At 67.7% G+C, this 42,020-nt stretch carries 40 protein-coding genes; 19 read left to right on the top strand and 21 right to left on the bottom strand.

Features of this window, described 5'->3' with window-relative positions:
• Positions 1–208: 208 nt before the first annotated feature.
• From flhC to AC1DXV_RS05600, 4 genes are all read right to left on the bottom strand, one after another.
• On the bottom strand, positions 209–748 hold the full coding sequence (flhC, locus tag AC1DXV_RS05615; protein ID WP_047510166.1) for a flagellar transcriptional regulator FlhC: 540 nt from the start codon (positions 746–748) through the stop codon (positions 209–211).
• Positions 749–799: 51 nt separating this feature from the next.
• Positions 800–1,123 (bottom strand): flagellar transcriptional regulator FlhD, encoded by a 324-nt coding sequence (gene flhD / locus AC1DXV_RS05610; protein ID WP_047510164.1) that lies wholly within the window; start codon positions 1,121–1,123, stop codon positions 800–802.
• A gap of 257 nt (positions 1,124–1,380) precedes the next feature.
• Positions 1,381–2,889, bottom strand: a complete 1,509-nt coding sequence (locus AC1DXV_RS05605) for a class I SAM-dependent methyltransferase (protein WP_477932803.1) — start codon at positions 2,887–2,889, stop codon at positions 1,381–1,383.
• Positions 2,886–4,862, bottom strand: a complete 1,977-nt coding sequence (locus AC1DXV_RS05600; protein WP_477932801.1) for an O-linked N-acetylglucosamine transferase, SPINDLY family protein — start codon at positions 4,860–4,862, stop codon at positions 2,886–2,888. Before AC1DXV_RS05600 ends, AC1DXV_RS05605 begins: the two co-directional genes overlap by 4 nt.
• 444 nt (positions 4,863–5,306) lie before the next feature.
• Between AC1DXV_RS05600 and AC1DXV_RS05595 the strand changes: the two genes are divergently transcribed.
• From AC1DXV_RS05595 to AC1DXV_RS05555, 9 genes are all read left to right on the top strand, one after another.
• Complete coding sequence (locus tag AC1DXV_RS05595; RefSeq protein ID WP_477872741.1) at positions 5,307–6,146, top strand: flagellin domain-containing protein; 840 nt, start codon at positions 5,307–5,309, stop codon at positions 6,144–6,146.
• Positions 6,147–6,467: 321 nt separating this feature from the next.
• Positions 6,468–7,313: a flagellin N-terminal helical domain-containing protein gene (locus AC1DXV_RS05590; RefSeq protein WP_477932799.1), complete on the top strand. Its 846-nt coding sequence runs from the start codon at positions 6,468–6,470 to the stop codon at positions 7,311–7,313.
• Between the two features lie 176 nt (positions 7,314–7,489).
• Positions 7,490–8,905, top strand: coding sequence for a flagellar filament capping protein FliD (gene fliD, locus AC1DXV_RS05585; RefSeq protein ID WP_477932797.1), 1,416 nt, complete (start codon positions 7,490–7,492; stop codon positions 8,903–8,905).
• A 248-nt stretch (positions 8,906–9,153) separates the two neighbouring features.
• The gene (fliS, locus tag AC1DXV_RS05580) at positions 9,154–9,573 is read left to right on the top strand and encodes a flagellar export chaperone FliS (protein WP_477869794.1); all 420 of its coding nucleotides are present in this window, start codon (positions 9,154–9,156) and stop codon (positions 9,571–9,573) included.
• A 65-nt stretch (positions 9,574–9,638) separates the two neighbouring features.
• The gene (locus AC1DXV_RS05575; protein WP_047510193.1) at positions 9,639–9,938 is read left to right on the top strand and encodes a flagellar protein FliT; all 300 of its coding nucleotides are present in this window, start codon (positions 9,639–9,641) and stop codon (positions 9,936–9,938) included.
• Between the two features lie 65 nt (positions 9,939–10,003).
• A complete protein-coding gene (locus tag AC1DXV_RS05570) occupies positions 10,004–10,753 on the top strand; it encodes a flagellar brake protein (protein ID WP_477932805.1) in 750 nt (249 codons plus the stop codon).
• Positions 10,754–10,817: 64 nt separating this feature from the next.
• Positions 10,818–11,672, top strand: coding sequence for an alpha/beta fold hydrolase (locus AC1DXV_RS05565; protein WP_477869796.1), 855 nt, complete (start codon positions 10,818–10,820; stop codon positions 11,670–11,672).
• Between the two features lie 28 nt (positions 11,673–11,700).
• A complete protein-coding gene (locus tag AC1DXV_RS05560; RefSeq protein ID WP_477932795.1) occupies positions 11,701–12,432 on the top strand; it encodes an alanyl-tRNA editing protein in 732 nt (243 codons plus the stop codon).
• Complete coding sequence (locus AC1DXV_RS05555) at positions 12,429–14,435, top strand: hybrid sensor histidine kinase/response regulator (protein WP_477932793.1); 2,007 nt, start codon at positions 12,429–12,431, stop codon at positions 14,433–14,435. Before AC1DXV_RS05560 ends, AC1DXV_RS05555 begins: the two co-directional genes overlap by 4 nt.
• Before the next feature lie 99 nt (positions 14,436–14,534).
• On the opposite strand, the gene AC1DXV_RS05550 is transcribed toward AC1DXV_RS05555, so the two are convergent.
• The 4 genes from AC1DXV_RS05550 to AC1DXV_RS05535 are packed head-to-tail and all read right to left on the bottom strand — an operon-like array spanning position 14,535 to position 15,958.
• The gene (locus AC1DXV_RS05550) at positions 14,535–14,804 is read right to left on the bottom strand and encodes a DUF2277 domain-containing protein (protein WP_477870180.1); all 270 of its coding nucleotides are present in this window, start codon (positions 14,802–14,804) and stop codon (positions 14,535–14,537) included.
• Positions 14,805–14,816: 12 nt separating this feature from the next.
• Positions 14,817–15,083 (bottom strand): hypothetical protein, encoded by a 267-nt coding sequence (locus tag AC1DXV_RS05545; RefSeq protein ID WP_477870178.1) that lies wholly within the window; start codon positions 15,081–15,083, stop codon positions 14,817–14,819.
• 30 nt (positions 15,084–15,113) lie between these two features.
• Positions 15,114–15,548: a GNAT family N-acetyltransferase gene (locus AC1DXV_RS05540; protein WP_477870176.1), complete on the bottom strand. Its 435-nt coding sequence runs from the start codon at positions 15,546–15,548 to the stop codon at positions 15,114–15,116.
• Positions 15,549–15,577: 29 nt separating this feature from the next.
• Complete coding sequence (locus AC1DXV_RS05535; protein ID WP_477870174.1) at positions 15,578–15,958, bottom strand: nuclear transport factor 2 family protein; 381 nt, start codon at positions 15,956–15,958, stop codon at positions 15,578–15,580.
• 150 nt (positions 15,959–16,108) lie between these two features.
• On the opposite strand from AC1DXV_RS05535, the gene AC1DXV_RS05530 reads away from it, so the two are divergent.
• Together AC1DXV_RS05530 and AC1DXV_RS05525 are read left to right on the top strand one after the other, a co-directional pair.
• The gene (locus tag AC1DXV_RS05530; protein ID WP_477870172.1) at positions 16,109–17,389 is read left to right on the top strand and encodes an ATP citrate lyase citrate-binding domain-containing protein; all 1,281 of its coding nucleotides are present in this window, start codon (positions 16,109–16,111) and stop codon (positions 17,387–17,389) included.
• Between the two features lie 25 nt (positions 17,390–17,414).
• Positions 17,415–20,129: a CoA-binding protein gene (locus AC1DXV_RS05525; RefSeq protein WP_477932791.1), complete on the top strand. Its 2,715-nt coding sequence runs from the start codon at positions 17,415–17,417 to the stop codon at positions 20,127–20,129.
• Positions 20,130–20,148: 19 nt separating this feature from the next.
• On the opposite strand, the gene AC1DXV_RS05520 is transcribed toward AC1DXV_RS05525, so the two are convergent.
• The 5 genes from AC1DXV_RS05520 to AC1DXV_RS05500 are packed head-to-tail and all read right to left on the bottom strand — an operon-like array spanning position 20,149 to position 22,339.
• Entirely contained in the window at positions 20,149–20,520 is a 372-nt protein-coding gene (locus AC1DXV_RS05520) for a VOC family protein (protein ID WP_477873042.1), read from the bottom strand.
• A 13-nt stretch (positions 20,521–20,533) separates the two neighbouring features.
• Positions 20,534–20,977: an SRPBCC family protein gene (locus tag AC1DXV_RS05515; protein WP_477932789.1), complete on the bottom strand. Its 444-nt coding sequence runs from the start codon at positions 20,975–20,977 to the stop codon at positions 20,534–20,536.
• Positions 20,978–21,011: 34 nt separating this feature from the next.
• Positions 21,012–21,650, bottom strand: coding sequence for a pyridoxamine 5'-phosphate oxidase family protein (locus AC1DXV_RS05510; protein ID WP_477932787.1), 639 nt, complete (start codon positions 21,648–21,650; stop codon positions 21,012–21,014).
• Positions 21,647–22,069, bottom strand: coding sequence for a phytanoyl-CoA dioxygenase family protein (locus AC1DXV_RS05505; protein WP_477871556.1), 423 nt, complete (start codon positions 22,067–22,069; stop codon positions 21,647–21,649). Before AC1DXV_RS05505 ends, AC1DXV_RS05510 begins: the two co-directional genes overlap by 4 nt.
• On the bottom strand, positions 22,070–22,339 hold the full coding sequence (locus AC1DXV_RS05500; protein ID WP_477871552.1) for a hypothetical protein: 270 nt from the start codon (positions 22,337–22,339) through the stop codon (positions 22,070–22,072). It lies immediately after the preceding gene.
• 62 nt (positions 22,340–22,401) lie between these two features.
• Between AC1DXV_RS05500 and cynS the strand changes: the two genes are divergently transcribed.
• The 8 genes from cynS to AC1DXV_RS05460 all read left to right on the top strand — a co-directional run bounded on the left by cynS (position 22,402) and on the right by AC1DXV_RS05460 (position 33,479).
• Complete coding sequence (gene cynS, locus AC1DXV_RS05495; protein ID WP_477871550.1) at positions 22,402–22,845, top strand: cyanase; 444 nt, start codon at positions 22,402–22,404, stop codon at positions 22,843–22,845.
• 138 nt (positions 22,846–22,983) lie between these two features.
• A complete protein-coding gene (locus tag AC1DXV_RS05490) occupies positions 22,984–23,418 on the top strand; it encodes a hypothetical protein (RefSeq protein ID WP_477871549.1) in 435 nt (144 codons plus the stop codon).
• 302 nt (positions 23,419–23,720) lie between these two features.
• On the top strand, positions 23,721–23,957 hold the full coding sequence (locus tag AC1DXV_RS05485) for a hypothetical protein (protein ID WP_477871547.1): 237 nt from the start codon (positions 23,721–23,723) through the stop codon (positions 23,955–23,957).
• A 16-nt stretch (positions 23,958–23,973) separates the two neighbouring features.
• Entirely contained in the window at positions 23,974–27,948 is a 3,975-nt protein-coding gene (locus AC1DXV_RS05480; protein WP_477932785.1) for an FG-GAP-like repeat-containing protein, read from the top strand.
• A gap of 8 nt (positions 27,949–27,956) precedes the next feature.
• On the top strand, positions 27,957–32,063 hold the full coding sequence (locus tag AC1DXV_RS05475; RefSeq protein ID WP_477932783.1) for an RHS repeat domain-containing protein: 4,107 nt from the start codon (positions 27,957–27,959) through the stop codon (positions 32,061–32,063).
• Positions 32,060–32,527 (top strand): hypothetical protein, encoded by a 468-nt coding sequence (locus AC1DXV_RS05470; RefSeq protein WP_477865266.1) that lies wholly within the window; start codon positions 32,060–32,062, stop codon positions 32,525–32,527. Before AC1DXV_RS05475 ends, AC1DXV_RS05470 begins: the two co-directional genes overlap by 4 nt.
• Positions 32,528–32,743: 216 nt before the next feature.
• A complete protein-coding gene (locus tag AC1DXV_RS05465; RefSeq protein ID WP_477865265.1) occupies positions 32,744–33,064 on the top strand; it encodes a hypothetical protein in 321 nt (106 codons plus the stop codon).
• Positions 33,065–33,074: 10 nt separating this feature from the next.
• Entirely contained in the window at positions 33,075–33,479 is a 405-nt protein-coding gene (locus tag AC1DXV_RS05460) for a hypothetical protein (protein WP_477865264.1), read from the top strand.
• Between the two features lie 131 nt (positions 33,480–33,610).
• Here the strand turns inward: AC1DXV_RS05460 and AC1DXV_RS05455 are convergent, their stop codons facing one another.
• The 8 genes from AC1DXV_RS05455 to AC1DXV_RS05420 all read right to left on the bottom strand — a co-directional run.
• On the bottom strand, positions 33,611–34,048 hold the full coding sequence (locus AC1DXV_RS05455; RefSeq protein WP_477865263.1) for a hypothetical protein: 438 nt from the start codon (positions 34,046–34,048) through the stop codon (positions 33,611–33,613).
• A 55-nt stretch (positions 34,049–34,103) separates the two neighbouring features.
• A complete protein-coding gene (locus AC1DXV_RS05450; protein ID WP_477865262.1) occupies positions 34,104–36,227 on the bottom strand; it encodes a TonB-dependent receptor family protein in 2,124 nt (707 codons plus the stop codon).
• A gap of 37 nt (positions 36,228–36,264) precedes the next feature.
• On the bottom strand, positions 36,265–37,434 hold the full coding sequence (locus tag AC1DXV_RS05445) for a serine/threonine-protein kinase (protein WP_477932781.1): 1,170 nt from the start codon (positions 37,432–37,434) through the stop codon (positions 36,265–36,267).
• A gap of 6 nt (positions 37,435–37,440) precedes the next feature.
• Complete coding sequence (locus tag AC1DXV_RS05440) at positions 37,441–38,364, bottom strand: PEGA domain-containing protein (RefSeq protein WP_477865260.1); 924 nt, start codon at positions 38,362–38,364, stop codon at positions 37,441–37,443.
• A 129-nt stretch (positions 38,365–38,493) separates the two neighbouring features.
• Complete coding sequence (phnF, locus tag AC1DXV_RS05435; protein WP_477865259.1) at positions 38,494–39,222, bottom strand: phosphonate metabolism transcriptional regulator PhnF; 729 nt, start codon at positions 39,220–39,222, stop codon at positions 38,494–38,496.
• Positions 39,219–40,061, bottom strand: a complete 843-nt coding sequence (gene phnX, locus AC1DXV_RS05430) for a phosphonoacetaldehyde hydrolase (RefSeq protein WP_477932779.1) — start codon at positions 40,059–40,061, stop codon at positions 39,219–39,221. The genes phnF and phnX overlap by 4 nt, the downstream gene beginning before the upstream one ends.
• Positions 40,058–41,158, bottom strand: coding sequence for a 2-aminoethylphosphonate--pyruvate transaminase (locus tag AC1DXV_RS05425; protein ID WP_477932777.1), 1,101 nt, complete (start codon positions 41,156–41,158; stop codon positions 40,058–40,060). The genes phnX and AC1DXV_RS05425 overlap by 4 nt, the downstream gene beginning before the upstream one ends.
• A gap of 29 nt (positions 41,159–41,187) precedes the next feature.
• Positions 41,188–42,020, bottom strand: an 833-nt coding sequence (locus tag AC1DXV_RS05420) for an ABC transporter permease subunit (RefSeq protein ID WP_477932775.1), incomplete at its 5' end; no start/stop codon positions are given.

Below are 42,020 nucleotides of genomic sequence, written 5' to 3'. Positions count from 1 at the left end.
AGCAAGCACAGCGCAGCGTCCGGGGCGAGACCCGGCAGCAGCCTCACGCAGTGAGAAAGAAAAACGGACCCCGAGAGGTCCGTTGAAAGCACTTTTCAGCGCCAGGAGGAGATCAAGAAAACAAAAGTCGCTAACTCACACTACCCAGGGAAGAACAGAAATCGTTGAGAGGTTGTCGGCCATCCCGCGGCCGACTTGAGCGCACGGCTCAATGCATCTGGATGCCACCCGAGGCCTTGCCCTTGCCGGCACGGGCCGGCGGGTTGCACAGGCCGCACACGTAGTGCTTGGAGATCTCGTGCGGGTGGCTGACGAAATGGCCGCCGCACTTCGAGCACTTGGTCATCGTCAACATGCCGTTGTCGACGAACTTCACCAGGCGCCAGGCGCGGGTCACCGAGAGCAGCGCTTCCAGGCCCTGCGCCTGCGTCTGCTCCGAGTACAGCTGGTAAGCCTTGATGACGGTGTCGATCTCGTCCATCTCGGCCACCTTGTTCAGGTATTCGTGGATGTTCAGGAACAGCGAGGCATGGATGTTCGGCTGCCAGGTCATGAACCAGTCGGTGGAGAAGGGCAGCTGGCCCTTGCTCGGCGACTTGCCGGAGACTTCCTTGTACAAGCGCAGCAGGCGCTCGTAGGACAGGTCGGTTTCAGACTCCAGCACCTGCAGGCGCGCACCCAGGTTGATCAACGTCACGGCGCGTTCGATCTGCTTGGCTTCGGTCAGGATGCTCTTGGTGCGGGTCATGTCTCTCTCCGGAATCTTGTGTGGTTGTGGCAGCTGCGGCGGTCGCGAGGCTCAGGCAGCTTCGTGGTGGCGACCGGCCATCAGGATGCTGGCGTGCAGGCGGCTCGTCGTGTCGTTCGAGGCAGCCTTGCCATGGTTGGTCAGCAGGCCCCACACCAGGTCGTCGTCCATGCGGAAGCGGCACAGCAGCGTGTTGCTGGCAGCCACCTTCATCATCTGCGCCGGCGTCAGCAGACCGATCAGGGAAGCGCTCTCGTCGCTGATGCCCAGGCGGTACAGCGCTTGCTCGCGGTCGCTGCGGATCAGGCTCTGGGCCAGCATCAGGTACGACAGGTTGGCTTCACGGATTTCGGTCAGGATTTGGTCGGCGTTCATGTCTCGTTCCTTGGTGTGTGTTGCGGGTTACTTGCTACTTGTCTCAACGTGGAACGAATTGTGAAGACGCAAGATGGACCCAAACATCAGGTCAGTTCTGTCGCTTGAGTCCAGCTTCTTCCATGCCCCCTGTCAGGCAAATTCCTACACGGCTGCCGGGGAAGCTGAAGCGCGAACGCAAGTGCTTGTCGCAGAACGAAAAAAAGACCGCCTGGGCGGTCTTCTCCGGTAGGTAAAGAGGGTTTTTCAGGCAGGTTTCAGGCCGACAAGGCCGCCAGGTCGGCCGCGTAGGCGTCGGACATGTCGTCCGGCAGCGCGAAATCGGCCCGCATCACCCGGGCGGTGGTGCGCTCGCGCAGCGAGGTCTCCATCTTGGCCAGCACGACGCGCATGAAGGCGGCGCGCTCCTTCGGGCATTCGCGCAGCGCGTCGTCGAGGTAGTGGAACTGCGCCAGCTGGAAGCGGTGCTCGAACCAGCCGAGGTACCAGAACCAGTCGGTGTAGTAGAGCCACGATTTCTCGTTCAGCGCGCGCAGGTGGGTCGGGTCCTGCCAGGCGGTCGCCGCGTGCTCGTACGGCACCTCGATGATGAACTGGCCGCCGGTCTTCAGCAGCGCGAGGCAGTTGCCCATCAGCGTCGGCAGGTCGGGCACGTGCTCGAGCACGTTGTTCGCGAAGATCATGTCGACGCTGTCCTCGGCCAGCAGCATGTCGCCGCCGTACGACGAGCTTGCCCGGTGCGGCCACTGCACCGGCTGGCCGAGGTCGAGCACCAGGTCGGGCTGGGCGCGCTCGAGGATGTCGATGTTGAACCAGCCGGGCTTGTAGTCCTTGCCCGAACCGAGGTTGATGCGGGTCGGCCGCCATGGCTCCTGCGGCCGGCGCTCCTGGTGCACGCGGGCATAGCCCACGGCGAACGCCATGATGTCGGCATAGGCCTCGATCGGGTCGCTGGCCTCGAAGCGCTGCAGCTGCGCGCGCGCCTGCTCGAAGAACGCCGGCGTGCCGAGCTGCCGGCCGAACACCTCGTCGAGGCTGGTTTCGTCGAACCAGCTGACGCAATCCTCGAAGGCCTCGTGCGGGCGGGTCTGCGGCCGGCGCTCGGACAGCACCGGCRTGCCCAGCGACAGGCAGTGCGACACGCGCGCCTGCTCGAAGCGGCTGGTCGGGTAGAAGTGCAGGTTCACGACCGCCTTGGCCTGCAGGATCACCTCGTCGCGCTCCGGGCCGTACAGCGGGTGGTCGAACTTCGCGACGCGCCGGCCGGTGGCCTCGATGCGCTGGAGCATCTCGAGCCGGCGCGGGTTCATGCTGCCGATGAACAGCAGGTCGATCGGGCGCGCTTCCAGCGGCACGGACTGCGCCGGCTTCAGGTAGGGCGCGAACAGCAGCGGGAACACCGGCACGTCGGCGGCATGGCTCGTGTACGCGGCGATGTTGTCGGCGTCGTACTCGACGACCGCCGAGCCGGCCAGCAGCTTCAGGTAGTCGTCGCTGACCGGCGCGCCGCCGCGGCCGAGCTGCTCGAGGTTCACGAACACGCAGGTGTGGCGCTCGCGCAGCGCGGCGTCGAAACCGAGGTGGGCGCCGAACACGAAGTTCACCGCGTCATGGCGCAGCCGGTTCTTCGCGAGGCTCACCTCGGCGCCCATGCGGCGGAACTGGTGGCGGAAGTAGCGCGCCTGGTCGAGGAAGCCGAGYGAATGCACGTAGCCCGCGGGCTGGACGATGCACAGGTGGATGGCGGGCAGCTCGATCGTGCTCATGCGCAGGCTCCTTCGGCGTGTTCGGGGGCGAGGACGATGTGGTCGGGCGGCAGGCCCTGCGACCAGCGTCCGGCCATCGCCCACAGCAGGCGGCCGAAGTCGCGCGTCCAGGTGTCGCTGTCGAACAGCGGCGCGGTGTCGCGGGCGACGATCAGATGGTCGCGCAGCGCCTGGCGCGCCGAAGCGTCACCGGCGAGCTCGACGATGCGGGCCTCGTAGTCGGCCAGCGTGTTGCAGGACAGCTGAGGCAGGCCGACGGCATCCAGCAGGCTGGCCGCGACGCGCGATGCGAAGGACTGGCCGGTGTAGGTGACGACCGGCACGCCGGCCCACAGCGCATCGCTGGCCGTGGTGTGGCCGTTGCAGGGCCAGGCGTCGATGTACAGGTCGGCGAGCGGCAGGCGGCTCAGGTGCTCGCGCAGGCCGACCTTCGGGCCGAACACCAGGCGCTCGGTATCGATGCCGCGTGCCTTGGCCTCGGCACGCAGCAGGGCCGGCGCATGCTCGTTCCATTGCAGCAGCCACAGCACCGAGTTCGGGATGCGGTGCAGCAGCCGGCACCAGACGTCGAACACCTCGGGAGACAGCTTGAACGGCTGGTTGAAGCCGCACAGCACCAGCGCGTCTTCCGGCAAACCGACCTGGGCCCGGGTGCAGGGGCCGGGCAGCGGGCGCTGGCGGTCGTTCGGCTGGTAGCAGCCGGGCATCAGCGCGAGCTTCTCGCTGTAGTGCGCGGCATGGTCGAGCGGCGAGACGATGGCGTCGCCGATGAAGTAGTCGATTGCGTCGGACCCGGTGCTGCCCGGAAAGCCGAGGAAGCTCACCTGCACCGGCGCCGGCCGGTGGCCGAAGATCTTCAGCCGGCCGTCGCGGGTGTGGCCCTTCAGGTCGACCAGCACATCGATCTGGTCGCTGCGGATCTGCTGCGCCACTTCCAGCTCGCCGCGCTTGCTCACGTCGTCGAAGCGGTCGGCCGCGCGGCGCAGCCGCTGGCGCATCTCGCTGCCGTCTTCGGGGCCGTGCGAATAGAGCGTGACGTCGAAGCGGCTGCGGTCGAGCTTCTCGAACACCTCGGCCATCAGGAGCGCGGTGGCGTGGTGATGGAAGTCGGCCGAGACGAAGCCGACGCGCAGCCGCGTGGGCAGCGGGCGAGGCGCGACCGGTGCGAACGGCTTGATCCCGCGCATGTGGAAGCGCCAGCACGAGCGGGCGATGCGCAGCTGCACCTGGGGGTCGGCGGTCAGCGTGGTCTGCGCGAACACGGCGGCCCAGCGGTCGGCATCGGCCGGCAGCGCGGCGGCCATGCGCTCCAGCGCCGCCAGGTCCTCGCGGGCATGGTCCCAGCGGCACAGCTCGCGTTCGATGAAGGTCAGCACGCTTTGCGCGGCCAGGTCGCCCGGGCCGAGGCCTAGCACGAGCGAGGTGCGCAGGCATTCGGTGGCTTCGGCCTTCATGCCCAGCGCATTGAAGGCCAGGCCGAGCCGGAAGTGCGACAGCGCGTGGTCGATGTTGCGCGCCAGTGCATCGAACAAGGCGGTGATCGCGGCCTGGTGCTGGTTCGCGTTGAAGAGCGCCATGCCGAGGGTCTGGTGGTACTCGGTGCTGCGCGGCACGTGCGCGGGCTGTTGCTGCAGGCAGGTGGCCGCCTCGGCGTAGCGGTGCTGCGCGTGCAGGCATTCGGCGGCGATGATGCGGGCCACCGGATCGTCCGGTTGCAGCTTGAGGGCGGCCGAGGCCGACTGCAATGCCTTCTCGTGCGCGCCGTTCTTCATCTGTGCGCGTGCCAGGTTCACCAGGTAGAGGTTGTCCTGCGGCTCGCGCTCGGTGGCGCGCAGGAAGGCGCTCTCGGCGCTGCGCCAGTCGCCGGCCTTCGCATGCCCGATGCCTTCCTCCCAATCCTGCTTCGCGCTGCGCAGGTAGGGTGCAATCGTGGCGGCGCGCGGCTTCGAGGGCTTGTGTGGCTTGGTGTGCATCGTGCTGGCGCGCCTGGGCACGCCCCGTGGAAGGGTGCTGAAATTCTAGGAAACCACCCCGTGCCGGTCTCGCGGAGATGCACCGCAGACGCCTGCCAATTCAGCGCTTCCCGGGCTGCGAGAAACATCTCGAAACGTCCGTGCGGACCCTCAAGTTTCCGGCCCAAGTGCAGATAGAAGCCGGGTTCTCCTCCCTCTGTTCAACGGATCCCTCCGAAATTTTCGTGACCGGGTCTCAAGTCCGGAAAGTGGCGGTCCGATAAAGCCTCCAACGGCGACGCAACAACGGCGCCGGGGTCCGGCAGACCAGTGAGGCCGGGCGCAGCAAGCCGCACAGGACGTGCGGTCGTTTAGGCAGAGAGGATCACGGTAGAGACACCAATCTGCCGAGGCAATGCCGGCGCTCATGCCGGGTCTCGTTTCAACCGTTATGGAGTATTTCAAATGAGCATGTCAGTCAACACCAACGTCACGTCGCTGAACGCACAACGCAATCTGTCGACCACCCAGAATGCCCTGTCGACCTCGATGCAGCGCCTGTCTTCCGGCCTGCGCGTCAACAGCGCCAAGGACGACGCCGCCGGCCTGGCGATCTCGGAGCGCATGGGCGCCCAGGTCCGCGGCATGAACGTCGCGATCCGCAATGCCAACGACGGCATCTCGCTGGCGCAGACCGCTGAAGGCGCGCTGGGCAAGGTCGGCGATTCGCTGCAACGCATGCGTGAACTCGCCGTTCAAGCCCGCAACGGCACCAACGGCACCAGCGACAAGGATTCGCTGGACAAGGAATTCCAGCAACTCGGCGCGGAAATCAGCCGCGTGCTCGGTGGCACGACCTTCAACGGCATCAACATCATCGGCTCCGACGCCGGCGCGAAAGAGTTCCAGATCGGTGCCAACACGACCACCAACGACTCGATCACGGTGACCACCACCGACATGTCGCAAGCCGCCAGCATCACCGACGTGACCAGCGAGAAGATCGACAGCACGCAAGACGCGGCTGCCCTGAAGGACGTGATCGACAAGATCGACGGCGCGATCGACTCGATCAACAGCGAGCGCGCCATGTACGGTGCGGTGCAGAACCGCTTCGACTCGGTGATCTCCAACCTGCAGACCTCGGTGGAGAACCAGTCGGCCGCCAAGAGCCGCATCACGGATGCCGACTTCGCGTCTGAAACGTCGAACCTGTCGCGTGCCCAGATCCTGCAGCAGGCCGGCACGGCGATGGTGGCGCAAGCCAACCAACTGCCGCAGCAAGTGCTGTCGCTGCTGAAGTAAGCCGCCAGGCTCGCTTCTACAAGGCCCCGCCCGGGAAACCGGGCGGGGCCTTCTCGTTTGGCGGATGAAAAGACGGGTCGAACCGGCTCATTTCCCGGTTTAACCCCACTCCAGTTCTCGGAACAATCACTTCCACAGGTTCCTCGCCCGGGATCTGCGGTCCGGATCCACTGAAGGATGCTGACGGGGCGGTGTGCAACAGCACACCTTTCATGTCGGTGGCCAACGGTGATTCGCGCCGGGTCTGACGCAGGGCATCACACCCCTGCGGCAAGCGCCGGCGCATTTCGCCGGGAGTCATTGATTCTTGAGGAGTGCTTCATGCCACAAACCATCAACACGAACATCGTTTCGCTGAACGCGCAACGAAACCTGAATTCTTCCCAGTCCGCGCTGGCCGTCTCGATGCAGCGCCTGTCGTCCGGCCTGCGCGTCAATTCCGCGAAGGACGACGCCGCCGGCCTCGCGATCGCCGAACGGATGAACGCGCAAGTGCGCGGCATGAACGTCGCGATCCGCAACGCCAACGACGGCATCTCGATGGCGCAGACCGCTGAAGGTGCGCTGTCCAAGGTGGGCGATGCGCTGCRACGCATGCGCGAACTGTCGGTGCAGGCCCGCAACTCGACCAACAGCAACAGCGACAAGGATTCGCTGAACAAGGAATTCAAGCAGCTGTCGGCCGAAATCGGCCGTGTCCTCAACGGGACCACGTTCAACGGCCAGCCGATCCTCGCGTCGACCGGCACGCAGACCTTCCAGGTCGGCGCCAACACGACCGTCAACGACACCATCGACATCACCACCGTCAACCTGACCGTCGACGCCTCGATCACCGCGGTGACCGACGCGCTGGTCGTGATCGATAGCACGGCCGACGCGACTGCCATCGCGACGGTGATGAATTCCATCGACGGCGCGCTGGACCTGATCAACGACACCCGCGCCACCTACGGTGCCAGCCAGTCCCGCTTCGATTCGGTGATCGCCAACCTGCAGACGGCGGTGGAAAACCAGTCGGCCGCCCGCAGCCGCATCATGGACGCCGACTTCGCGGCTGAAACCGCCGCGCTGAGCCGTGCGCAGATCCTGCAACAGGCCGGCAACGCGATGGTGGCCCAGGCCAACCAGCTGCCGCAGCAGGTGCTGCAGCTGCTGAAGGGCTGATGAACGACGAGCGGGGCGTGGTGCGTGAAAAAAGTCGCACCCGAGGACTCAAGTTGCCGGCTGTGACTCCGATACACGCGATATCGGATTCCCCTTGGGGGGAGCCTTCCTTCTTTTAGGACAGTGGCAGCGAGGCTTCCTCTGCTTGCCGTCCACTCTTCCGAAAGGTCACGGTCATGGCATCAGTTACATCAGCGGGGATCGGCAGCGGCCTCGACGTCGAATCGATCATCACGAAGTTGATGACGGTCGAAAAGCTGCCCGTCACGCAACTGCAGACCGAAGCGTCGAAGATCCAGACCAAGATCTCCGCTTACGGCTCCATTCAATCGTCGGTGTCGGCCTTCCGCGACGCCGCGCTCGCGTTGACCCGCTCCGGCACCTGGGGTGCGACGTCTGCGACCTCGGCCGACACATCGGCCGTTTCCGTGTCCGGCGGCTCCAGCGCCTCGGCCGGCAACTACGCGGTCAGCGTGCAGAGCCTGGCGGCCTCGCAGTCGGTGGCAAGCACCAGCTTCACATCCAGCAGCGCGGTCGTCGGCGAAGGCTCGCTGACCATCGACACCGGCAGCTGGGACATCGGCGAGCCGGGCTTCAAGGCTCGCGCGACCATCAGCTCGATGAACATCGCGATCAGCGCGACCGACACGCTGGCCGACGTGCGCGACAAGATCAATGCGGCGGGTGGCGGCGTCTCGGCCTCCATCGTCACCGACTCGAGCGGTGCGCGGCTGGTGCTGTCGTCGAAGTCCACCGGGGCCGAGAACGGCTTCCGCGTGACGGCCAGCGGCGCCGGCCCGTCGGCCTTCGCGTACGACGCGACCGACGGCAGCGCCGCGATGACGCGCACCCAGACCGCCGTCGATGCGAAGGCGAAGATCAACGGGCTGGACATCACCTCGGCGAGCAACACGCTGAACGACGTGGTGCAGGGCCTGACGATGAACCTGCAGAAGGTCACCACCGGTGACGTGCAGGTCAGCGTCGCGCAGGACAACACCTCGATCAAGAGCGCGATCACGAGCTTCACGGCCGCCTACAACGGCCTCGCATCGCTGCTGAAGACGCAGACCAAGTACGACGATGCGACCAAGACGGCCGGCACGCTGCAGGGCGACAGCACCGCGGTGTCGCTGCAGCGCCAGCTGCGCTCGATGCTGACGGGCACCGGCTCGGCCTCGAGCGCGTTCCCGACACTGTCCTCGATCGGCCTGGAGATCCAGACCGACGGCACGCTGAAGGTCAGCGACACCAAGCTGACCAGCGCCCTGGGCAACCTGAGCGAGATGAAGAAGGCGTTCGCCAACAGCGACACGACCGACTCGGCCAACGACGGCTTCGCGCAGAAGCTGCGCGCGCTGGGCGACCAGGTGCTGGGCACCGACGGCACGCTGGCCGCCCGCACCACCGGGCTGAACAGCACGCTGAAGGACAACCAGGAACGGCAGGACGACATCACCGACCGGATGACGAACACCGAGAAGCGCCTGCGCGCCCAGTACACCGCGCTCGACACGAAGATGGCGGGGCTGAACACGCTCAGCACCTACATCACGCAGCAGATCGCGAACTGGAACAAGTCCACCGGCTAGTTGACGGCCCCCACGTCGCTTCGCTCCTGCCCCCCGAGGGGGCACCTCGCCGCAGGCCCGGCAAAGCCGGTTCCTGGGCGAGTTGCTTGGGGTGCTTCGCTGCGCTCGCGTGAAGCCTTTCTGCCAGCTGCAACTTCTCCTCACACTTGAGGGCGAAATGGACCCTGTTTCACCCCACTTGTGCGGCCTAAAGGCCGCGCGGGGCGGGCCGATAAACAGTGCATCCAGTCACGCACAAGGCCAAGAACATGTTCGGTTCCGACTACTCCGCATCGCCCTTCGGCGGCCGCAGCAATGCCTACCAGGCAGTGCAGGTCGGCACCGGGGTCGACGGCGCATCGCCGCACCAGCTGATCGCCATGCTGTTCGACGGGCTGATCGATTGCATCGCCCAGGCGCGCGGCGCCATCCGCAACAAGAAGATCGAGGAGAAGGGCCGCGCCATCAGCCGCGCGGTGCGCATCGTCGATGAAGGCCTGAAGGCCGGCCTGAACCTGAAGGAGGGTGGCGCGCTCGCCGCCCAGCTGAACGACCTGTACGCCTACATGGCCCTGCGCCTGACGCAAGCCAACCTGCACAGCGACGAGGCCGCCCTCGACGAATGCGTGCAACTGATCGAGCCCCTGCGCAGTGCCTGGGCCGAGATCGACATCAAGACCGCCGCCTGAAGCGCCGAGCCCACACCATGAAGCCCTACCAGATCGACCGGTCGCACGACAACGGAGACCACCCCATGAACAAGGCCCTGCTGAACTACTACGAAGCCATCGAGCGCGCCAGCCAGGACATGCTCGAAGCTGCCCGCGTCGGCAACTGGGACCACGTGGTCAAGCTCGAAGGCGCCTGCGCCGTGCTGATCTCGCAGCTCAAGCACGCCGCCGCGCAGCGCCCGCTGGATTCCGAGGAAGCCCAGTTGAAATCGCGCATCATGCAGCGCATCCTGGTCAATGATGCCGAGATCCGCCACCTGGCCGAGCCGTGGCTGGAAGACCTGGACGCGATCCTCGCCGGCAAGCCGAAGACCGTTCACTGAGCCGTTCACTGACGTTCACTGATCGCGGCGGACCGTCCCGCCGACCGGAGCCGAACTTGGACACGATGCCGATGCCGCTGGACGCGCTGTCCGCCACCCATGGCGGGCTGGACGATTTCCGCCTCTCCGCCGTGCCCGAGGTGCTGGCGATGCTCAAGCGGCTGCAKGACGGCAACGTGATCGTCCACCTGAACGGCAGCGACGGTGCCAACTACACCACCACGCTGTGGTCGATCGACCCGGTGCGCGGCCTGATCAGCTTCAGTGCCGAAGGCGAGAACAACCAGGTGCAGGCGCTGGTCGAGTCGGCGGATGCCGTCGCGGTCGCCTACCTGGACAGCATCAAGCTGCAGTTCGACGCGGTCGGGCTGGTGATGGTGCACAACGGCCGCAACGCGGTGCTGAACTGCGCGATGCCGCGCGAGCTGTTCCGTTTCCAGCGCCGCAGCGGCTTCCGCGTGCGGCCGCTGCTGCGCAGCACGCCGATGGCGCGGGTGCGCCACCCGGCCATCCACGAGATGCCGCTTGCGCTGCGCGTGCTCGACGTGAGCATCGGCGGCTGCGCGCTGTTCCTGCCCGACGACGTGCCGCCGCTGCCGCCCGGCGTGGTGCTCAACGGCGTGCAGATGGACCTCGACGTCGACACGCGCATCCACGTCGCGCTGCGCCTGCAGCACGTGACCTCGATCAACCCCGATTCGCGCGGCGTGCGCCTGGGCTGCGAGATCGTCAACCCGACCAGCGACGTGTCGCGCGCCCTGCAGCGCTACATCGACCAGACCCAGAAACGACAACGCCTGCTGGCCGGAGGCTAGCCTTCCTTCGCCTGGGGCCGGGCATGGCAAGATCGCCCCCTGGTTGAACAACGAAGGCCAGCGCGTGCGCATTCAGATCGAGCCCGGTGTGAGGCTGTTCGTGGACGTCGAAGGCCCCGGCCTCGTCCCCGACGGCAACGGTGTGCGGGAAAAGCCCAACCTCGTGCTGCTGCACGGTGGCCCGGGTTTCGACCACGTCGCCTTCAAGCCCCTGTTCTCCCGCCTGGCCGACCTGGCCCAGATCGTCTACTACGACCACCGCGGCCACGGCATGAGCGACCGCCGCCCGCCGTCGGAGTGGACGCTGGACACCTGGGCCGACGACGTGGTGCGGCTGTGCGATGCGCTCGGCATCGCGCGCCCGATCGTGCTCGGCCAGTCGTTCGGCGGCTTCGTCGCGCAGCGCTACATCGCGCGCCACCCGGGGCATGCGGCCAAGGTGATCCTGTCGAGCACCGCCGGCAGCATGGCGATGCCGCGCAAGCTGGCGATGTTCGAGCAGCTCGGCGGCCGCGAGGCGCGCGACGTGGCCGAGCGCTTCTGGGCCGACCCGAGCGACGAGAACAACGCCGTCTACCAGCGCGTTTGCAAACCGCTGTACAACCCGAGCCTGGTCGGCCGCGTCGAGAGCGCGCCCTGGCGCTTCACCGCCCCCGAGATCCTGCAGGCCTTCATCCGCGGCGAGCAACGTCAGATGAACCTGCTGCCCGGGCTGGCCGCCGCGCAATGCCCGGTGCTGGTGCTGGCCGGCGAACTCGACCCGGTGTGCCCGCTCGAAGACGCGCAGGACATCGCCGCGGCGCTGCCTGCGCGCTGGCGGCAGTTCCATTCGTTCCCCGGCATCGGCCACGGCGCCTGGCGCGAGAAGCCGAACGAGGCCTTCGACGTGCTGCGCCGCTTCATCACCGACCCCGCTTGATGCCACGACCACGGCCAGGATGCATGCGATGACCACCGAAGAACTGTTCCGCGAAGACGCTGCGCTCGACGACTGCGAGGCGCGCATCATCGCGCTCGGCGAGACCGGCGTGCAACTCGACCGCACCGTGTTCTACCCGCTCGGCGGCGGGCAGGCCGGCGACCGCGGCGAGCTGCGGCTGGCCGACGGCCGCGTGCTGCAGATCGCCGACACGCGCAAGGGCGCGGCACCGGGCGAGATCGTCCATGTGCCGGCGCCCGGGCAGGAGGCGCTGCTCGCCACCCTTGCGCCCGGCCAGCCGGTGACGGCCTGCATCGACCGGGCGCGCCGCGAGCGCCACATGCGCTTCCACACGGCCACCCACCTGCTGTGCGCGCTGGTGCCGCACCCGGTCGACGGGTGCTCGATCACCGCCGAGTCGGCCCGGCTCGATTTCCACATGACCGACCCGCTCGACAAGGAGGCGCTGACCGCCGGCCTCGCCCGCCTGGTGGCCGGCGCGCACCCGGTGCGCCACCGCTGGATCAGCGAGGCCGAGCTGGACGCCAACCCCGGCCTGGTGCGCAGCATGAGCGTGCAGCCGCCGCGCGGCCTGGGCCGGGTGCGGGTGCTGGAGATCGAAGGCGTCGACCTGCAGCCCTGCGGCGGCACGCATGTCGCGAACACCGCCGACATCGGGGCGGTGGTGGTCACGAAGATCGAGAAGAAGTCGGCGCAGACGCGGCGCGTGGTCTTGGGATTCGCGGCGCCGGCGGCATGAGCGGGAACGGCGACGTCGGCCACGACCAGCGGGAGCTGCGCTGGTCGACGACGCGCTGGGGGGCGGAGCCGCCTTCGCTGCCGATGCTCGACCCGGTGCTGATGGGCGTGCTGCTGGAGCACATCAACACCCGCGTCGCGGTGGTCGGCCGCGACGGGCGCTACCTGTACGCCAACCTCGAAGCCCTGCGCTTCATGGGCCTGCCGCCCGAGCGCGTGATCGGCCACCACATGTCCGAGGTGCTCGACGACGGCGTCTACCGCAACTTCGTGCCGATCTTCGAGCGGCTGTTCGCCGGCGAGTCGCTGCACCTGCAGGGCTGGGTGCACTACCAGCAGCAGGGCCGCCGCTACCGAGAGCAGGTGCTGGTGCCGTACACGCCCGGCGGCGGGCCGGTGCAGGCGGTGGTGGTCTGCGGGCTCGACCACACCGACCTGCGCCAGGGCGAAGAGGAGCTCGCGCTGCGCCAGGAGCAGCTGCGCGCCAGCGAGGCGCTGAAGTCGGCGATCGTCGACCACGCGCTCGCCGCGCTGATCTCCACCGACGCCGAGGGCCGCATCGTCGAGTTCAACCCGTCGGCCGAGGCGATCTTCGGACGCCGGCGCGCCGACGTGGTCGGGCTGCCGGTCAGCGAGGTGATCGTGCCCGAGCGCCACCGCGCGGCGCACGAGGCGGGCCTGCGCCGCATGCAGGCGGGCGGGCCGCCGCACGTGCTCGGCAAGCGCATGGAGCTGCACGCGCTGCGCGCCGACGGCAGCGAGTTCCCGATCGAGATGGTGCTGTGGCGCAGCGATGTCGGCGGCACCGCGTTCTACACCGCGTCGATCGCCGACGTGTCCGAGCGCCACGACGCCGCGCGCGAGATCGAGCGCCAGCGCGAGGCGCTGCGCCAGGGCGAGCGGCTCACCKCGATGGGCAGCCTGCTGGCCGGCGTCGCGCACGAGCTGAACAACCCGCTCGCGATCGTGATGGGGCGCGCCACGCTGCTCGAGGAGAAATGCGAGGACCGGCCCGACCTGCAGCACGACGTGCAGCGCATCCGCGAGGCCGCCGAGCGCTGCGGGCGCATCGTGCGCACCTTCCTGAACATGGCGCGCAGCCGCCCGTCGCAACGCGGCGTGGTGCTGCTGAACGACCTGGTGCGCGCGTCGGCCGACCTGCTGGGCTACACCTACCGCAGCCACAACGTCGCGCTGCAGCTCGACCTGATGCCGCAGCTGCCGGGCGTGATGGGCGACGGCGACCAGATCTCGCAGATCGTGCTGAACCTGATGGTCAATGCGCAGCAGGCGCTGTCGCTGACGACCGGCGAGCGGCGCATCCACATCAGCACCGGCGTCGAGCAGCGCCGCACCGACCGCGAGCCGCGCGTGTGGCTGCGCGTCGTCGACACCGGCCCGGGCGTGGCGCCCGAGGTGCGCGTGCGGCTGTTCGAGACCTTCTTCACCACCAAGCCGGAGGGGCTGGGCACCGGGCTCGGGCTGTCGGTGTCGCGCTCGGTGGCGCGCGAGCATGGCGGCGACCTGGTGCTCGAGTCGACGGCGCAGGGCGCGTCGTTCCGCCTGAGCCTGCCGCTGAGCGGCGAGGCCGAACCGGTGCCCGAGGAACCGGTGCCGCCGCCCACCGAGGTGCCGGCGCTGGCGCAGGTGCTGGTGGTCGACGACGAGCCCGAGCTGGCCGAGCTGCTGCGCGACATGCTCGAGCGTGCCGGCTATGCGGTGGCGACGGCGCTGTCCGGCGCGGTCGCGCTGGAGCTGCTGGATGCGGCGCGCTTCGATGCGGTGGTGTCCGACCTGCGCATGCCCGACATGGACGGTGCGGCGCTGTGGCGGGCCGCGTCGGCGCGGCAGCCGGAACTGGCGCAGCGCTTCCTGTTCGTCACCGGYGACACGCTGTCGCCCGATGCGAGCGAATTCCTGAAGGCGACGCGCTGCGCGGGGCTGGACAAGCCGTTCTCGAAGCCCGACCTGCTGGCGAAGATGGCGGAGATGCTCCGGTTGTGACCCACCCCCGAGGCGCTGTCGCGCCTCCCCCTCAAGGGGGCGCCGCCGATGGCCCGGCGAAGCCGGATCCATGGCGGCCGCTGGGTCAGGCGCGCCGGATCAATTGCCGAAGCGGGCGGAGTTGCGGGCGCGGGCCTTCGCGGCTTCCACGTCGCGGTCGCGCGGCTCGGCGTTCGTCACCATCGATTCGATCAGCGCGCGCGCCGACGCGGCGACCTCGGCCACCGCGCGCTCGAACGCCGCTTCGTTGGCCTTCGACGGCACCGTGAAGCCGCTGAGCTTGCGCACGAACTGCAGCGAGGCGTCGCGGATCTCCAGCTCGGTGGCCGGCGGCTCGAAGTTGAACAGGGTCTTGATGTTGCGGCACATCGCGAGGACCTCCTAGCGAAGCTTCCAGGCCAGCAGCACGCCGATCGCGGCCGGCACGGCGAAGTTGAGCAGCAGGATCGGCAGCTCCTCGCCGACCGAATATCCCGCACGCGCGACGCCGACCCACATGTTGACGGCGCAGATCAGCAGCCACAGCGCGAGGAAGCCGGCGCCGGCCCAGGTCACCGCGGCCGGGTAGTGGGCGACGAACAGGCGGGCCAGCACCAGCATCGAGCCGAGCAGCAACAGGCCGGCGGTCAGGAACAGGACGGTGCGCATCAGGGCTCCTTGGGTGGGTTGGCGGGAGTCTCATTCGACATCGATGAATCCCTTGCTGAAGGCGGCCACCTCGTCGTCGAAGACGGCCATCGCGGTGCGCATCGGCTTGAAGCCGAACTTGCGGTAGAACGCTTCCTTGCCGGGCACGGCGTAGAGGATGATCTTGCGGTGCCCGGCGCACATCGCCAGCAGCCGCGACATCACCTCGGCACCCACGCCGCGCCCCTGCTGGTCCGGGTGCACGGCAACGTCGCACACATAGGCGCAGTCGGCCCCATCGGACAGCACACGCCCGGCGGCGACCAGCCGGCCATCGGCCTCGCGCGCGAAGCAGCAGAAGCGGCTGTTCGTGAACACCGTCTGCAGCAGCGCGGCCGTCTTCGTGCCCAGCGGTGCGGCGCGGTACAGCGCCTCGAGTTCATCCCAGCCGATGCCGTGCCAGGTGGTGGTCCAGGTCAGTGCCAATCGAATGCTCCGGATTCGTTCACGGCTTCTCAGGGCTGCGCGGGGCGCGGCACGCGTTGCGCCGGATCATAGAAGAAGGTTTCCTCGGCGATGCGCTCGCCCTCCCAGCGCTGCCAGGCGAGCTCTTCCATGTGCGTCGTGCTGCCGTCGAGCCATTCGAAATCGAAGATCCAGCGGATCACGACGTGGTCGCCATTCACCAGCACCGGTCGCACGCACTGCGAGCGCACCGACCGCGCACGCGCCATGACCTTGTGCTCACCCGCCACGTGCGCGTCGCGGCCGATGCGTGGCGGCGACTGGTTCTCCTGCATCGTCGAACGCTCGGTGTAGAACGCCTCGCAGGCCTCGGCGTGCGCATTGCGTTCGACCATCGCGATGAAGCTCTCCAGCGCTTCAGGCAGGGGCATCGTCGTTCTCCAGGGTGGATCGGGAAGGGCGACATTGTGCGTCGAATAGCCCGAATGAACGTCGGATGACAGCGGTTCGACAGGCCGGCTGCGCACCATCGCGGCCACGTTGCGGCACACCCCACAACGACAGCGACAAGGAGACACCCCATGCAGATCACCGGCATGTTCCACGGAGCGCGCCTGTTGCAGTTCGTCGGTTTCCCCGCCACCGAGGTGCTCGGGCCCGGCGCGAGCGAGGAAGAGATCAAGTCGCTGATCGATCGCCATGGGCAGGTGTTCGTGAAACCGATGTTCAAGGGCGGCATCGGCCAGAAGGGCAAGGCCGGGCTGCTCGGGCGGGCGAGCGACCTGCGCGCGGCGCTGGCCGAGAAGGAGCGGCTGTATTTCGCCGAGCATGCGGTGGGAGGGCAGCGCGCCAAGGCCAATGGCGTCACCTTCGAGGCCGGCGTGCCGGCGCGGCACGAGGTCTATTTCTCGATCACCGATTCGACCCGCTTCCGGGCACCGACGATGACGCTGACGCACCGCGGCGGCGTCGACATCGAGGAGGTCGAGCGCCGCGAGATCGCCGTCGTCCCGTTCGACCCGCTGACCGGCCTGAAGGCCTTCGTCGTCGCGAACGCGCTCAGCGAGATCGGCGCGCCGCGCGAGATCATCTCGCCGCTGGTGCAGCAGTTGCCCAAGCTGTGGGACCTGTTCCACGACTTCGGCATGACGACGCTCGAGCTGAACCCGATCCGCCTGCGCGAGGATGCGAAGGGCCGGCTGGTGCCGGTGGCCTGCGATTTCAAGTGCGGCTTCGACCGCGATGATCCGCGCTGGGCGCGGCTCGGCCTGCCGGCGCACCTGTTCACCGCCGACCACTCCGATTTCGAACAAGAGATCAACCAGCTGCGCACGCACCAGGGGCAGAGCGATGTCTACGTCGTCAACGACGGCGGCACCATCCTCGCGCCCACCTTCGGCGGCGGCGCCAATTCGCTGGTGACCGAGATGCTCGGCGACGCGGCCATCATCTCGTCCGACTTCGGCGGCAACCCGCCGTACGAGAAGATGAAAGAGGTCGCGCGCATCTGCTTCCGGCACTGGCTGAAGCAGGCCAACGTGCTGTTCATCATCGGCGGCAAGTCGAACAACACCGACATCCACGAGACGCTGCGCGCGATCGCCGACGCGCTGCGCGAGCACGTCGGGCTGCACGGCGCCACGCCGCTGTACGTCGTGCTCGGACGCGGCGGGCCGAACCTGGTGCGCGGCATGGCGGTGCTGCGCGACACCTGCGACCAGCTCGGGCTGCCGTACCGGATGTTCGGCTTCGATTCCGACATCAGCCAGGTGATCGCCTACGCGAAGCAGGCCGATGCGTGGATGAAGTCCGGCGGGCGCGCGCAGCTCGCGGCCGGGCTGGGCCTGCCGGAGTCGGCATGAGACCCCTCACCAGGAGAGCAACACCATGCAGATGAACCCGCTCCAGAAACAAGGCGTCGGCGATTTCAGGTACTTCGTGGGCACCAGCTCGCTGGCGCAGATCGCGACGCGCGACGACCGCGTCTGCGTGCTCAACATCCTCGGTGCCGAATCGAGCGAGGTGACGCCGATCGGCCATGCCTGGTCGGGCGGCAACGTGGTGTTCGGCACCGCGCCGGGCAAGGGCGGCCAGGCGCTCGCCACCGCGTCCGGCGACATCCCTGTCTACAACAACGTGCGCGACGGCCTGCAGGCCGGGCACCGCTTCAACTGCGGCGTGGTCTACCTGCCGCCGGCGGCCGCGCGCGACGGCGTGGCCGAGCTGATCCGCGTGAACCCGCAGCTGAAGAAGATCTTCATCGTCACCGAGAAGATCCCGGTGCACGATGCGCGCGAGATCCGCGCGATGGGCCAGCAGGCCGGCGTCGACATCTTCGGCGCCAACGGGCTGGGCGTGGCCGACGCCTGGAACCGGGTGCGCATCGGCGGTGCGCTGGGCGGCGATGCGCCGGGCGACACGCTGCGGCCGGGCTCGATCGCGATCTTCTCGAACTCCGGTGGTTTTTCCACCACCATCGCGCAGTACCTGCGCATGAGCGGCTGGGGAACGACCACGGTGGTCTCCAGCGGCAAGGACGTCTACATCCACTACGCCGCGCCCGAGTTCGCGTTCGCGCTGGCCAACGACGCACGCAGCAAGGCCGCGGTGCTGTACTGCGAGCCGGGCGGCACCTACGAGCTCGACGCCCGGTTCACGAAGCCGGTGGTGGCCTGCGTGGTCGGCCGCTGGAAGCGCCGGCTGACGCGCGCGGTGGGCCATGCCGGCGCGATGGCCGGCTGCGAGGACGACGCGCTGGCGAAGGAGCGCTGGTTCCTCGACAAGTTCGGCGTCGACGGCATCTTCACGCCCGAGGAGCCGCGCTTCTCGGCCCGCGGCGCGCTGGTCACCAACATCGCGCACATCCCGGCCGCGCTGCTGGCGGTGATGCGGGCCAACGCGACGCTGCCCGACTTCGAGCCCGAGGGCAGCCTGGTGCTGAAGCCCTGGTTCGCGTCCGACGCCGGRCTGGCGCTGCCGCCGGCGCTCGCGCTGCAGGTGGTGGCGCCGGCCGCGCCGTATGCCGCGCAGGTCGAACAGGTGAACCGGCAGGTGGGCGGCATCGTGCCGCGGCAACCGATGAAGGATGCGTCCGGCGCCTCGCAGATGGATGCGCTTACGCAGCTCAGCAGCCTGCACGGCGTCTCGATGCTGCAGGCGGCGACGCTGGCGTTCGAATCGCTCGTCAAGCTGGCGCTGCTGCACGAGGCCGGCGACGAGAACGACCGGCGGCTCGTCGCGACGGCGATCGCCGCGCACGTCAACCTGCACGGCACGCCGATGCTGGCGGCGGCCCAGGCGGCACGCGAGGCCGGCAACGCGCCGAACGCGGTGCTGGCGGCCGCCGTGGCGATCGTCGGGCCGCGCGGCCAGCAGGGCGCACGCGAGGCCGCCCGGCTGCTGATCGACCGCTTCGCCGCCGCCGGCCTGAAGGATCCGCTGGACGAGCGTTTCGACCTCGGCAAGGTCGACATCCTCGGCTGCGAAGGGCTCGTCACCGGCACGCCGGATGCGCGCGCGCAGGCGCTGCTGGCCGCGCTCGATGCGCGCGGCGCGAAATCCGCGCTGCTGCGCTGGCTGCGTGCGCTGCCGGGCCATCCGACGGCCGATGCCGTGCTCGCGGCTGCGACGACGACGCTCGCCTGGACGCCGCTGATGGCCAAGCGCGTGTCGCGCCTCACGGCCGAGAGCCTGCCGTGGTGGATGGCCTTGTTCGGCACGCTGATCGGCGCCTCGGCGCCGGACACGCGCCACCAGGCCGGGCAGTTCTGCGGCTTCGACGATGCGCAGCTGCTGGGCCGCCGCTCGCTGACCGAGATCGCGTTCGCCGCGTTGATCGGGCTGCCGCCGGTCGACGAGGACCTGTTCGTCTGCCAGACGCTGTTCGGGCTGTTGCTGACGAACGGGCCGGGGGCGATCTCGGCCCAGGGGGCGAAGGGCGCGGTGTCGGCCGACGGGCCGGAGGCCGCTCAGCGCGTGCAGCTGAACAAGGCGCTGATGGGCTTCCTGACGCACACCGGCTACACGCATGGCGGCAACGGCTACGAGGGCATCGCGTTCCTGAACGAGCAGTTCCGCGACACCCGGCTGGCCGACCCGGCCGATCCGGAGCATGGCATCGACCTGGCGGCGCTCGCGTGGCGCACCGCGCAGCGCTATGCGAGCTACAAGGCCGAGCGCCGCAGCATCGGCAGCACCGACATCGCGAAACTGCCGGGCGTGAACCACCCGGTCTTCAAGGACAAACCGGTCAACCACGACCCGCGCGAGGTCTTCATCGCGCAGCTGTTCGAGCAGCGCGGCGAGCACAACGTGTTCCACGCCTACTACCGCGCGCTGGTGCAGGCGCTGTTCGACGCCGGCGTGTCGCGCAACGTCTACTGCGTCAACATCGATGCGGTGATCGCGTCGCTTCTGCTGAAGATGCTGTGGAAGCGGCTGCGGCGCGGCGAGCTGGCCGAGCGCGATCTGGAGACGGCGGCGTTCACGATCTTCCTGATCCCGCGCATGCTGGGCTGCGCCGCCGAGATCGACGACCACCTGAACCGCGGCCGCAACATGGACACGCGCACGCCGGCGTCGAATTGCAGGTTCGTCGCCTGAGCCGCGGCCGCGCGAGGCGCTACGCCTGCGGGCTGTGGCAGACGGCCTCGAAGTTGTGCCCGTCCGGGCCGATCACGAACGCGCCGTAGTAGTTCGGGTGGTAGTGCGGCCGCAGGCCGGGGGCGCCGTTGTCCTTCGCGCCCGCGGCCAGCGCGGCGGCGTGGAAGCGGCGCACCTGTTCGCGGTCCTGCGCCGCGAAGGCGATGTGGATCGGCCCCGGCGGGGCGCCGAACGAGCCGAACCAGAACTGCCCCTTGCCCTCGCGGCCGACCATMGCCCAGCCCTCGGCCTCCTTCGTGATGCCGATGCCCAGCGGTTCCAGTGCGGTGACGAGGAAGCTGCGCATCGCGGTGAAGTCGCTGACGTTGAAGCCGATGTGGTCGAAGGTCATCGTGGTCTTCCTTTCAGGCGGGCGGGTCGTGCAGGGGCGCATTGTGGCCCGCGGCCGCGGCGGATTCCAGCGCCTTCTTCATCGCCTGCAGGCCCTGCCCGATCATCGCGGCGATCGCGGGGGCCATCGCGTCGGGCAGCAGGTCGGCGATCCACACGAGGCGGCAGCGGTCGGCGCCGTCCTCGAACACCTGGACCGAGGCATTGTGGTGCGTGAGCCGGCCGCCGACGGCACTCCACACCAGCCGGCGCGTGCCGTCGTCGAGGGTGACGATCAGCTCGCGCGCCACCGCGCCGTTGGCGAAGGTCACGATGCGGGCGCCGCCCCCGTCCTCGAGCCGGCAGTCGGTGACGAAGCCGGGGACCAGCCGGGTGTGCAGCGCGCCGATGTCGCGCACTGCATCCCACAGCTCGCGGGCCGGGACGTTGATCTGGATTTCATTGCGGATCGAGGCCATGGTGTGCTCCGGTGTGCCGTGCGGATGGACTTCGTCAATACAGGGTCGTGCGCTGCCGCTCGGGCAGGTCGCGGTCGTAGGCTTCGCCGTCGATCGCCGCATCGGTGAGCGCGGCCAGCATCGCGCCGGCTGACGGCACCGCGCTGCGCACGTCCTCCGCGGGTGGCGCCCACAGCTTCGAGCGCTGCAGCGCGCGGGCGCACTGGAACAGCACGGTCTCGATGTGCACGACGATCACGCACTTCGGCGGCGTGCCGTCCATCGCGAGGCGCTGCAGCAGCGCCGGGTCGACGCTGATGCGGGCGCGGCCGTTGACGCGCAATGTCTCGCCGACGCCGGGGATCATGAACAGCAGCGCGACGCGCGGGTCGGCGAGGATGTTGCGCAGGCTGTCGATGCGGTTGTTGCCGCGCCGCTCGGGCAGCAGCAGCGTGTGCTCGTCCTGCACGGTGACGAGCGGGGCCGGGTCGCCGCGCGGCGAGGCGTCGAGGCCGTCCGGGCCGCTGGTGGCGAGCACCGCGAACGGGGCGGTTTCGAGCCAGCGGCGGTAGACCGGGTGCAGCGAGGGCGCCTCCTTGCGGATCGAGGCCTCGCCGACGGCGCCGAACAGGGCTTCGAGCGTGGCGGGGTCGCTGACGGTGAAGGGAGCGGGGGTGGTGGTCGGATCGGTCATGGTTGAACCGCATGTTGCCATCGCAAGCCGTGCGGCGGATCTGCGGGGGCGAACAGGAAGTGCAGCACCCGGCGGCGGCCGGTACCGGTGGCCTTCGACGAGGCGTGCAGCAGCAACGGGCGCATCACGAGCGCATCTCCCTTTGCCGCGCAGAGGGTGACTTCGAGACCCCGGCGGCGCAGCGCGATGGCCTCTTCGTCGTTGATGTGCCCGCGGCGATGGGTGCCGGGGATCACGCGCAGCGGCCCGTCCTGCGCCGTGCAGGGATCGAGGTGCAGGCGCACGGCGATCAGCTGCGCGAGGAAGTCGGCGGGTGGCTGGACGAACAGCGAGCCTTCCTTCTCGGACCAGGCGCGCAGGGCCGGGTGATCGACGCGCTCGGCCACCGGGATGCCGAGATCCTGGTGGGCCGGAACCAGCTAGTTGATGGCCGCGGATTTCTCGAAGAAGGTGCACTGCACGGCGACGCCGCCGGCCGGCATCCATCCGGACAGCACCGGGTGCTGCCGCAGCCGGCGGGCGAGGGCGGCGCACCAGGGCTGAGCGAGCAGGCTGCGCGTGCCTGCGCTGGCGGCGCCCAGGGCCTGGACGAGGTCTGCGATGCGGTCGCAGTCGTCCGGCGCCAGCATGGCGGGGATGAGCGCACTGCCGGTTTCCTCGAAGGACTGTGTCGTGAGCAGCATCGACATGGTGCGCGGCAGGCTAGCACGATCGTTGCTACGAGAGCTGCACCGTCCACAGGAGCAATGCCATGAGCCGCCTCGATGTCACCGAGAAGATCATCGCGACCAAGGTCGCCAAGGGATTGAAGTGGTCCGACGTGGCTGCCAAGGTCGGCCAGAGCAAGGAGTGGACGACGGCTGCCTGCCTCGGCCAGATGACGCTGACGCCGCAGCAGGCCGGCGTGCTCGGCGAGATCTTCGGGTTGAGCGATGCCGAGCAGAAGTGGCTGTGCGTGGTGCCGTACAAGGGGTCGCTGCCGACCGCGGTGCCGACCGATCCGCTGATCTATCGCTTCTACGAATTGGTCAGCGTGTACGGCACGACCTTCAAGGAATTGATCCACGAAGAGTTCGGCGACGGGATCATGAGTGCGATCGATTTCAGGATGGACCTGCAGCGCGAGCCGAACCCGGCGGGGGATCGGGTCAGCATCGTGATGAGCGGGAAGTTCCTGCCGTACAAGACGTACTGAATATTGATGAGAACGCACGTTCTTGCGAGCGGTTGAAGCTTGCACGAGAGCGCGGGCTTCAGTTAACGTACACGCTCCGCGACACAGATCGCACAAAGCAGCCAATGGCGCCGACGAGCGCCGAATCGGGAGGACACCATGAAGATCTTGAACATCGGCGCCTGCAATGCGCCGGCAATGTTGCGTCTGCCGTTGTCCTTGCGACGGATCACGTTGCAGGCCTTGCTTTTGAGCGCCATCTCGTCATGCGCCTTGAATGCCTGTGCCACCGAAGCCTATCTCACCGGTGTCTACCTGCAGTCGGTCGGTGTGATCCAGGCCAATGCGGTCGGCCACCAGGCCGGCAATTTCGAGATTCAGGTTGCAGGCGGCTTCACGGTTCCGGCGGGCATGTCGTGCAGCCCGACCTACATCACCACGCTGCGCAGCGTCGACGCCGACAAGCGCTTGTTCAGCCTGCTGTCGATGGCGGTGCTCGCGCAGAAACCTGTGACTCTGCACATCACGGACAACCCAGCCGTAACGGCGTTCAGCGGGCGCTGCAGTCTGTTCGGGGCCACGCTGGAGCGGTAATCGTATCGAGCCGGCGTCGGGAAGAGCGGGAAGTTCCGGCCGCACGGCACGTCATGAATATTGATGAGGACAGATGCCCTTGGCCGAGGCCGAGCGCTTGCGGGATGCGGGCCGGCTCAGCTAACCTGTGCGCGGCGATCACACGGTCGCACACGACATGAAGATGCGCCCACGAGCGCTCGATGGAGGGATCTCATGAGGATCAGGATCAGCGTCCGTAGGGCGTGGCCCACCCATTTCAATTCGTTCGATCTTGCTGATGCCGACGCGCTGCGTCGCAACCCCTGACCGCCATGAAGACCATGAAGAAACTGCTTGCGTTCCTCACGATGTATGCCCTTGCCTTGCCGGCTTTTGCGGAGGCGGCCTGCGACTGGGAGATCTCGGGTGCGCACATCACCGCCACGGACCAGGCCACGGTGCAAGCCAACAACAAGGCCATCTATGCGCTGCTGCTGGCATCCAAGCTCAGCGACTCGACGGTGCGCATGTTCGGCAGCAATGCCGGATGCCTGGTGAAGTTCATCTATTCGGCCTGAACGACAGAACCAACCCATGAACGTGTCCTTCTTCTCGCGGGCAGATGCCCGGCTGGCCAGGTTTGCAAGTGCCGCGCCGCGCATGCTGGCGATGGTGATGTCCGCAGTGGCGCTGAGCGCATCGGCGCAAGGGCTGGTCGTCAGCGAGAGCGGGCAAGCCGTTTTCAGCTACCCGATCGTCGTGCCGCCCGGTGTAGCGGGGATGGAGCCGAAGCTGAGCCTGGTCTACAACAGCGGCGGCATGAACGGGCCGATGGGAGTCGGCTGGTCGGTGCAGGGCCTGTCGCAGATCACCCGCTGTCCGAAGATCGAGCCGGTGCCGGTCGGCGCGTCGTACAAGCCGCGCATCGTCCCGGTGGCCTATGTTCCGGACGACAACCTGTGCCTCGATGGGCAGCGGCTCGTCAAGGTCGTGAAGGGCAGCGGCTCGTTCGTCGGCGAACCGGCTGCCGACCAGAGCCAACCGTCGCTCGGTGTGGCAACCGGGGCGGTGGAGTACCGGACCGAGAACGACGGTTTCTCGCGCATTCGTGCCAGCGGCTTTGCATCAACCTCCATCGGCGCCTCTGCAGGCCCGGGCACCTTCACGGTTCAGACCAAGGCCGGCCTGACGCAGGTCTATGGCCTGGTCACGGTCGGCACGGCGCCGACGAGCGATGGCGTCGTCAAGGCAGTCGGCGGTGCAAAGGCGGGTGTGGCCACGGCGTGGCTGCTGAAGACGGTGACCGATTCGGCCGGCAATGCCATCGAGTTCCAGTACGACAACACCGTGCGCACCTGGGGAACCGGGCCGAACGGCACGGCGACCGCCGGTGGCGAATGGAACCTGCAGGCGGTCTACTACGGCTGCAACTACGGCGTGAACCAGGCGTGCACGGCACGGCACAAGGTTCAGTTCAACTACATCGAGCGCTCGGACAAGGCAGAAGCCTTCCACCTCGGTGCCAAGGTGGTCAGCACGCGCCTGCTGTCATCGGTGGGCGTGTGGACGGCCAGCGGCACCGCCGTACGCAACTATCAGCTGGTCTACACGACCTCGGACGCATCGGCCCGCCAGTTGGCGACCAGCATCAAGGAGTGCGCCGGCAACGCTCAACTGACCTGCATGCCGGCCACGCGGTTCACGTACAGCCCGCTCAGCGGCTATGCCGCGTCGACGGCGTTCAACCTCGGTGGCTTGCCGCTGTCCAGCGCCGATGGCAGCCGCGGCGCCCTCACCGGCGACTTCAACGGCGACGGCAAGACCGACATCCTGTGGTGGCGCAAGGATGCTGGCGCGCCCGTCATGCAGATGGTCTGCGTGAACGATGTCTGCACCGCCCAGCCCTCCGGCAGCTACTACCTGAACGAACTCTGGCTGGCCGACGCGAAGGTGCCTGGCAAGTTCAACAAGGTGCCGGACATCGGTGAGGTGGGTCGTATCCGGCTGGGAGGCCGGTTCGACGGCAACGCCGAGAACGACACGGTCGACGTGATGGTCACCGACATCAACGGCGATGGCCGCGCCGACCTGGTCCGGCTGTGCAAGTCGGGCAACACCTCGTGGTGTCCGGCCAAGCTGCGCATGTGGCTGTCCGTCTCGGACAACGACCCGACCGTGACAGCCACCTACGGGCAGTTCGTCAACCTGCCCAACCCGGCCGCCGGCGTGCAGGGGCCATTGTTCGCCGCCGCCGGCACGGCCTTTGGCTACGTCTGCCAGGACAAGGCCTCCGGCAACGTGCCCCCCGTGGACGAACCACCCGACATCTGGCACCAGTCGTATGCGAAGGATGCGTACTGGCAGGACTTCGACGGCGACGGCCGGCTCGACCTGATCACGATGGACGTGCTGCAGACGTCGGCCGGGCCCGGCTGGGCTTCCTGCCCGCAGGTGCCGACCTTGACGCCGAGCTTCCAGACCATGCGCTACTACGTGGGGCGCGGCAACGGCCAGTTCGAGCTGAAGCAGACCGTCACGATGGCTACGCCGCACCGCACCGGCACGGTCAAGGGGGTGGGCGGCATGTCGTACGGCGAGGTGCTCGACGTCAACGGCGACGGCAGGCTGGATCTGCTGTTTCTCGGCAGCCGATGGATGCAGGACGGAAGCGGCAACTTCCAGGAGCTGACGGGTACCGTCGGCACAGCGCCGGGGAGTCCGCGCATGCTGATCGTTGATGCGAACGGCGACGGCAAGAGCGATGTCATCCTGATGGACCCGACGGCGTCGCGCACCATCCCGAGCCCGATTCCCGACGGCGTGACGGGCAAGACGGCCGTGAATGTTGCGGCGAACCCCTACGAAGCGCAGCTGTACATCAACCAGGGCGACGGGAATTTCGCGCTCGACAACAGGCCACTGGCCGGCCCGTACGCGATGGGTCGCGTCGACYACTGGACGCAAGGCGATTTGCACACGCCACACAGCGGTGCACCGCGTCACTTCGCCTTTGGCAGCGGCGGCAGCGGCTCGGTGCCGATGGACATCAACGGCGACGGCCAGACCGATTACATGGTCTGGATCGGCGACAACGATCGACACGAGCTTGCTTTCTACACGAGCCTGTCTGGCACCGATGCAGGCAAGACAGACAGCTCGGTCCCGGGCGTGTCCTCGACAAGCCGCGGGGCTGCGAACCTGCCGGAGATGATGACCGGCGGAGCGTTCTTCTACGCTGGAGACTTTCTGGGTCTGGGGTCTACGGGCTTCTTGCGCGTGCAGGACGGCAGCAGCAACACGCTGTGGTACCGGAACGGCATACCGCCCGACATGATGACCTCCGTGGCGAACGTGTCCGGGGTGGGCACGGCCATCACGTACGCCTCGACCGGCGTGGCCAGCGATGGCATCGCGGTGGGTCAGGGGAGCACCAGCGTCGGTGCTGCCGTGTATGCCGACACGCGCCCCGCGTTCGACCTGAGCGGCGTAACGGACCCGCAGGCTGCAGCCGACCTGGTGGGGGCCCATACCTGGCCCACCTTGCACCTTCACCCAGCGCAATGGCTGGTGTCCCGCACGCAGCAAGCCAGCGGCACCCGAGTGCCCGACGCAAGCGGCCTGCAGGTGACCACCGCCTTCGCGTATGTCGGCATGAAGTCCGACCTGTCCGGCGGCGGCAGCCTCGGGCTGGAGGCCGTCACCAAATACTTCCCCTACGCGAGCGGCGGCATGATGGCCAGCACCACCGAGTACCTGCAGCCGCTCAACGGGTCGGCCAACTCGCAGGACGGCACGCAGCGCAAGCAGTTCGTCGGCATGCCGAAGTGCAGTTTCACGCGCTACCTGAGCAGCTGGACGCCGAACGTGCTGAAGCCGATCGACGTGGACGACAGCCGCAACACCCGCCCCGGTTCGCCGCGGCAGCGTCCGTTGTCGGTGGGCTCCGGCACGTCGTCGGGCAGTGGCCCGAACGTCCACAGCGAGTGCTTCGAGGGCGACAGCAAGTCGGGCAGCGCCTGGTCCGCCGACATCATCGGCATGACGAACTACACCTACTGCGATGTGCAGGCGCAGGCCAATGCCGGTGTGGCCACGATGGACCAGCCGTGTGCGAGCACGTCGTTGGTGAAGCGGCCGTACCAGGTTCGTTCTGTCGAACGGAAGTGGGACCTGACGACGCGGTCGCTGCTGATCAGCAAGACCGACACCGTCAACACGGCGATGACGGTCTATGGCGATGTCAGCAACGCAACGATCACGACCACCGGCTACGGCGTGGGAGGTCCGGCCGGGCGGGACCAGATGGTGACGAAGACCACGAAGAACACCTATCTGAGCGTGGACGACGGCACGGAGCGCTTCATCAGCGGCGACAAGTGGTTCCTCGGCCGGCTGCAGTCCAGCAAGGTGACCTCCAGCACGTCGGCCACTCAACCGCCCGTGCAGAGCAACGCCGGCCTGAGCGACATCGCGAAGGCGACGCAGGATCCTGCGTTGAACGGCACGCCGCCGAAGCTGATCCGGCCTGAAGTGCTGATGAGCATCCTGCAGATGTTGTTGGAAGACTGAGCACCGCCATGGCTGATTTCCACAAAGCTCTCCCCCGCCTGCTGGGTACCCTGGCCGCTCTGGTGCTGCTGTGCGCGAATGCGCTGGCGCAGACCTTGCCTGCGCCAGTCTTCGAGGAGGAGCGTTCCAGCGAGTTCAAGTACGACGATGCGACCGGGCTGCTGATCGAGGAGAAGATCGAGCCGAACAAGGCCGCGCTGTGCGTCGTGACCAGCTACCAGCTGGATCCGTACGGCAACCGGAAGCAGACGACGACTTCGAATTGCGCAGACGCATCGTTGCAGCGCGTGGCGAGCGCGTCGTACAGCAATGCCGCTCAGCCGGATGGCACGCTCAACGGCAGCTATGCCACCAGTGTCTGGAACGCTCTGAACCACACCGAGACCAAGCTCGTGGACCCGAGGTTCGGACTAGCGACATCGCAGACCGGCCCGAATGGCCTGACGACGACGTGGGAGCTCGATGCGCTCGGCCGCAAGGTGAAGGAGGCGCGGGCCGACGGCAGCTTCAGCCGGGTGTGGTTCTGCTATGTGTCGCCGGCCATCTTCGACCAGAGCAGCAACTCGCCGGGCTGCCCGGGGTCGGGCGGCACGCAGATGGACAACCCGCCTGCGAAGGATCCGATGCCCGCGAACGCGATGAGCTTCGTGCACACGCAGTCGTACGGCGCCGATGGCACGGTCAGCGGGCCGTGGACCCGTGTCTACCAGGACGTGCGCGGCCGGACGATGCGCAGTGTGACGCAGGCGTTCGATTGCGATCCCGGAAGCGCCGCGGCGACATGCAGGCTGATCGTGGCCGACACGTTCTACAACCAGAACGGTGCGACGGTGCTGACGACGCAGCCGTACTTCCTGGACACGCTGAGCTCGGGCATCAACGGCAGCGGCTACGGTTTCACGTACACGCAGTTCGACGTGATCGGCCGACCGCTGGCGGTGTACACGGCCGACAACGGCGAGGGCAGCGAAGGGATCACCGACGCGGGCGCGATCGCGGAGCTCAATGCCTTCGGTCGCGCGCCGGGTGCGATGCAGTTCATGGTGGTGCGCTACGCCTACGAGGGCGCGAAGACGACGGTGACGCGGCGCGGCCGGCCCATTCAAGGTCGACCCGAAACCGCAGTTCAGACCGACGTCCAGTGGCGCGACGCGCAAGGCCATGTGGTGCTGGCCGAAGATGCGCAGCACGCGCAGACGGCGTTCCTGTACGACGCGCAGGGCAGCCTGGTGACGACGGTGGACCCGCTCGGCAACCGCGTGGAGATACGCTACGACGGGCGAGGCCGCAAGACGGCGATGCTGGACCCGAACAAGGGCTACTGGACATACGGCTACAACGCGCTCGGCGAGCTGACATCGCAGCAGAGCCCGAACCAGCTTGCGGCAGGCACGAGCAGCACGCTGCGCTATGACGTGCTGGGGCGGCTGGTCGAGAAGCTGACGCCGGATTTCAAGACCACCTACTTCTACGACACGGTCAACGGCGCGTCGAACGGCACCGCCTGCCTGTCCGCCGCCGGCGGCGGCGCGAACGCGACCAAGGGCAAGCTGTGCGGCAGCAGCACGACACACGGCGTGGTGCGCTCGGCGGTGTACGACCGCTACCTGCGGCCGGTGAGTGCCACGACGGCGATCAGCCCGGACCCGCGCTACGTGCAGAAGACCTTCTCGCAGAGCCTGGAGTACGACGCGAACTTCGGCCGGCTCGTGAAGCAGAGTTGGCAGACCGGCGTGAGCGTGCAGTACGGCTACACGGCGCTGGGTGCCTTGCAGACGGTGCACAACGGCAGCGGCTACGCGTACTGGACGGCRCAGCGGGTGAACGCCTGGGGCAAGGTGGAAGACGCGCAGCTGGGCCATGGCGTGAACACCCACACGCGCTTCGATCCGATGAGCGGGCGAGTCACTGATGCGGCGGCGGGCACCGGTACCGACATCGGAGATCCGACGCTGACGGAGGTGTTCAAGCACCAGTACGTGTGGGATACGCTGGGCAACCTGATCCGGCGCGTCGACATCAATGGGGCCGGGACCAACCTGAATGTGGGCGAGTGGTTCGACTACGACAGTCTGAACCGGCTGACGCAATACCAGGTGACGAACCCGGGCGGCGTGACCCAGGACGTGACGCTGGCCTACAACGCGATCGGCAACATCCTCTCCAAGAGCGATGTCGGCTCGTACATCTACCCGGCCAGCGGCCAGCGCCTGCCGCATGCGGTGAGCGCGATCCGCCCGCGCGCCGGTGGGCCGACGTACAACGCCGACTACGAGTACGACGCGCAGGGCAACCTGACACGGGCCCTGGGCGACGCGCGGTACCGCAGCGTGCGCTACAACAGCTTCAACCTGCCGCAGGGCGACGGGGTTACGCCGGGCATCGTCGGCGTGGGCAGCGGCGGTGCGGCAGCACCGACCTACGACTGGGTGTACGGCGAGACCGAACAACGCCTGGTCGAGTTGCGCAAGACCAGCCGCGGCACGCGCACGACCTGGACCTTGCACCCCGATGGCGCGAACGGCCTGGGCTACGAGCAGGAGACCGACGAGAACGGGGTGACGACGAACCGGCACTACATCTCGGCGGGCGCGACGACGGTGCTGCTGACGACGACGGCCGCGGYGCCGGCGACGACGAGCAAGCTGGAGTACTGGCACAAGGACCACCTCGGCTCGACGGTGGCGGTGACGGTGGCCGGCGGAGCCGACTGGCGCAGCGTGGTGAAGACGATCCGCTACGCCTATGACCCGTGGGGCAAGCGGCGGTATGCGAGCGGTGCAACCGATCCGGCCAACGCGCTGATCGGTGACTACCACGGCGGCGCACCGGACGCGGCCAGCGGCACGGACCGCGGTTTCACCGGGCACGAGCACCTGGACGACCTGGGCGTGATCCACATGAACGCGCGGCTGTACGACCCGCTGATCGGGCGCTTCATGCAGGCCGACCCGGTGGTGGGCGATCCGTTCGACATCCAGACCTACAACGCGTACAGCTACGTCTACAACCAGCCGTTGAACACGGTGGATGCGAATGGGAAGTGTCCGGTGTGCATCGGGGCCATCGTGGGCGCGATAGCGCTGCATGCCATGGGCATCATCGACCAGCAGCAGATGCGGATGGTGGTGAGCATTGCGGTGGCGGCATGGCTTGGGCCGGGAGCCGGCCCGTCATCGTGGCCCGCCGCGGGACAAGCTGCGGCAGCGGGATTCGTGTCGGGGGCGATTGCGACCGGCGACTTCAACGGAGCAGCGCAGGGTGCGTTCACGTCGCTCGCATTCTATGGAGCGGGCAGCTTGGGGAATAGCCTGAGCAGCACGGCAGCAGCCTCAGGCGAGACAGAGATGGCTGCGTACTGGAGTGAGAAGGGCCTGGGTCGCACGATGCTGCATGCCGGAGTCGGCTGCATCACGAGCGTGACGGGTGGGGGAAGGTGCGGCGCCGGTGCTGCGTCAGCCGGGGCATCGCAGTTCCTGGGGGCCCGGTTGAACGTCGGCGAGCGGGCGGCCGACACCTTCATCCACGCGATGATTGGCGGGACGGCATCGGTGCTGGGTGGTGGGAAGTTTGCGAGTGGGGCGCAGTCAGGGGCATTTGGCTATTTGTTTAACGACTCCGCCCATGACGGGGAGGCGATGGCAAGTAGTAAGGTTTCAAGAGCTCTCTTGAGTTCCGAAATCACACTGCTGCAGTCATATTTTGGAGGGGCGGTAAATTACGGTGCCGTTTCTCTAAATTCGTGCTGTGCGCCACCAACGGCTGGCGCTATTACTTTGGAGAATAGTATAAATTTCTCGCCGGAAAACTATAGATCTGATTTCTCAACGGCCGATTCATATTCGCAGTCCGTACTCATCCATGAGATTACTCATGTGTGRCAATATCAGAATAGGGAGGTCACCGGCTACACTCGCTGGAAGGCGGCTGCTGAAAGTATTGAATACGGCCGGCAAGGAGCGTATGTTTATGAATTGGACTCGTTGAAAACATTCGCTCAGTATAGATTTGAGCAACAGGGGCAAATGATGCAGAATTATTATATTAGAAAAATAGGTGGACAAGACGTGTCCGCATTCGAGTCCGTTATATATTCAAATGGGATAAAGAAATGATTGCGTATCATCTCCTTCGTGTGCTTTTTGTTTCTCTACTCTCTCTCTCGGTATTGCCTGCTTTCTCGTATGAAAACGAGGTGAAAATCTCCATGGAGATGAATGAAAGTGGTGTGGTTGTTTTTGAATTGAAGTCGGAAGTCATGAAAATGGTTCCGGTGAATAGTCTATCGGTGACTCCGGGAGGGGTGAATTCATGGGATCTTGGCAAGCCCTCGTGGCGGTTGGAGTTGAAGCCAGGGAGTTACATTGGGTTGGATCGGGTGGTCTATGGAGAATCCATTCCGGGCTTCGAGTCAACGCTGGCTGAAGCCTTGCAACCAAATATTCATTATCTTGTTGGCGTCAGCGGCGCAGGTTTTGCAAAAGGTTTGGAATTCTATATATCGGAGAGTAAGTTCGGTCAGCGAGTAATGCATGTTTGTGTGGCGCCGAAGAGCTATCCCAACCTTGCTTGTAAATAGCAACTTGGTGACAAATCCAGCAAATGCCGATCCTCAGGCGATTCAATATTCTATGGTGGCAGAGCAGGGTGACCTCTATCCGACGATTTGTGTGAACTCGTGCATGTGAATACCGGAGAAATCTGGAAGTATTGGATGCCAGCGAGTTCGTCAAGAGTTGGTGCGATCCGAGCCATAACCGAATGAAGTATTCATCCCTCAATGGAAGGAATTGCAATGATCTTCATCAAATCGCCAATCACATTTCTGTCCAGCCTGATCGCTGGACTGGCCATGCAGGTCGCACCGTTGAACGCCAATGCGTACATCGAATGCGCCCTGACGCCGACGAAATTCTTTGTGGGGGACTCCATCCTGTGGGTGAACTATCAGGAAGGTGGCGTCGGCACCATCGCGCAGTCAGATCCTGACTTCAAACCAGTCTTCGCCGTCATCATGACGGCAATCACAACGCAGAAATCGGTTCTTGTCAGGTATCCAGACGGAGCGAGTTGCACGAGTCAACAAGACATCGTAGGAGTTTGGCTGTCGAGGTGACGGACCTTCGTTGACGAGCGCCGATCCGGGCTTGCCGACGCTTGTCGAAGAGCAAAACACTGCAACCAAAGGGAGAACTATGAAGGTCATTCATTCGGCAGTAGTTGCACTGCTTTCGATGTCCATGAGCGCACATGCCGGCACCGCCGGGCCCGTCAAGCTCAAGAACATCTACTTCATGTCAAACGGCGTTGTCATGGCGTATGTCGAGGGGCCTCGCGCCAACTTTCCCGCCTGTGCCGCAGTCGAAAGCATGCGCTTTGCCCTGAACGCTGCCACGCCGGCCGGCAAGGCACAACTCAGCGGCCTGCTCTTGGCCTATACCACCGGAAAGACCGTCTCGATTTGGGGAACGGGTGCCTGCACGGCGTGGAACGACACGGAGTCGATCGAATTCTTTGCCATCAACGACTAGTCAACCGAAGGGACCGGTGAAGGCTGCGCCGATACCTCGGCATCGACCAAGGCGGATCGGGGGTGCTGTCGCTGAAAGACTCGACACCGATCTGGAACTGAACGCTGCCCGACCGCAAGCCGGGCACTCGGTCACTCGGCCGGGTCGTACTGACTGATTTCGCAGTAGCCGCTGGCGCCAGTGCCCGACGCGTAGACTGTGGCGCCCTTCTTGCCCATCGCGAACATCATCAGTGTTGTCGCGACCATGGTCTTGTGCTCCGTCCGGATCAGCATCCACCCGCCAGGCGCGCCAGCGCAATTGGTCGGCTGCCCCGCATCGACCATGATGAGCAAGCCCGCAGGAGTGCTCGTCAGGTTGGTGACGGTTCCCGTGACGTAACCCTCGGCAGCGTGCGCGCCAAGCACGGCAGTTGCCAGCGCCAGTGACAGGAGGGCCTTCAGCGCCGACGACGAGTGGGTGCTTCGCTTGAACATGTGGTGGCCCATTGCGCTTTGCCGATCGGTGTTGTCGTGTCGATGGAGTAGTTGTAGCAGCGACAGCAGTGCAGAGGTCAGGATCTTGATCATGAGTGGGTGTCTCGGCGTGGCGCGGAATTACCGCCGCAATTGTCCGCGGCGCGGGTCAGAATTTGTAGCTTCCCGAGAAACCCACCATCCAATTGCGCCCCGGTGCCGGCTCGAAATAGCGGGCATTGCCCTCGTTGACGATCACCGACCCCGCATAGGTGCGATCGAACAGGTTGTCGACCCGCGCGAAGCTGCTGAATTGCCAGGCGCCGAGGGGCAGCACATGCCCGACGCTCGCACCGACGGTGGCCTGCCCGGCCGCCGCATCCGAATTCAAGTCATTGACGAACACCTTGCTGAGCGCCCGCACGTCGACCCCCGCGCGCCAGCCCTGCGGCGGCGCCCACGCCAGGCTGGCCTGCAAGCTGCTGCGCGCGATGCCCGGAATGCGCTGCCCCGACGCGATCTCGACGTTCGGTGCCGCACACGGCGTCACCGTGCAGGTCATGAACGCGTCGCGGTAGCGCGCATCGAGCCAGGTGGCCGCTGTCTGCGCCTTCCACGGCTCGGGCAGCGCCGCGACGGCGCTGAGTTCCARCCCGCTGCGCCGCGTGCTGCCCGCGTTCTGGAAGGTCGATCGCCCACCGGTGTTGGTCAGCGTGACGATCTCGTCCGAGGTGCGGGTCTGGAACACCGCGGCGTTGAACTCGCCGATGCCRTCCAGCCGGCTCTTCACGCCGAACTCCAGGCTGCGGCTCGTCGCCGGCCGCAGCGCGAAGTTCAATCCCGTCGCACCGTTCGGCCGGTAGCTCAGCTCGTTCAGCGTCGGCGTCTCGAAGCCCTTGCCGGCCGTCGCATACAGGTGCACCGAGCGGCTCGCGGCCCACAGCACGCCCAGCACAGGCAAGGTCGCGCGATGGTCGGCGCGGCCGCTGTCGTCGGGGTTGGCACCCACGATGTAGTTGTCGTGCGATTCGAAGCGCACGCGGCTGTGCCGCACGCCGGCGTTCAGCGTCCAGTCGGCCGCCGGCTGCCATGACGCCTGCAGGTACGGGTCGATGTTGCTGACGAAGTTGGTCTCGTCGCGCCGCATCGCGCCGCGCTGGCCGCGCTCGGGCGTTGCAGCACTGCCGCTGTAGTTGAGATACCCCTGTCGCAGTTCGCGCAGCCTGTCGTATGCCAGCCCGCCGATCAAGGTCAAGGGCTGATCGGCCATCGAGGTCTTCGTCGTCCAGCGCCAGTCGGTGCCGCTGTAGTCGCGCCGCAGGTCGATCACGCCGCCCGGGTGCAGCGCGTTGTTCGCCTGCGTCGCCACCGGAATGGCCTGGAACTGCTCGGTGCGCCGGTGCCCGCCGTACACCATCACCCGCAGCGAATGGGCCGCCGACACCCGCCGATCGAGCACGATGCCGGCCTGCGTCTGCGAGACCGTCTTGCGCGTGTCGAAATCGGTCGCCACCGGGTCGGCGCTGCGCGGATCCGCATCGAACGCAGCCCGCGTCAGCCCGAGCGGATCCTGCGCGAACGGCAGCGCGACGCTGTTCAGCACCACGCTCCATCGCGTGTCGTCGTCCGCCCGCCACACCAGCTTCGCGTTGCCGATGTCGCGCCGCGCGGCGCCGTGGTCGCGGTAGCCGTCGGTCTCGAAATGGCTCGCGCTCAGCAGGTAGCTCAGCCGGCCCTCGGAGCCCGACAGCTTGCTGCTCGTGCGCATCGCGCCATCGCTGCCGCCCGCCAGGCCGAAACTCAGCGCCGGCCGGCCGACACCCTCTTCGGTGAACACCTGCAGCACGCCGCCCGACGAATTGCCGTACAGCGCCGAGAACGGCCCGCGCAGCACCTCGATGCGCTCGACCGAGTTCAGGTCGACATTGGTGATCTGGCCTTGCCCGTCGGGCAGCGTGGCCGGGATGCCGTCCACGTAGAGCCGCACGCCGCGGATCCCGAAGGTGGATCGCGCGCCGAAGCCGCGCACCGAGATCTGCACGTCCTGCGCGTAGTTCTGCCGGTCGCGCGCCTGCAGGCCGGGCACGCCGGCGAGGCCGTCGGAGAGGTTGACCTGCAGCCGCCCGTCGCGCAGCGTGTCGCCGTCGACCACGTCGATCGAGGCCGGCACGTCGAAGCGCGGCGTCTCGGTGCGGGTGGCCGTCACGGTGACGGCGGGCAGCACCTGCTGGGCCGGGGCAGAAGGGGCCAGCGCGCACAGCGCCAGCGCCGAGAAGGCGGTTCGTCGATTCATGGGCGCTCGCCGGGCCATCGACATGCCGTTGCCGGCTCTAGCCGAGCACGATCGCCACGCTGGTGAACAACGCGGCCGCCAGCGTCGCCGCCAGCAGCCACGGCCCGCGGCGCCAGCGCTGGCGCGGCGGGGGCGGCGTGGCGAGCAGGTCGCCGTCGCGCAGCCGCACCAGGGCGGCCTCCGAATCGAAATGCCGCGACACCGACAGCAGYGCCATGTCCGGCGCGAACGACGCGCGCGTCATCGACTGCGTCGTCGCGAAGCTCTGCGCCAGCGGCGTGAACGAGGTCATCGAGACGCCGGCGCCGAGCGGCGTCTCGCCGTCGGCCGCCTCGTCGGCGCTCGCGTCCGCCAGGCTGCTGCGGCAGGCCAGCAGGTCGGCGGCCAGCGCCTCGGCGCTCTGGTAGCGGTCGGCCGGCTGCTTGGCCAGCGTCTTCGCGACGATCAGGTCGARCACCACCGGCACGTCCGGGTTCAGCCGGCTCGGGATCGCCGGCTCGGCGTGGCCGATCGCGTACATCAGCTGGTTCACGTCGGCGCCGTTGAACGGCGTCGTGCCGGTCAGCATCTCGTGCAGCACGACGCCCAGCGAGAAGATGTCGGCCCGGTGGTCGATGTCGTTGCCGGCGATCTGCTCCGGCGACATGTACTTCGGCGAGCCGAGGATGGTGCCGGTCTGCGTGATCACGTCCGAGGTCGGGATGCGCGCGATGCCGAAATCCATCAGCTTCGCGTGCCGCCCGTGCACCAGCATGATGTTGGCCGGCTTGATGTCGCGGTGCACCACGCCCTGCGCATGCGCGACGGCGGCACCCAGCGCCACCTGGCGCACGATGTCGACCGCCATCGCGAGCGAGACCCGGCTGCTCGCCAGCCGGTCGCGCAGCTCCACGCCCTCGAGCAGCTCCATCGCGAGGTAGGCCCAGTCGCCGTCGCGGCCGACGTCGTACACCGTCACCAGGTTCGGGTGGTTCAGCCCGCCGGCGGCGCGCGCCTCCTGCTGGAAGCGCACCGCATGCTCGGCGGCGGCATCCTCGCCCATGTACAGCGTCTTCAGCGCGACCGGGCGGCCCAGCTGCTCGTCATGCGCGCGGTACACCACGCCCATCGCACCGCGGCCGAGCTCCGACTGGATGCGGTAGCGGCCCAGTTGCGGCGGGAGGCGCGGGTCGACGTGCGTGTGGATGATGGTGTCTGGAGAATTCACGGCATCTCAGTTTCCGAGCCGGCGGCGCAGGTCCTGCCAGAAGCCCGACTTGCCCTGCTTGACCGGCCTGGCCGGTTTCGGGGCCGCGACGAAGCGGTGCTGGATCGTGATGCGTTCGCCCGGCGCGACCTGAACCTCGGTACTGTACGGCGGGAACCCGGCCGCCGTCAGTTCCAGCGTGTGCGGGCCGCTCGCGAGCTCGATCTGCGTCAGCGGCGGCGTGCTGCCCTTGTGCTCGCCGTCGACCGACACCTCGGCCTGCGGCTTCACGTCGAACACGATCACCGCGCCCTGGGTCGCCTCGCGCCATTCGTCCAGCCCCCAGCGCACCGCGATGCCGCCGCCGATCAGCAGCGCGCTGCCGATGATGCCGCCCAGCAGCAGCCGGCGCTGGTACTGCAGGCTCGCCTGCGGGTTGATCGCGAACAGCTCGTGCGTGCGCACCTGGTCGTCGATCGAGGTGCCAGCCAGCTCCAGCCGGCGCGCCGCGCCCGGCGAGTTGACATCGAGCGCGTCGCGGAAACTGCGGGTGGCCAGCATGCGGCCGGGCTTGGCGAAGGTGGCGATGGCCGCCGCGGTGCTCAGCCCGTCGCCCATCAGCGCGGGGCCGCCCTGGGCATCGGTCACCAGCTTGACGGCGCCGTGGTTCAGGCCGACCACGGTGCGCCGGCTGCGGCTCTTGCGGGCCAGTCGCTGCGCGACGTCGAAAGCCACCAGCGGATCGGCGGTGATCACGATCGCGATGCCGTCGCGGGCGTCGAGCACGACGCGCTCGCTGGCAGGAACTGCGTCCAGGGCCGCCGCGGCGCGCGACTCCAGCCGGGCCTTCAGCGTCGCCTGCTCGGTCACCGACGAGCTGCCGAATTCCCGGATGCGGGCGAACACGACGCTCGCAGGCCTCGCGGTCGGGACTCGGTTTTCTTCAGGCATCGGGGGCGCTGCGTTCGGGTGGGCGATTGGAGACGCGATTGGAAACGCATTTGAGCCTACCACCGCCCCCCCACCGGTGGCGGGATGCAACCGGTTGTGCCATACGTCACGCCGATAGCGGGTGATTGCTCACGGCTCGACGACCACCTGCACCATCGCGCTGTTGAACCGGGAGATGCCGTACTCGATCGGCCGGCCCGCGGCGTCGACGTAGACGCTCTCGACAACCAGGATCGGCGTCGCCGGCGGCTGCTTCAACTGGCGCGCCACCGCCTGCTCCGGCAGCTTCGCCGTCACCCGCCCGAGGCGCCGCTCGAAGCTGCCCACGCCCAGCCGCGCCAGCGCTAAATGCGTCTTGCCGAGTTCGCGGTAGACCTGCGCGATGCCGGCAAATCGGGGCAGCGGGAAATACTGCGTGCAGACGCCGACCACCTTGTCGTCGACGACATCGAGCGAATCGACCTGCACGACGCGGCTGCCGGCCGCCAGTTCCAGCAGCGACAGCACCTCGGGCTCGGGCACCCGCTCGGCGTCGTGCGTCAGCCGGCTGGCGCCGACCCGCCGCGCCTTCGCGAGGCTGTGGGCGAAGCGGCTGCGCCGGCCGAGCGCGTAGTCGATCGCCTCCTCGCGCACGAAGGTGCCGCGGCCGTGCAGCACCTCGACCAGCCCGCGCTCGGCCAGCGCCTTCACGGCCTGGCGCACGGTGTGGCGGTTGACGCCGAAGCGGCCGGCCAGCTCCAGCTCGTTGGCCAGCCTGCCCGTCACGCGCCCGCCGAGGATGTCGTCGGCCAGCGCCTTCTCGATCTGCAGCCAGATCGAGACGCCCGCGCTGCGCGTCAGCGGAATCGCAGGGCTCACGGCCGCTCGCCGCGCGCGAGTCGCGCCTCGATCGCGTCCAGCACCGCAGGCAGCCCGGCGACGCTGTCGATCACGAAATGCGATCCGGCCTGCGCGAGCGTCGCCGCGGCGCGGCGGCGGTGCGCCTGCAGCTCGTCCGGTGCCAGCGCCTGCAGCGCCGCCAGCGTCAGGCCGGCCTCGTTGCCCGACAGCGACAACCCGACCGTCCACATGCCGGCCGCCAGGCCTTCCTCGATGCCGGGCACGGTGTCGTCGACCTTCACGCAGGCGGCGAGCTCGCCGATGCCGAGTTCGATCACGTTGGCCAGCGCCATCCACGGCCCCGGCCGGCCGCCCGGCTTCAGGTCGTCGGTTGCGACCGCATGGTCCAGCCGCAGGCCCTGTGCGGCGGCATGCGGCAGCAGCCGGTCCATCACGACGCGCGGGTAGCCGGAGCATGAGCCGAGCTTCAGGCCGCGGGCGCGCAGCGCGGTGACCATCTCCAGCGCGCCGGGGATCAGCGTCGAGTACTGCGCCACCCGCTCCACCTGCAGCGGCAKGAAGGCGGCGTACAGCGCGTCGACATCGCCGCGGCCCATCGCACGGCCGAATCGCGCCTGCCAGCGCGCGGCGACGCCGGGCTGCCGGCCGAGCGCCTGGATGTGGTCCCACTTCGCGAGGCCCATCGGCACCCGCGCCTCGGCCAGCGTGATCTCGATGCCGAAGCCGGCGAAGGCATCGATCAGCACCTGGGTTGGCGCGAACGAGCCGTGGTCGACCAGCGTGCCGGCCCAGTCGAAGATGACGGCCTGCAGCGGGCCCTGGTAGCGGCGGACGTGGCGGTACGGTGACTGGATCATGCCGGTGCTCCCATCGCGTCGAGCGCATGGCCGATCGCATCGACCGCCTGCCCGATCTCGGCGCGACCGATCGCGCCGATGCAGCCGACACGGAAGGTCTCGACTGCCGTCAGCTTGCCCGGATACAGCACGACGCCGCGCGCCTTCACGCGCTCGTAGAAATCGCTGAAGTTCCAGCCCGGCCCCGGCGGCGCATGCACCGTGACGATGATCGGCGCCTGGATGGCGGCCGGCAGGAAGCTGCGCAGCCCGAGCCGCGCGAGCCCGGCCAGCAACGCCTCGCAGTTGTCGCGGTAGCGGGCGAGCCGTGCCGGCTGGCCGCCCTCGGCGTCGTACTGATCGAGGGCTGCCGCCAGCGCGGCGAGCACGTGCGTCGGCGGCGTGTAGYGCCATTGCCCGGTCTTCTGCAGGTAGCGCCACTGGTCGTGCAGGTCGAGCGACAGTGAATGCGCACGGCCCTCGGCCTGCGCCAACGCGCTCTCGCGCACCAGCACGAAGCCCATGCCAGGCACGCCTTCGAGGCATTTGTTGCTGCTGGCGATCACCGCGTCGAAGCGCAGCGTGCGCGCCGACAGCGGCAGCGCGCCGAAGCCGCTCATCGCGTCGATCACGAGGCGCCGGCCGGCGCGCTCGACCACGTCGGCCACCGCCTGCAGCGGGTTCAGGATGCCGGTGCTGGTCTCGCAGTGGATCACGCCGACGTGGGTGATGGCTGGGTCCGCGGCCAATGCGTCGGCGACGCGCGCCGGGTCGATGGCCGCCGCCTCGCCGAAATCGAGCACCTGCACCGCGCGGCCCATCACCGCCGTCAGCCGCGCCATGCGCTGGCCGTAGGCGCCGTTCACGAGCACCAGCAGCTTGCCGTCGCGCGGCAGCAGCGTGCCGATCGCGGCTTCCACGGCGAAGGTGCCGGAGCCTTGCAGCGGCACGCAAGCGAACTCGCCGCCGCCATCGATCACGGCCAGCAGCCGGCGGCACACGTTGGCCGTCAGCGCATTGAAGCGGCCGTCCCACGAGCCCCAGTCGGTCAGCATCGCCATCTTGGTGGCGAGGCTGGTGGTCAGCGGGCCGGGGGTCAACAACAAGGGTTCGCGCATCGAAAACATCCGCAGGGAGGGAAGAGGGCTCAGGCCCGCCAGGCCTGCGAACGCCGCCCGAGCCAGGCCGCGAGCGCGTTGATCAGCAGCGTCGCGGCGAGCGAGCTCGCGACGATCAGCGTGGCCATCGCGGCGGCGGCCGCGGTGTCGCCGGCATCGTCCATGCCGAGCACCGCGATCGAGGCGAGCGTGGTGTCGGGCGTGTAGAGGAACACCACCGCGCTGACCGTCGTCATGCTGGAGACGAACAGGTAGCGCGCCACGTCCAGCAGCGCGGGCAGGCTGATCGGCAGCGTCACGCGCAGGCAGGCCGTCCACCACGGCCGCTTCAGGCTGCGCGAGACGGCCTCGATCTCGCCGTCGACCTGGCGCAGCGCGGTCACCATCGTCAGGTGCGCCGTCGTGTAGAAGTGGGCGACGCCGGCGGCGACCAGGATCGCGAGGCTGCCGTACAGCGCCGGCAGCGGGTTGCCGGGCGCGTTGAAGAAGAAGATGTAGCCGAGGCCGAGCACCAGGCCGGGCACCGCCATCGGCAGCAGCACCAGCGCGCGGATCAGCGCGGCCGGTGCGCGCGGCGCCGGGGTCTTCAGCGTCAGGTAGGCGGTGATGAAGACGAGCAGCGTGCCGGCGAGCGCGGTCAGCGCCGCCACCGTCACGCTGTTGCCGAAGGCGCCCCAGCCGCCGCCGTCGACGTGGTCGAAGTCGTAGTGCGCGAGCGTCGGCACCAGCTTGTACGGCCACAGCTGGATCAGCGAGGCGGCGACCGCGGTGCCGAGCAGCGCCAGCAGGAACAGCGAGACGGCAGCGCAGACGGCACCGAGCACGCCGTCGCGCACGCGGTTGCGCCCCGGCCGGTACGCGA

This window comes from Rhizobacter sp. P3_C12 (genome assembly GCF_056402735.1).
This window is presented reverse-complemented; position numbering and strand designations above follow the sequence as displayed.

Coding starts and splice junctions, on each gene's coding strand:
- flhC (WP_047510166.1), bottom strand. CDS start 748: ATGACCCGCACCAAGAGCATCCTGACCGAAGCCAAGCAGATCGAACGC.
- flhD (WP_047510164.1), bottom strand. CDS start 1,123: ATGAACGCCGACCAAATCCTGACCGAAATCCGTGAAGCCAACCTGTCG.
- AC1DXV_RS05600 (WP_477932801.1), bottom strand. CDS start 4,862: ATGCACACCAAGCCACACAAGCCCTCGAAGCCGCGCGCCGCCACGATT.
- AC1DXV_RS05595 (WP_477872741.1), top strand. CDS start 5,307: ATGAGCATGTCAGTCAACACCAACGTCACGTCGCTGAACGCACAACGC.
- fliD (WP_477932797.1), top strand. CDS start 7,490: ATGGCATCAGTTACATCAGCGGGGATCGGCAGCGGCCTCGACGTCGAA.
- fliS (WP_477869794.1), top strand. CDS start 9,154: ATGTTCGGTTCCGACTACTCCGCATCGCCCTTCGGCGGCCGCAGCAAT.
- AC1DXV_RS05575 (WP_047510193.1), top strand. CDS start 9,639: ATGAACAAGGCCCTGCTGAACTACTACGAAGCCATCGAGCGCGCCAGC.
- AC1DXV_RS05560 (WP_477932795.1), top strand. CDS start 11,701: ATGACCACCGAAGAACTGTTCCGCGAAGACGCTGCGCTCGACGACTGC.
- AC1DXV_RS05550 (WP_477870180.1), bottom strand. CDS start 14,804: ATGTGCCGCAACATCAAGACCCTGTTCAACTTCGAGCCGCCGGCCACC.
- AC1DXV_RS05545 (WP_477870178.1), bottom strand. CDS start 15,083: ATGCGCACCGTCCTGTTCCTGACCGCCGGCCTGTTGCTGCTCGGCTCG.
- AC1DXV_RS05535 (WP_477870174.1), bottom strand. CDS start 15,958: ATGCCCCTGCCTGAAGCGCTGGAGAGCTTCATCGCGATGGTCGAACGC.
- AC1DXV_RS05530 (WP_477870172.1), top strand. CDS start 16,109: ATGCAGATCACCGGCATGTTCCACGGAGCGCGCCTGTTGCAGTTCGTC.
- AC1DXV_RS05515 (WP_477932789.1), bottom strand. CDS start 20,977: ATGGCCTCGATCCGCAATGAAATCCAGATCAACGTCCCGGCCCGCGAG.
- AC1DXV_RS05510 (WP_477932787.1), bottom strand. CDS start 21,650: ATGACCGATCCGACCACCACCCCCGCTCCCTTCACCGTCAGCGACCCC.
- AC1DXV_RS05500 (WP_477871552.1), bottom strand. CDS start 22,339: ATGTCGATGCTGCTCACGACACAGTCCTTCGAGGAAACCGGCAGTGCG.
- cynS (WP_477871550.1), top strand. CDS start 22,402: ATGAGCCGCCTCGATGTCACCGAGAAGATCATCGCGACCAAGGTCGCC.
- AC1DXV_RS05490 (WP_477871549.1), top strand. CDS start 22,984: ATGAAGATCTTGAACATCGGCGCCTGCAATGCGCCGGCAATGTTGCGT.
- AC1DXV_RS05485 (WP_477871547.1), top strand. CDS start 23,721: ATGAAGAAACTGCTTGCGTTCCTCACGATGTATGCCCTTGCCTTGCCG.
- AC1DXV_RS05470 (WP_477865266.1), top strand. CDS start 32,060: ATGATTGCGTATCATCTCCTTCGTGTGCTTTTTGTTTCTCTACTCTCT.
- AC1DXV_RS05465 (WP_477865265.1), top strand. CDS start 32,744: ATGATCTTCATCAAATCGCCAATCACATTTCTGTCCAGCCTGATCGCT.
- AC1DXV_RS05455 (WP_477865263.1), bottom strand. CDS start 34,048: ATGATCAAGATCCTGACCTCTGCACTGCTGTCGCTGCTACAACTACTC.
- AC1DXV_RS05440 (WP_477865260.1), bottom strand. CDS start 38,364: ATGCCTGAAGAAAACCGAGTCCCGACCGCGAGGCCTGCGAGCGTCGTG.